A 57,150-nucleotide genomic window follows, 5' to 3' on the forward strand; every position below is an offset into this window, starting at 1 on the left:
GCGACCAGGCCGAACACCCACCACGGCACGCTCACGCCGAAGTACCGCTCGAACGTGCCCTGCGCGTAGACGCCCAGCGCCCCGTAGGTGCTGATCTGCAGGCCGTTGTAGGCGACCAGGGCCAGCATGGCCGCGCCCGAGCCGGCGGGCCGGCCGAGGCCCTTGGCGATGGTCGCGTAGAAGGCGCCGGCGTTGCGGACGTAGCGGCTCATCGTCATGAAGCCGACCGCGAACAGCGCCATGACGACGCCGGCGACCAGGTAGGCCCCGGGCACCGACGAGCCGCCGATCAGGAAGTGCAGCGGAGCGACCGCGACGATCAGCGTGAGGGGCGCCAGCGCGGCGAGCACGGTGAAGACGAGGTCCCTCGTGCCCATCGCGTTGGCCGCCAGGCCGGTGGATCGGCGGCCGGAGTTCGTCTCGGTCATGGTCTCTCCGAGGAGGGAAGGGCCCGCAGTGGTCGGCGGGAGCAGGCGGCGCCTAGGGCTGCCAGCACGCTAGGGAGTGCCCGATTCCCGACGACATTGGACGGAGCGCACAACCTCGGGGCGTCGGCTGGATCAATCCTCCAACGGCTCCCCGTCGGCGTCGCCGTCCGGTGCCTCCGGCCGGGAGCCGTGCCACTGCAGGGCGAACCACAGCTCCATGCGGGCCTGGGCGTCGGCCAGGTCGAGCGCCAGCAGGCGTTCGGCCTGCGCGATGCGGTGCCGGACGGTGTTGCGGTGCACCCCCAGCGCGACCGCGCTGCGGTCCCAGTTGCCGTGGTGGGCCAGCCACGTGCGCAGCGTGGGCACGAGGTCGGGGATGCGGCCCCCGGCCGCGAGCAGCGGCTCCAGCAGTGCCGAGCTGAACGCGCCCGCCCGGCCCGGGTCGACGGTGGCGGCCAGCCCGGTCCGCTCGCGCGAGTGGACCGACGTGGCACCGCGCAGCCGGGCCTCCTCGTGCGCCCGCCCGGCCTCCTCCGCCGCGGCGGCCAGCCGCGACCAGGGATGCGGTGCGCTGACCCCGGCCACGACCCCGGCGTCGTCGAACGCCGCCGTGAGCGCGGCCGGCTCGACGGCGCCGTCCAGCAGCACGAGCAGCCGCCCGGCGTCGAGCCGGACGAACGGGCTGCGCAGCGCCCGGGACAGCCGCCGGCCCAGCGAGGCGTCGCCGTCGGGCCCTTCGTCGGGCGCGGTGCCGACGGCGACCCGCCACTGCGCCGGCGGGGGATCGCCGATTGTGGCGCCGAACCGGGCGGGCGCCTCCCGGGGAGCCAGCACCGCGCTGAGCGCCGCCGCGCCGAGCTCGCCGGCCGACCACTCCGGCTCGGGGTCGGTGAACAGCAGCGACAGCGCCGAGGCCGCGACGCCCACGATGGCCCGCTCGACGACTCCGGAGGCGGGGTCCCAGCCCACCGCGAGCGCGTAGCCGGAGCGGACCGGCCCGGACAGCCACTGCACCTCGACCTGCTGCCCCGGACCGGTCAGCGCCGCGCTCGTGGGCGCACGGGCCGCGGCCACCCGGTCCAGCTCGGCGAGGACCTCGGGGGTGACCGAGGGATCGCCGGCCTCCCATCGCCGGCCGACGTTGCGGTCGACCAGCACGACCCAGCCGTCCACCGCCTCGGCGAGCCGGTCCACCACGGTGCGGATCGGCGCCGGCCCGCCGGCGGCCTGGATGACCGCGCGCTGGGCGTCGGCCAGGCGCTTGAGCCCCCGCAGCTCGGCGGCCGCCAGCTCCTCGTACAGCAGCTCGCTGACCGCCAGGAACGGCACGCCGGCGGGCACCTCGAGCAGCGTGAGGCCGTGCTCGGCGCAGGCCCCCACCAGCTCCGCGGGCACCTCGTCGAGCACCGGCGTCACCCCCACGCCGAGCGCGAGCACGCCCGCGTCGACCAGCGACCGGACGTACTGCGGGCTGTCCGCCGGCCGCAGGTTCGTGCCGGCGGACAGCAGGAACTCGCCGCCGCGCAGGTACGGGGCAGGATCCGGCAGTTCGCTGACGTGCACCCAGCGCACGTCCTGCTGCAGACCGCCGCCGGGCACGAGGACCGGCAGCCCGAGCCGCTCGGCGAAGGTCTGGAGCGCAACCACCTCAGCAGGCTAGGACCGGGACCGGCGACGGCCGCGCCCTGCCCGGCCGTCGCCACCTCACCGGGTGACGGCGACGAACACCTTCGCCGAGGGCTCCACGGTGACCCAGTCACCGGCCAGCCCCTGCGGCACGAAGAAGGCCTGCCCCGCGGCGAACTCCTTGCGCCCGCCCGCGCGGTCCACGACCGCGACCCGCCCCTTGAGGACGACGCAGATCTCGTCGTAGGGCCAGGCGTCGAAGCGGACCGCCCCCGGCTCGCCGGTCCAGAAGCCGCCGAAGTAGGACCGGGCCTCGCCGCCGAAGGCGCGGTACTCGACCTCCTCCCAGCGCGGGGAGAGGACGTCGTAGTCCTCCACCGGGGGCACGACGGCCGAGCCGCTGTCGGCGGAGACCAGGACGACGTCGTCGATGGTGGGCTGCTGGGTCACGGACACGGGAACTCCCGGGGATCGCGGAGCCGCGTTCACCGGCTGGTGAAGCGGTCGAGGACGTTGCGGACGATGCGGTCGACGAACGGGTCGCCGACGGAGAGCGCGTAGGGCCACTCGGTGCAGCCGCCGTTGAAGACCTCGCCCTCGCCGCGGGTGAAGGCGGCGATCATCCCGGCGCCGCGCATCTCCCCCTCGTGCACGTAGTCGGGGAGGTCGTCGCCGAGCGCCCGGTTGTAGTCGTAGACCTCCTCCTCCGGGCCGCCGATGGGCAGCCGGCCGCCGAAGCGGTCCTCCTCGCCGCGCACCGCGGGGACCAGCGCCAGGATCTCGAGGGTCTCGGGGGCGCCGTCCTCGAACGTCGGGTAGGGCAGCCCGCGCCGGAACGTGTACTCCACCGAGTCCACCTCGAAGGCGGCCAGGAACGTGGGCGCGCCGCCCAGCAGGTCGCCGTAGTAGAGGTCGGTGCCCTCGAAGGCCCAGTGCTCCGGCCGGTAGACGGTGAAGCCGCCCGACGAGCGCGGCGTCGCCGTGCCGTAGCGGGTGTAGATGCCGCCGAGCCCGTTGAGGCCGATGGTCGTGGCGCCGGGGCGCCCGACCGACTTCGCCTCCCAGTTGGTCGTGGCCCGCTCCGGCCGCTGCGCGGCCTCCGGGTCGAGGGAGGGCAGCCGGTAGCAGTACTGGGTGCGGCCGTCGTCGCTCAGGCGCACCTGCCACTGGTAGTTGCCGCCGAGGCGGGCCAGCCCTCCGCCGCCGTCGACGAACCGGTCGACGGCGTCGCGCATCTCCCACGACCAGTACTCGTCGTGCCCGACGACGACCACGCAGGAGTAGCCGTCCAGCACGGTGACGTCCTCGTGCAGGTCGTGCTGCGTCAGGTAGTCCAGCTCGTAGCCGCGCTCCTCGGCCCACACCACGAACAGCCGCTCGTAGGTGGCCCAGAAGCTGTCGGCGTGGTGCCGGCTGTAGCCGTTGAGCCGCGCCCACTCGTAGGACGGGTAGCGCGGGGCGCCGCCGATGGGCGGGGTGGTGTGGTTGGCCTCGCGCGGCGCACCGGCGGGCTTGCGGATCATGCCGCGGGCGATGGGCCGCTGGGTCGAGGACAGGGGGCTGCCGGCGTCGCTGCGCGGGTTGTCACCGAGACCGCGGTAGTGGTTGGCGCCGCCCCAGTCGTTGTAGGCCAGCATCGTGCTGGTCGTGAGCACCAGCGCGATCGCCGGCCGCTGCTCCCGCGCGGCCCGGAGGGCGAAGAAGTGCTCCCGCTCCCACAGCTCGCCGTCCGACAGCACCGCCCGCACCGTCACGACGTAGAAGCCGGGCCGCCAGTCGGCGGGGATGGGCACCTCGAGCCCCACCGGCCAGCCGCAGCCGTTCGCGTAGGCGTCCTCGGGCGCGGGGTGCCGGTCGGCGGTGACGCCGTCGCGCGACCAGACCACCTCCGGGCGCGCGCCGTCGCGGCAGATCTCCACGGTGAAGCCGGGCACGCTGGCGCTCAGGTGCAGTGCGACGGTGTCGCCGGGCGCGTAGGAGAACCGGTCGGCGTACACCCAGACCTCCTCGGCGTCCGGCCGCGCGTAGGCGCGCTCGGACGGCCAGCCCGACGGGGACCAGGCGAAGGCCGGCTTGCCGGCGACCGAGGCCGTCCCCTCCCCGGGCGCCGCCTCCGGAGTGCTGCTGGGGGCTTCCACGGACATCCGGCCTCCTGTTCCTCGCCCCGGCGCTCCGCCGGGTGCGCTGCTCACTGTGCGGCCCCGCGACCCTCGGACACCGGGGCGGTTCGTCCAGTCCAGCATCCCCGCTTGGACGAACCATCCAATCGAGGGCGGTCGTCCAGGTGCTGTTGCATGGCGCGGAGGCCGGGCTCCCAGCCCTGTGCCCCCATCTCCCGAGGAGTCGTCCCCCCATGCTCGAGCCACCGCGCCGCGTCACCGCCGACGGCCGCGTCGGTCCGGTCGACGCCAGCGTCGTCCCCCGCTTCGCGGGACCCGCGACGTTCGCCCGGCTGCCCCGGGTCGACGAGGTCGGCGACGTCGACGTGGCCGTCGTCGGCATCCCCTTCGACGCCGGGGTCAGCTACCGCCCCGGCGCCCGCTTCGGGCCGGCGCACATCCGCGAGTCCTCGCGGCTGCTGCGCCCGTGGAACCCGGCGGTGGAGGTGGCGCCGTTCGGCCGCCAGCAGGTGGCCGACGCCGGCGACATCGCCGTCAACCCCTTCTCCATCCCCGAGGCGATGGCCACCATCGAGCGCTCCGCCGACGCCGTCCTGGAGCGCGCCGGCCGGCTGCTGACCCTGGGCGGCGACCACACGATCGCGCTGCCGCTGCTGCGCTCGCTGGCCCGCAGGCACGGGCCGGTGGCCGTGGTGCACTTCGACGCCCACCTCGACACGTGGGACACCTACTTCGGGGCGGCGGAGACCCACGGGACCCCGTTCCGACGGGCGGCCGAGGAGGGGCTGCTGGACGAGACCGGATGCCTGCACGTGGGCACCCGCGGCCCGCTCTACGGCGCCGACGACCTGGTGCAGGACGCCGAGCTGGGCTTCCAGGTCGTGCCCGCCCGCGACATGGAGGACCTCGGCACCCGGGGCGTCATCGAGCGCGTCCTGGACCGCGTCGGCGACCGGCCGGTGTACGTCTCGGTCGACATCGACGTGCTGGACCCGGCCTTCGCCCCCGGCACGGGGACGCCGGAGTCCGGTGGCCTGCTCAGCCGCGAGCTGCTCGCCGTCCTCCGGGCGTTCGCCGGCACCAACCTGGTCGGCGCCGACGTCGTCGAGGTGGCCCCCGCCTACGACCACGCCGAGATCACCGGCATCGCCGCGGCCCACGTGGGCTACGAGCTGCTGTCGGCGATGGCCTGCCGGCCGGCCGGGGGTGCCGCGTGAGCACCACGACCGACACCGCGCAGCGGCCCGTCGTCGTGTCCAACGTGATCGACGGGCGCAGCGTGCCGGCCGCCTCGGGCCGGACCAGCGACGTCGTGGACCCCTCCACGGGGGCGGCCTACGGCACCGCGCCGGTCTCCGGGCCCGAGGACGTCGACGCGGCGTTCTCCGCCGCGGCACGGGCGTTCGAGACCTGGCGGGACACCACGCCGTCGGAGCGCCAGCGCGCCCTGCTGCGCATCGCCGACGAGCTGGAGCGGCGGGCCGACGAGTTCGTGCGCGTCGAGGCCCGCGACACCGGCAAGCCGATCGGGCTGACCGCGACCGAGGAGCTGCCGCCGATCGTCGACCAGATCCGGTTCTTCGCCGGCGCCGCCCGGGTGCTGGAGGGCCGGTCGGCCGGCGAGTACCTGCCGAACCTGACCTCGATGATCCGCCGCGAGCCGGTGGGCGTCTGCGCGCAGATCACGCCGTGGAACTACCCGCTGATGATGGCGGTGTGGAAGTGGGCCCCGGCCGTGGCGGCGGGCAACACCGTGGTGCTCAAGCCCTCCGACACCACCCCGGTCAGCACCGCCCTCATGGCCGAGCTGATGGCCGAGTTCCTGCCGCCGGGCGTGGTCAACGTCGTCTGCGGGGACCGCGACACCGGCCGGCTGCTGGTCGACTCCCCCGTGCCGCAGATGGTCTCCATCACCGGGTCGGTCCGGGCCGGGATGGAGGTCGCCGGCCACGCCGCCCGGGACCTCAAGCGGGTGCACCTGGAGCTCGGGGGCAAGGCGCCGGTCGTCGTCTTCGACGACGCCGACGTCGCGGCCACCGCCGAGGCGATCGCCGCGGCCGGGTACTTCAACGCCGGCCAGGACTGCACCGCCGCCACCCGCGTGCTGGCCACCCCCGGCATCCACGACGAGCTGGTCGCCGCGCTCGCCGAGCAGGCCCGCGCGGTGCGCGTGGGTCGCCCGGACGACGCGGACGTCGCCATGGGCCCGGTCAACAATCCGCAGCAGCTGGCCCAGGTGGAGGGGTTCCTGTCCCGGCTGCCCGACCACGCCGCGATCGCCGCCGGCGGCGGGCGGCTGGACGGCGACCTGGCCGCCGGGTTCTTCCACGAGCCGACCGTGGTCACCGGCCTGCGGCAGGACGACGAGATCGTGCAGACCGAGGTGTTCGGCCCGGTCATGACCGTGCAGCGGGTCGCCGACGAGGAGGAGGCCGTGCGCTGGGCCAACGGCGTCCGGTACGGGCTGGCCTCGAGCGTGTGGACCCGCGACCACGCCCGGGCGATGCGGCTGGCCAGGCGGCTGGACTTCGGCTGCGTGTGGATCAACACGCACGCGCCGCTGGTCGCCGAGATGCCGCACGGCGGCTTCGGCCACTCCGGCTACGGCAAGGACCTGTCGATGTACGGGTTCGAGGACTACACCCGCATCAAGCACGTGATGAGCAACCTCGAGGGCTGATCCGGGGAGGCCGTCCGGCGCCGCGCGCCGGACGGCCTCCCGCGGTCAGCCCGGGAAGTGCTGCTCGATGAAGGCGTCCACCCCGGCCTGGTCCTCCTCGAGGATCCGCGCGCCGGCGAGGTCACCGTCCCGGAAGTGGTAGAGGCACCGCCGGCCCATGACCAACTCCTCACCGGTCGCCGCGATCGTCAGGCGCTCCCGGTAGTGGCTGAGCGCGTACTCCTCGTCGCCGGCGATCGGCGAGAGCAGCTCCTCCTTGACGATGTCGCCCTTCTCGCGGATCGCCGGGAAGTAGGTCTCGAAGGTCCACGCGGTGTCGTGCACCCCCGAGAACCGGTGGTGTCCCGGGTAGTGCAGCACCGTCCCGGCGGTCCAGCGCTCCCGGGCCCACGCGCCGTCCCCGCTGAGGAGGTCGTCGTAGTACCGGCGCAGGAGCTCCACCGCCGGGACGGCGGTGCTCACCGGTGCGCCAGCGTGGTGCCGCCGTTCCAGGAGACGCCCACCTGGCGGTAGTAGCCGCCGATGATCTCGCGCACCGGCAGCAGCGAGCCCAGCTCGTCCCACGGGGAGTCGGCGAGGGTCAGCTCCGCGTCGCCGGCCCAGGCCGGGCCGAGGTCGGCGTCGTAGCCGCCCATGGTGACGATCTCGTCGAGCGCCCAGTCGCCGCCGCGCTCGATGGCCCGCACCTGGCGGTGGTGGACCATCGGGTGGGCGTTGACGAAGCCGTTGCTCTCCGCCGGCCCGGTGATGGTGAGCCGGGCGGTGGCCAGCCGGTGGTCGTGGGCGGCCAGCGTCGCGCCGAAGCGGCCGCCGGGCGCCAGCCGCGGCGCGGCCTTGCCGTGCGGCATCGCCCGCGTCATGTGGATCGAGCCGAGCTTCTTCGGATAGCCCTGGTGGATGCCGCGGGCGATGGCGAAGTCGGTGGTCACCCAGATGAGCACGCAGCGGGAGTACGTGACGCCCTCGTACCGGCAGCGGACGACGGCGAAGGCCTCCTTGTACTGGCTGCGCGTCGGCTCCAGCAGCTCCTCGCCGCCGTCGGAGCAGGACTGCCAGTCCGCCCAGATCAGCGCGACGGCCTCCGGGTCGTCCTCGGCGAGCTCGAGCTCGGGCGGCAGGAGGGCGCGCACCTTGTCGACGTCGGTGCGGTACTCGACGGTGAGCAGGTCTCCGCTGTAGTGCCACGGCGGGGAGGGCACCAGCGCCGACTTGCCGCTGGCGGTGAACGGCGGGGCGAAGCCGAGGAGGTCCGACACGAGGGTCCTTCCGTGGTCGTTCGGGTCCGTACGAACATAGGCGGCAGAGGGTGCGCCGTCCAGGGGGCGGGGCGGTGCGGGAGGGCTCAGGCCCGCTCGAAGACGACGTCGCCGTCCAGGACGGTCATGTCGACCGGCAGCTGCGGGATGTCGTGCGGGTCCGCGGTGAGCAGGCTGCCGCCGAGCACGCAGAGGTCGGCGACCTTGCCGCGCTCGAGGCTGCCCTTCCAGTCCTCGGCGAGGTCCTGCCAGGCCGGCTCGATCGTGTAGGCACGCACCGCGGTGGCGAGGTCGACCCGCTCGGCGGCGCCGCTGACCCGGCCGGTGGCCTTGGACTCGCGCAGCAGCATCCCGGCCACGCCCACCCGCCAGTCCGGCGCGGTGACCGGGGCGTCCGACGAGCTGGCGACGTGGATGCCGGCCGCGACCGCCGAACGCACCGGCCACTGGGCGGCCGAGCGCTCCTCCCCCAGCATCTCGTCCATCAGGTCGGAGATCGTGGCCTTGATGCCGGGGTTCATGTTCAGCCCCCAGCCGCCGGCGGCCAGCCGGCGCCGGGCCTCGGGGCCGGTGAAGTCGCCGTGGATGAGGTAGTGCCGGGAGGCCGCGCCGGGGTGCGCCCGCTCGGCGGCCTCGAACCCGTCGAGGACGGCGTCGATGCCGGCGTCGCCGGTGACGTGCACCCCGACCTGCAGGCCGGCGACGTGCAGCAGCCGGATCATCTCGGCCAGCTCCACGGCCCGCTCGTGGTCGTTGTCGCCGTGCACGCACAGCGAGCCGTGCCCGCCGTCGGCGTAGGGCTCGTGCATGAACGCCGTCTTGTTCGGCGGGATGCCGTCGGCGAACAGCTTGCCGCCGACCAGCCGCACCCGGCGCGGGTCGACGTCGCCGGGCAGGTCGATGTCGCGCAGGCTGCGCGCCACCTCCGCCGCCGAGCCGGACATGTCGCTGGGCAGCCAGAGCACGCTGACCCGGGCACCGAGCCCGCCGCTGCGGGCGAGGTCCAGGTAGGTCTCCAGGGTGCGCGCGCCCATCGCGCCGCCCATGAGGTCGCCGCCGCCGGTGCCCAGGCCCGGCTCGGTGTAGCTGGTGATGCCCAGCGCGTTCAGCCGGGCCACGGTCGCGGTGATCGCGGCCCGGCGGCGCTGCTCGTCGAGCTGCGGCAGCACCTTCTGCACCAGGGCCTGCGCACCCTCGGCGAACAGGCCGGTCAGCCCGCGCTCGGGCTGGCGGTACACGACCCCGCCGGGAGGCGCCGTCGCGTCCTCCGGCACGCCGGCCAGCTCCAGCCAGCGGGTGTTCACCCAGGCCAGGTGCCGGGAGAAGTCCTGCAGGTAGACCGGGTTGTCCGGCGACACCTCGTCGATGTCCCACCGGGTCGGCAGCCGCTCCCCCGTGCGGGTCTCTGCGAGGTAGCCGAGGTCCCAGCCGTTGCCGACCAGCGGCACGCCCGGCCCCTTCGCCGCGACCTCGGCGGCGATCGCGGCGCGGACGTCGGCCAGCGAGCGCGCGACGTCGGAGGAGACGTCGAACTCCAGCGGCGGCAGGCTCGCGCCGTAGGCGCAGCCGTGCAGGTGCGAGTCGTTGATGCCCGGCAGCACCGTGCGCCCGCCGAGCTCGACCACCCGGGTGGCCTTGCCGGCCAGGGCCAGCACCTCGGCCGTCGTCCCGGTGGCCACGATCCGGCCTCCGGAGACGGCGACGGCCTCGGCGACGGTGAAGTCGCGGTCGACGGTGAGCACCTCACCGTCGACGAGCACCAAGTCCGGCGCGCTCACCGGGTCTCCTCGCTCGCCGTCGCGCCGTGCGCCTGGACGCCGCCGTGCCCGTCCGCCTCGCCGGAGAGGTAGGCCTGCCGCAGCAGGTCGGGCCGGGCGCGGAGCACCGCGGCGTCCTCCGACAGCAGGATCGAGCCGCGCTGCATGACGTGCGCGGTGTCGGAGATGGTGAGCGCCAGCGCGGCGAACTGCTCCACGAGCAGCACCGCCCGCCCCTCGTCGGCCAGCTGCCGCACCAGGGTCATCAGCTGCCGGACGATGACCGGCGCCAGGCCCAGCGACAGCTCGTCGAGCAGCAGCACCTTGGCGTCGCGGCCCACGGCCCGGGCGATCACCAGCATCTGCTGCTCGCCGCCGGAGAGCAGCACCGCGCGCGAGTCCTGCCGCTCGCGCAGCCGCGGGAACAGCTCGTAGGCGCGGTCCAGCGACCCGGCGCCGCCGGCGGCGATGAGGTTCTCCCGCACGGTGAGCTCGCTGAACACCGTCCGGCCCTGCTCGACGTGCGCGACCCCGGCGCGGGCACGCTTGAGCGCGCTGGTCCGGGCCAGGTCGGTGCCGTCGAGCTCGATCCGGCCGGAGGTCAGCGGCAGCGCCCCCGAGACGCCCTCGAGCAGGGTGGTCTTGCCGGCGCCGTTCGGGCCGAGGAGCACGGTCACCTGCCCGGCCGGCACCTCCAGGGAGACGTCGCGCACGACGGGCAGCCCGCCCCGCGCGATCGACACACCGTGCAGCGACAGCCCGCTCACGCGACCTCCACCTCCTCGCCCAGGTAGGCGGCGACGACCCGCGGATCGGCCAGCACCTGGGCCGTCGGACCGGTCGCGACCAGCTTGCCGAAGTCCAGGACGGTGACCGTGCCGGCCGCCAGCTGGACGTGCTCCATGTCGTGCTCGATGAGCAGCACGCCGACGCCGAAGCGGGCCGGCATCTCCCGGATCCGCTCGGCCAGCACCAGCGACTCCGACTGGGCCAGGCCCGCGGCCGGCTCGTCCAGCAGGAGGACGGCGGGCCGCGCGGCCAGCGCCCCGGCGATCTCCACCAGCCGGCGGGTGCCGATGTCCAGGCTGCCGATCGGCACCGAGCCGTCGGGGAGGCCGAGGAAGCCGCGCAGCTCGTCGAGCTCCGCGGTCGCCAGCCGCCCGCGGGCCGCCAGCCGGACGTACTCGGCGATGGTCAGCTCGGGGATGGTCCGGTCGGTCTGGAACGTCCGCCGCAGCCCGGACCGCGCCCGGTCGGTCGCCGACCGGCGGGTGATGTCCCGCCCCTGGAGCCGGATCGCCCCCTCGGTGCGCGGGGCGAAGCCGGTCGTCACGTCGACGAAGGTGGACTTGCCCGCGCCGTTGGGGCCCACCAGGGCGGTCACCGCGTGCGGGTGCACGGTCAGCGAGACGCCGTCCAGCGCCGTCACCGAGCCGTACCGGACGACGAGGTCCTCGACCTGCAGCACCGGTTCCCCGGTCTCGGCCGGTGGCGGCGGGATGTCGCCGGGCACCGGGCCGGTGAGGTCGGCGGTCGTGCGCTGCCCCTTCGCCCGTCTGGCGCGGATGCCGGTGCGGATCTGCTCGGCCAGCCCGCCGCGGCCCCGGCGCAGCGCGTCGATCGCGCCGATCGCGAAGACCAGGTCACCGATGTTCTGCGGCAGGTCGAGCTGGCGCAGCAGCTCGGGGAAGAACACCGTGAGCGCCCCGGCGATGAGCGCGCCCTCGATGAACTGGGCGCCCATCATCACCGCCACCGCGAAGACGACCAGCGAGAGCACCGGCCGGAAGTTCTCCGACGACAGCAGGCCGTTGAGGCCGCCGAGCAGCGCGCCCGACGAGCCGGCGAGGAACGCGCTGACGACGAACGCGGTCAGCTTCGCCGTCCGCACGCGCACGCCCATGGCCGCCGCCGCCCGCTCGCTGGAGCGCACCGCGCGCCAGGCCAGGCCGATGCGGCTGCGCAGCAACAGGGCCACGCCGATGCTCACGACGAGGAAGTAGCCCCAGGCGAAGAAGAAGTAGTTCACCGGGTCCAGCAGCGTGTCGCCCGGGTCGATGCCGATGCCCTGGCCGGCGCCGGGGAAGCTGCGGCGCACCAGGTAGGTGTCGACGGCCGCGGCGAAGCCGAGCGTCACCACCGCCAGGTTGATGCCGCGGACCCGCAGGGCCGGGATGCCGAGGAGCAGGCCGACCGGCACGGCGGCCAGGCCCCCGATGACGACGAGCAGCGGGAACGGGACCGGCCACTTTTCCTGGCTGCCGAGGGAGACCACCCATCCGCCGACCGCCGCGAAGCTCATCGTGGCCAGCGAGAGCTGGCCGGCGGCGCCGGTGACGATGCCGACGCTGCGCGCGGCCAACGCGGTGATGATCGCCGAGGTGATGAGGAAGAGGTTGTAGCTGGTCACCAGCCACGGCGAGGCGGTGATCAGGACGACCGCGAGGGCGCCCAGCACGAGCATCGGGTCAACGCGACGCATCCCAGGCCTCCTTCCGCTTGCTGTACAGGAGGACGAGGACGATCACGAGGAAGGAGATCGACCCGCGGTAGGGCGCCACCTCGTCGACGGTGACGATCGCGCCCTCGAGCAGACCGATCAGCAGACCGCCGAGCACGGTGAGCCACAGGCTGGTGAACCCGCCGATCAGCCCGGCGGCCAGGCCCGGCACCACGAGCAGGCTCAGCGAGGACACACTCGCCGTGCGGGACGGCGCGACGAGCAGGATCGCGATGCACGCGGCGGCGCCGCTCAGCGCCCAGACCGCCACCGACAGGCGGCGGGCCGGGATGCCGAGCAGCTCGGCGGTGCGGGGCCGCTGGGCGATGGCCCGCAGCCGGACACCGACGACGGTCCGCTTGAGCAGCAGGGTCACTCCCCCGGCCAGCAGGACGGCGAAGGCGATCGCGCCGATCGCCGTCCCCGGGATGACCACGCCGGCCACCTCGGGACCGCTGGCAGGGAGCACGTCGGGCGTGGCCCGGGCGTCGTCGCCGAACACCCAGAACCCGACCGCGAGGATCCCGATGAGGACGGCGATCGACGCCGTCGACCGCACCTCCACCCGGGCCTCGCCGAACCACAGGGCCATGGCGGTGCCGGTCAGCGTGGCGACGGCGGCAGCCACCACCACGCCGACCAGCACCGCGAGCACCAGGGGCAGGTCCTGCGCGTAGAGGATGAAGGTGACGTAGGCACCCGCCACCCCGATCGCGGCCTGGGCGAAGTTCAGGACCCCGACCATGCTGTACAGCAGGACGATGCAGACGCCGATCGCCGCGTAGACGCCGCCGGACACCAGCCCGCTGATCGAGGACTGCAGCATGGAGCGCTTCTCCGGATTCCGGGGGAGATCAGTCGGGCAGGGTCTGCCAGTCCTCGGAGATCGTCACCCAGCCGTCCGGGGTGGCCTGCACGATCTTGCTGGCCTGGTTCGGGTTGTGGCTGTCGGCGTCACCGAAGGTGTAGGGCGTCCCGATGAGCGGGGTCTCGATCGGCTCCAGCTCCTTGAAGGCCTGGGTGACCGACTCGCGGGTGATGTCGCCGTCGATGCCCTCGAGGACGTCGACCATGATCGTGGCGGCGACGTAGCCGGCCAGGGAGTCCGAGCTCTGCGGCAGGCCGTTGTCGTCCATCAGCGTCCGCCAGTCCTCGAGCGCCTCGGAGTCGCCCGACCAGGGCTCGAACTCCGAGTTCACGTAGAGACCCCAGGAGTTGTTCGCGGCGAAGGCGTCGAGGATCTCGGTGTTGTAGCTGACCGTCAGCGCGATCCAGTCGATCGTCTCCAGGGCACCCTGGGCCTGCGCGGCCTTCATGACCGTGACCGTCTGCGGCGGGTTGGAGTTGAAGGTGACCGCCTGGCAGCCGGCCTCCTTGGCCCGCAGCACGGCCGGGGTCGGGTCGTCGTTCACCGTCAGCGAGGTGTCGACGAACAGCGGCTCCTTGCCGGTGATCTCCGTCCAGCGCTCGACGGCGGCCTCGTAGCCCTCGGTCAGCCCGGGGACGGTGAGGATGACGGCGCAGACCTGGTCGTGGCCGAGGGTCTCCGACGCGAAGTACAGGAGGCTGGTGTAGCCGGCGAACGGGCCGGTGTTGACCGGGCTGATGTTCGGCGAGGAGAAGCAGGCCGGGTCCACGCCCAGGCCCTGCACCGCGACCAGCTCGCTGCGCTGGTAGGTGGCCGCGTTGGCGCTGCAGTCGACCAGGCTGGCCGACCCCACGTTGGCGACGACGTTCTGCTGGTCGATCAGCTGCCGGCTGGCCTGCGCGGCGGCCGAGGGGTCGCCGCGGTCGTCGACGACCGTGTAGTTGATCTCCCGGCCGTTGATGCCGCCGTCCTCGTTGACGCGGTCGAACACCGCCTGGGCCGCGCCGGTGGGGTCGGCGAAGGCGACCGGACCGCTCAGCGAGGACACCGCGCCGAGCTCGATCGGGCCGTCGGTGTCGCCACCGCCGCCGCCGGCGGCGGAGTTGCCGCACGCGGCGACGACCAGGGCGACGGCCGGGACCGCCAGCAGTCGGGTGGGCCGGGAGAGGAGTCTCATGACGGGGCTCGCAATCTCAGGGAACCGCCCGGCGAAGGCGGCGGCGGGGGTGACGGGAGGGCCGGAGAGACCGGCCACAGGTCGTTCGGGACCGGTCGTTCGGGCCCGTACGTGTGCGCAAGAGGGAGTAAAGGGGGCGCCCCCGCCCTGTGTCAATGACTTGACGTGGCCTGCCTCACAGCCGTAACACGGACGCCGCACGCCCGTTGCGAACCGCTCAGCGCGCGCGGACGGCGAAGTCGAACGGCACCGTGCCCGGGTCCACCAGCACCGTGCCGCCGTCGACGGTGAGGCACGCGCCGTTGACGTAGGAGGCGTCCGGCCCGGCCAGCCAGGTCACCGCGGCGGCCACCTCGGCGGCCTCGGCCGGGCGCTGCTGCGGCACCAGCCGGGTGACCTCGGCGTAGGCCTCGTCGCGGGACAGGCCCAGCGGCCCGCCGAACTCCGCCATCTCCTCGTCGGCCATCTCGGTGCGCACCCAGCCCGGGCAGACCACGTTGGCGCGCACCCCGCGGGCGGCGAAGTCGCGGGCCACGGTCTGGGCCAGCATGACCAGCCCGGCCTTGCTCACCGCGTAGGCCGCCGACTCCCCCGGCGCGCGCAGCGCGGCGATCGAGCTGACCGCCACCACGGAGCCGCCGACCTCGAGCAGGTGCGGCAGCGCGGCGCGCAGCAGGTGGAAGACCGAGGTCAGGTTGGTGTCGAGGACGTCGTCCCACGCCCGCGGGTCGGTGTCGAGCACGCTGCCGGTCGCCATCACCCCGGCGTTGGCGACGACGCAGTCCAGCCGGCCCTCCACGGCGACGACGTCGGCCACGAGCGCGGCGACCCGCTCGGGGTCGCGGACGTCGCAGACCGCCGGCCGGGCCCCGGTGCGCGCGGCGACCGCCTGCAGCGGCGCCTCCCGCCGGCCGGTGACGACCACCTGCCAGCCCTCCCGCGCGGCGCGCTCGGCGACCGCCGCCCCGACGCCGGTGCCGGCGCCGGTCACGAGCATCGTGCGGATGCCGCTCACGAGGTCAGCGCCTCGACCTTGCGGGTCAGCGTGGCGAGGAAGCCGGGCAGCTCCTTGGCGTCGTCGATGTACATCGACGGCTTGAAGCAGATCGTGGTGAACCCGGCCTCGACCTGCGCCGGCAGCGCCTCGAGCGCCTCGTCGAGGTCGGCCGCGGCGGTGGCGTCGGGGAACCGGCCGCGGATGCCGCCGATCATCTCCAGCTCCTCGATCGACCGGCCGGCCGCGGCCATCCCGTCGGCGAGCATCGCGAGGTCGGCCTCCGACGGCGTGCCCAGCGGGCTGAACCCGTGCCCGTAGCGCACCAGCCGGCGCAGCAGCGGCGGGTGCATGTGCTGGCCGCCGAACCAGAACCGCGGCCCGTCCGGCCGCCACGCCCGCGGCTCGACCCACACGTCGTCGAAGGAGAAGAACTCCCCCGAGTGGCTGATCGGCCCCGGCCCCCAGCACTTGGCGAGCACCTCGAGCTGCTCGTCGAGCACCCGCCCGCGCTTGGCGAACGGGACGCCGAGGGCGGCGTACTCGTCCTCGTGCCAGCTCACCGTGGGGAGCACGACCAGCCGGCCCTCGGCGAGCAGGTCGAGGGTGGTGAGTTCCTTGGCCAGCATCAGCGGGTGCCGCAGCGGCGCGATGATCGCGCCGGCGACGATCCGCAGGCGCTCGGTCGCCGCCGCGATCCCCGACATCAGCACGATGGAGCTCGGCCAGGACATGTCCGGCTCCTGGTTGCCCGGGTACGCGTAGTCGCGCGGGTTCTCCATGACGCCGAGGGCGCCGGCCGAGGGCCCGAGCACCACGTGCTCGCTGAGCTGGACGGCGTCGATCCCGGCCTGTTCGGCCTCGACCGACATGCGGACCAGGGCCCGCATGTCCCGGGGATCGGTGATCGTCCAGTTCTCGGTGAGCACCATGACCAGCTTCGGGCGCAACGTCTCTCCTGTGGCGTCGGGGGGAGGGTGGTGCGGGAACTGCGGGGAGTGCTCAGGCGCCGGTGACCTGCGCGACCCGGCCGACCTTGGCGCGGTAGGCGTTGACCTCGCGCAGCATGCCGAGGCCCACCACGCCCACCAGCTCGTCGTCGCGCGAGTAGCCGAGGACGCACTCGCCGGACAGGTCGCCCTCGAGCAGCCGGATGCCGTCGGGCTCGGCCAGCGACGGCATGCCGTAGGACTGCAGCCGCAGGTCGTACTGGTCGCTCCAGAACGCCGGCAGCACCTGCCAGTCCTGGGCGACGGCCTCCTCGTAGCCGGCGCCCGAGAGGAGCGCGGCGAGGACGGCGCCGGCGCGGCGGCCGGTCTCGGTGGGGATGTTCCAGTGCTCCACGCGCCAGGCGGCGTCGTCGAAGCGCGTGTTGGGGAACCGGGCGATGTCGCCGACGACGGCGACGCCGTCCAGCGGGCCGACCCGGTCGGCGGCCGCGCCGACCACGACCGGGCGCAGCGCGGTGTCGGTGAGCACGCCGTCGGCGAGGTCGAGGCCGTGGCCCTCCAGCCAGTCGGTGTTGCACCGCGACCCGAGCGCCTCGACGACGACGTCGGCGGCCAGCTCGGTGCCGTCGCTGAGGACGACGCCGCGCACCCGCTCCTCGCCGGTGAACTCCCGCACCCCGGTGCCGAGGTGGAAGCGCACCCCGCGCTCCTCGTGCCGGCGCTGCAGCTCGGCGGCCAGCTCGACGCCCAGCGGGCGGACCATCGGGTGGGAGTCCACGGCGACGCAGTCGACCTCGCAACCCAGCAGCCGGGCCGTCGCGGCGACCTCGCAGCCGATGAAGCCGGCGCCGATCACCACCAGCCGGGCGCCGGGCACCAGCTCGGCGCGCAGCGCCTGCGCGTCGTCCAGGGTGCGGACGACGTGCCGGCCCGCGGCCGCCGTCGCCGGCGGGCCGGGGACGTGCAGCCGCCGCGCGCTGACCCCGGTGGCGGCGACCAGCGCGTCGGCGGAGATGCGCTCGCCGGTGGCGGTGGTGACCTCGCGCTCGTGCAGGTCGGCGGCGGTGACCGTCTCCCCCAGGCGCCAGGTCACGTCCGCGACGCTGGCGCGCATTCGGAAGGCAACGGTCGCGTGCTCGACCCCGCCCTTGAGCGCCTCCTTGGACAGCGGCGGGCGGTTGTACGGGGCCCACGGCTCGTCGCCGAGGACGAGCACCTCACCGGTGAAGCCGCCGGAGCGCAGCCCCTCGGCGGTGCGCAGCCCGGCCATGCCCGCGCCGACCACGACGACCCGCTGGGCGGCCACGGCTCAGCCCTCGATGGTGATCGCCTGCACGGGGCAGACGTCGGCGGCGTCCTCGCAGGCGGTGCGCAGCGACTCGTCCGGCTCGTCCACGAGCACCTCGAGCCGGCCGTCGGCGTTCAGCTGGAACACGTCCGGCGCGGCGAAGACGCACTGCCCGTGGTCCTGGCAGACGTCCATGTCGACGACGACCTTGAAGCTCATCGCGCGTTCTCCGGCTTCTCCTCGACGAGCGAGGGGTAGAGGTCCTTGGACGGGGTGCGGATCCCCCGGTACTCCCAGTCGCCGCCGAGGGCCGTGGAGACGACCTCCTCGCTCTCGGTCGGCTGGGCCCCGACGTCGCCGCGGATGGCGACCGGGCCGGTCACGATGTGGTTGGTCAGCCGGCCGAGGCCCTCGACCTCGACCTCGACGACGTCGCCCGGCTGCACCGGCCGGCTGAAGGCCGGGGTGCCCGAAAACAGCATGTCGCCGGGCTCGAGGGTGATGGTGCGGGCGATGTCGGCGACGAGGTAGTGCATGTCCCACTCCATCTCGTCGGTCGACGCCTCCTGCTTCACCTCCCCGTTGACCAGGGTGCGCAGCGTCTTGCCGCGGAAGTCCCAGCCGGTGACCAGGCCGGGGCCGACCGGGGCGAGGGTGTCGCTGCCCTTGACCCGCAGCATCGAGCCCGCGTCGGTGTCGCGGAAGTCGTGCAGGCCGTAGTCGTTGCCGACGGTGTAGCCGGCGATGTAGTCGGCCACCTGGTCGGGGGCGACGTTGCGGCAGGTGCGGCCGATGACGATGACGATCTCGCCCTCGTAGTTCAGCCACTTGCAGCCCTCGGGCCGCACCACCGCGGCCTTGTGGCTGTTGAGCGCCGAGACCGGCTTGTGGAAGTACGTGGGCGCGGCCGGCAGCCGCGTCATGAACTCCTCGGTCCGGCTGGTGTAGTTCAGGTGGACGGCGATGATCTTGCTGGGCTGGCCTGGCGGGAGGTGGATCGCCTCCTCGACGCCGACCTCGCGGCCGTCGGCGGCCACGAGGGTCTCCCCCTCGCGGCGGACCTGGACGGGGTAGCCGTCCAGGAGGACCCGGCGGTACTCGGTCATGCGGCGGCCTCTCCTCGGGCAGCGGTCCAGCCGGCGGCCGGACGGTCGAACCAGATGTGCACCTGACCGGTGCCGACGGAGTTCTCGTACTCCCCGTACAGCCGGCCGGGGGCGGTGACCGCCTCCTCGCCCAGGGCACCGATCATCTGCAGGTAGTGGCAGAACTTCGCCTCGGGCTTGTACCGGAGGAACTCCGGCATCGTCTGCAGCACCCGGGCGTGGTCACCGGCCTCGAACCAGGCGATCCGCTCGAGGTCGGCGGCGCAGGCCTCGGGGGTGAAGATGTTGCTGAGGTCGGCGCTCTCGTGGTCGCGGATCTGGCGCAGCGGCCAGAAGGTGTGCGACATGGCGCCGGAGGCCAGCAGCAGCACCTTGCGGTCGGTCGCCTCGATGGCGTCCCTGATCGCGCGGCCGGCGCGGAGGAAGTCCTCGGTGTCGCCGGTCTGGCAGACGCTGATGCTGATCCACTTCTTGTCCGGCAGGCCCCGGCCGAGGTAGTGCCAGAGGTTCACCGTGGCGTAGAAGATCGGCAGGTAGGGGTCGTCGATCGCGGTGATCCAGGTGTCGCGCCCCGGTGCCGCGGCCTCGATCGCCCGCGCCAGCTCCGGGTCGCCGGGGAAGTCGTAGGGGATGCGGCACATCCCCCGCGGCAGCTCCTCGGAGGTGAACAGCCCGGCGCGGCGGTCCTGCGCGGTCACCACGAACTCGACCGTCGTCGCCCAGTGGCTGTCGAGCACCAGGACGGTGTCGTAGTCCAGGACGTCGAAGACCTCGCGGCGCAGCTGCTCGAGCCCGGAGACGAGGGTGGAGTCCTCGCCGTTGTTGAGCTCCCGGCGGGTCTCCTCCGGCAGCATGATGGTCGGGACGTGCGCGAGCAGCCCCGCTCCGACTACCTGTCCCATGGTCAGGCCCACCCTCCCGGCGCGAACACGCTGTTCTTGACGTCGCAGTAGAAGTCGAAGCTCCAGTCGCCGCCCTCGCGGCCGATGCCGCTGCGGCCGTTGCCGCCGAAGGGCGCGGCCAGGTCGCGCACGAAGAAGCAGTTCACCCAGACGGTGCCGGCGTTCAGCGCGGCGCTGATCCGCTCCGCCCGCTCCTTGCTGCCGGTGACGAGCGTGGCGGCCAGCCCGAACTCGGTGTCGTTGGCCATGGCCACGCCCTCGTCCTCGGTGCCGAAGGTCTGTAGCGTCAGGACCGGCCCGAACACCTCGTGGCAGACGATCTCGCTGGTCGGGTCGATGCCCGTGAAGACCGTCGGCCGGTAGTAGGTGCCGCCGGTGGCCTCGTTCAGCTCGGTGTTGGGCTCCCCGCCGAGCAGCACGGTGGCGCCGTCGGCCTTGGCCCGCTGCACGAACCCGTCGACCCGCTCGAGGTGGGTGCGGCCGATCAGCGGGCCGATGCCGGTGGCCTCGTCGCGCGGATCGCCCTGGACGACCGCGCGCGCCTTCTCCAGGAACGCCTCGGTGAACCGCTCGGCGATCGACTCCTGCACCAGGATCCGGACGGCGGCCAGGCAGACCTGGCCGGAGTTGTCGAACTGCTCGACGGCCAGGTCGACGGCGAGGTCGAGGTCGGCGTCGTCCATCACCAGCAGCGGGGACTTGCCGCCCAGCTCGAAGGAGACCGGGGTGATGTTCGCGGCGGCGGACTCCCCGATCTTCTGCGCGGTCGGGACCGAGCCGGTGAAGCTGATCCGCCGCACCCGCGGGTCGGCCACCAGCGGCGCGCCGGCCTCGGTGCCCATGCCCTGGACGACGTTGAACACGCCGGCCGGGAGGCCGGCCTCGGCGGCGATGTCGGCCAGCAGCGAGGCGGTCAGCGGTGCCCACTCCGGCGGCTTGGCCACCACGGTGTTCCCGGCGGCCAGCGCCGGGGCGATCCGCCACGTGGCGAGCATCAGCGGCGCGTTCCACGGGGTGACGACGGCGGTCACGCCGGCCGGGTCCCACGAGACGTGGTTGCGGTGGCCGCGGGTCTCGAAGTCGTCGTGGTGCAGCTTGAGCAGGTGGTCGGCGAAGAACCGGAAGTTCATCGCCACCCGCGGCATGACCCCGCGCCGGTGCGAGCGCAGCAGGGAGCCGTTGTCCCGGGTCTCCAGCTGGGCGAGGTCCTCCAGCCGCTTCTCGATGCCGTCGGCGATGCGGTGCAGCACCGCGGCCCGCTCCTCCGGCGCCGTGCGCGACCACGCCGGGAACGCCGCGGCGGCCGCGGCGACCGCGCGGTCGACCTCGGCGGCGGTGCCGCGGGCCACCTGGGCGATGACGGTGCCGTCGATCGGCGAGACGTCGTCGAAGGTGTCGGCGCCGGCGACCCGCTCGCCGCCGATCCAGTGGCGGGTGTCGACCTCGACCCCGGCGACCACCGCTGTGTGGCTCATCCTCGCTCCTCCACGACGGCTTCCCGGCAGGCCCCCTGCCGGACTATCGTTCGGGCCCGAACGTACGGACACCACCCAGGGGAGTCAAGACGTGCCGCGCAGCCCGCTCATCGCCGTTCCGGGGCGGTTCTCCGCGTCCGCGTCGGCCCTCCGCTACCGGGCCCTGGTCAACGCGCAGGCCCTGCTGGAGAGCGTGCGCGCCGCCGGCGGTGAGCCTCTCACCGTGCTGCCGCACGCGCCCGGCGGCGAGGTGGACCCCGACGCCGTCGGGGAACGGCTGGCCTTCGCCGACGGCGTGCTGCTGCCCGGGGGCGGCGATCTGTCGCCGACCCGGTACGCGGCGGCGGCCGCCCACGACGAGGTCTACGACGTCGACGACGAGCAGGACGCCTTCGACCTCGCGGTGGCCACCTGGGCACTGCGCGAGGGCGTGCCGCTGCTGGCGGTCTGCCGGGGCCTGCAGGTGGTCAACGTGGCCACCGGCGGCACGCTCGAGCAGCACATGGAGGTGCCGCACCGGCACGTGCGGCACGAGGTGGTCGTGGACGGCGGCTCGCGGCTGGCCGGCACCGTGGGCACCCGCGCCGAGGTCTCCTGCTACCACCACCAGCGGATCGACCGGCTGGGCGAGGGGCTGCGCCCGGTCGCCAGCTGCACCGACGGCGGGGTGGAGGCGGTGGAGGCCGACGGCGCGCGGGGGTTCTTCCTCGGCGTCCAGTGGCACCCCGAGGACACCGCCGCCGAGGACCCGCGCCAGTCCGCGGTCTTCGCCGCACTGGTCGACGCGGCCCGCTGACCGGCCGGCGGCCGGCCGGCCTGGGGGCCGGTCAGTCGCTCAGGACCCCGGCCTCCGGGTCGCGCGGCGGGCCCTGCACCTGGGCGACGACCTTGCGCAGGGCGGCGGTCATCGAGGTCGTCTCGGCGTCGCTGAGGCCGGCGACCACGAAGGCCTCCTCCTTGTTGAACTGGGGGAAGACCGACTCCATGAGCTCCTGCGCCGCGGGCGTCAGGGAGAGCAGCACCCGGCGCGCGTCGTCGGGGTGGGTGCGCCGGTGCAGCAGCCCCCGCGCCTCCAGCGTCTTGGCGACGCCGGTCAGCGTGCCCTTGGAGATGCCGGCCTCGGCGGCCACGTGGCGGGTCTCGATGTCACCCCAGATCCACACGACCCACAGCACCACCCAGCCGGTCCAGGTCAGGCCGTGCGGCGCCAGCACCGTGCGCTCGAGGTGGTTCCGGATCTCGCTGGCCGCGCGGTAGACGTTCTGCACCGCCGCCATCGCGTCCATGTCCAGCGACAGGCCGGCGATGCGGTCGACGACGGCCTTCTCGGTCGCGGCGAGCGTGTAGTGGCTCTGGCCGGGCGCGGCGTCGACGGCCCTCGCGTAGCGGCTCACCGCGCGCGGCCGGGGACGCGGCGACTCCGCGTCCACCCTTGTCCAGCCATGTGTCGGAGCCTACAGTCCACCGCAACGTTCGGGAGCAAACGAAGTGGACGGGAGACCCGGAGGAGTGAGCCGTACACCGGACGAGGTCGATCTGTCCGACCTCGACGCGTTCGAGCAGGGCCGTGCGTGGGAGATGTTCGACGTCCTGCGCGAGCAGGAGCCGCTGCACTGGAACGAGGAGCCCGCACCCAACTCGGGCTTCTGGTCGCTGACCCGGCACGCCGACATCGTGAAGGTGACGCGGGACGAGGAGACCTTCTCCTCCGAGCTCGGCGGCGCCAACCTCGAGGAGCTCGACGCCGAGCAGATCGAGGTCCGCAAGTCGATGCTGGAGACCGACGGCGTGCGGCACGCCGCGCTGCGCAAGCTCACCCAGCGGGAGTTCACCGCCCGCTCGCTGGTGGGCTACGAGGCGTTCCTGCGCGGCCTGACCCGCAGCACCGTCGACGCCGCCCTCGCCCAGGGCTCGTTCGACTTCGTGCACGAGGTGAGCGCCGACTTCCCCATCCGCGTGCTGGCCCGCCTGCTCGACGTGCCGGAGGCCGACGCCCCGCAGCTGATCGAGTGGGGCAACCGGATGGTCGGCAACAGCGACCCCGACTACGCCGACGTCCTCGCCGACTCCCCGGAGAGCGAGCAGTACCGGCTGCTGCCCTTCCGCTCCCCCGCCGCCCTCGAGGTGTTCGAGTACGGCTTCGAGCTCGCCCGGCAGCGCCGCGGCGCCGAGGGCCGCGACCTGGTGAGCAAGCTGGTCAACGAGACGCCGGAGGACGGCCTCCCGCTGTCCGAGCGGGACTTCCGCAACTACTTCCTGCTGCTCGTGGTCGCCGGCAACGAGACCACCCGGCACGCCATCAGCCACACCATGGCCGCGCTGCTCGAGCACCCCGACCAGCTGGCCCTCCTGCAGGAGCGCCCGGAGCTGATCCCCGGCGCGGTCGAGGAGTTCCTGCGCTGGGCCTCGCCGGTCTACCACTTCCGCCGGACCGCGACCCGCGACGTGGACCTCTACGACCGGACGATCCGCGCCGGCGAGAAGGTCGTGGTGTGGTTCGCCTCGGGCAACCGGGACTCCGCCGTCTTCGACGACCCGTACCGGTTCGACGTCACCCGCACGCGGGTCGACCACCTGACCTTCGGCAAGGGCGGCCCGCACTTCTGCCTCGGCAACCAGCTGGCCCGGCTGGAGCTGCGGATCATGTTCGAGGAGCTCATCCCCCGCATGACCCCGCCCCTGGCACACACCGGCCCGGTGACCCGGGTCCGGTCCAACTTCATCAACGGCATCAAGACCTTCCCGGTCGCCGTGCCGTCGCCCGTCCCCGTCGGTTGAGGAGAGACCACATGAGCAGCGAGCGGAGCACGGCCGAGGTCGCGGCGGACCTCCGGGAGCGGGGCATCGACATCGTCCGCGTCTCCTACTCGGACCTGATCGGCACCGACCGCGGTCGTGACGTGCTGGTCGACGAGCTGGGCACGGCGATGGGGCACGGCCTGGCGTTCTGCCGCGCCGTCTACCACACCAGCCCGCAGGGGGACGTCATCCCGGTGACCGGCGGCCTGGAGGACGGCCTGCCCGACATCAAGGTCGTCCCCGACCTGTCCACCCTCGCCGACATGCCGTGGGAGCCCGGTGCGGTCTGGGCCATCGGCGACGCCCACGACCCCGACGGCGAGCCCGCCGCGGAGTCCCCGCGCGAGCTGGTCCGGCGCATCTCGGGGCGCCTGGGCGAGCTGGGGGTGAGCGCCGTCGTCGGCCCGGAACTGGAGTTCTTCGTCGTCCAGCCCGACGGCAAGGGCGGCTGGAGCCGGTACGGCGACGACCCGGGCAACGTCTACGTCGTCGGCCGCAAGGGCGACCCGCACGGCATCCTGCTGACCATGCTGCGCCAGCTGCGCGCGGCCGGGTTGCGAGTCACCGCCGCCAACCACGAGTTCTCGCCGGGCCAGTTCGAGATCAACCTCGACCACTCGGAGATGCTCGACTCCGCCGACCGCGCCTTCCGGCTCAAGTCCGGCGTGCAGGAGATCGCCCGGCACAACGGCTTCATGGCCACCTTCATGGCCAAGCCGTTCAACGACGAGGGCGGCAGCGGCTTCCACCTGCACATGTCGCTGGTCGACCACGCGGGCGAGAACGTCTTCGGCGACCCGGCCGGCCCGCACGGCCTGTCGGCCACCGGGCTGTCGGCCATCGCCGGCGTCCTGGCCCACGCGCCGGCGCTGGCCGCGCTGCTCAACCCGACGATCAACTCCTACAAGCGCTTCGGGCCCGACACCCTCGCGCCGTGGCTGATCGACTGGGGCCTGGACAACCGCAGCGCGATGATCCGCATCCCCCCGGAGCGCAGTGGCGCCAGCCGGATGGAGGTGCGCCTGGGCGACGCCACGGCCAACCCCTACCTGGCCAACGCGGCGATCGGCGCGGCCGTCTACCTCGGCATCAAGAACGGCCTGGAGGCCCCGGCACCGCTCGAGGGCTACGGCTACGACCCGGAGAAGGCGCCGCTGCTGCCGCAGCGGCTGGCCGACGCCCTCGACGCGCTGGAGGCCGACACCGAGCTGCGCGAGGTGCTCGGCGACCGCTTCGTCGAGTCCTTCCTCGCCTACAAGCGCAACGAGGTCGAGCGCTTCGAGCGGCACGTCACGGACTGGGAGTTCCGCGAGTACGCGTACCACCTCTGAGGCCGCCCCGTTCCGCACCACCCAGACAAGGACCAGGCATGACCGCACAGCACGTCGACCACCTCGCCGCCCCGCTGGCCGACCCCGACACCTTCGTCGACGGCCCGCCGTACGAGCTGTTCGCCCGCCTCCGGGACGAGGACCCGGTGGCGTGGACCCCGGAGCCGGCTCCGCACAGCGGTTTCTGGTCGATCACCCGCCACGCCGACATCGTCGCCGTGAGCCGCGACTGGGAGACCTTCACCTCCAGCCGCGGGGTGGCGCTCGAGGAGCTCGACGACGAGCAGCTCGCGCACCGCACCTCGATGATCGACACCGACCCGCCCCGGCAGACCCAGCTCCGCCGCGCCGTCGCGTCGTCGTTCACCCCCCGGGTGGTCAACGGCTTCGAGACGTTCCTCCGGGGCGTCGTCGGCCGGGCCCTGGACGCCGCGCTGCCGAAGGGCACGTTCGAGTTCGTCGAGAACGTGTCCAGCGAGGTGCCGGTGCGGGTGCTCTGCCGGCTGCTCGACGTGCCGGACACCGACCACCACAAGCTGACCACCTGGGGCGACCGGCTGGTCGGCCACACCGACCCCGAGCTCGCCGACGTGCTGCTGCACAGCGAGGAGAGCGAGCAGTACCGGCTGCTGCCCTTCCGCTCCCCCGCCGCGCTGGAGGTCTTCGAGTACGGCCGGGAGCTCGCCGCGCAGCGGCGCCGCCAGCCCGGTGACGACCTGATGACCAAGCTGGTGACCGCCGAGGTCGACGGCGGCCCGATGACCACCCAGGACCTCGACAACTTCTTCCTGCTGCTGGCGCTGGCCGGCCAGGAGACCACCCGGCAGGCGATCAGCCTGGCGATGTGGACCCTCATCGACAACCCCGGGGCCCTGGCCCTGCTGCAGGAGCGGCCCGAGCTGCTCGACGGCCCGGCGCTGGACGAGCTGCTGCGCTGGGGCCCGCCGGTCTACCACATGCGCCGCACCGCCACCCGCGACGTCGAGGTGGCCGGGGTGCAGATGAAGGCCGGCGACAAGCTGGCGATGTGGTTCCCGAGCGGCAACCGCGACGAGCGGGTGATCCCGCACGCGGACGTCCTGGACCTCACGCGGAAGAACGTCGACCTGCTGACCTTCGGCAAGGGCGGCCCGCACTACTGCCTGGGCTCGTTCCTGGCCAAGCTGGAGCTGCGGGTCACCCTGCAGGAGCTGGTGGCGCGGATCGACACCGCGGCGCTGGCCGGCCGCCCCGAGCGGCTGCGCAGCAACTTCGTCAACGGCGTGAAGCGGCTGCCGGTCACCGTCACCACCCGCTGACCGCGCCGCGTCGAGGGCCCCTCCCCCCGCGGGGAGGGGCCCTCCGCGTCGTCGCGCCGTCCCGTCGGCGTGACCTGGCCGTGACGGCGGCCACCTACCCTCGGCAGCGACGCAGGCCGGCCCGCGCGGCGCGGGCCCACCCCTCCCGGAGGCATGCATGCAGCTGGTCGCCGGACCACGCGGCACCGTCGTCCAGGCCTACCTCGACCCGGCCGGTCCGCGGACGCCGAGCCCGCACGACGCCGTCCTGGTGCGCTCGGCCGAGCCGGAGATGCACGTGAGCGCGTCGCCCTGGCAGGTCGGCCGGATCTCCGCCTGCGCCTTCCGGGACACCGCCGACGTCGTGGTGACACCGCTGCCGATGGCCCGCCGCTTCCCCGGCTTCTACCTCGGCGTCCTCCTCGACGGCCGGGGCACGCTGACCCAGGCGGGGGCCGACGGCGTCGAGCACACCATCACCCTGGGCGCCGACCGGGTCGGCATCTACTCGCGCTCGCGGCCGTTCCGGCTGCAGATCCGCGGGCCGTACCACTACCTCGTCGTCGAGGTGACCCCGGAGCTGCTCGGCGTGCGGACGGAGACGCTCACCGCCGCGACCGCCAGCGACGAGCTGGCCGGGGCGCCGTCGGCGGCCCTGCTCACCGGGCTGCTGGGCCAGCTGGTCGACCTCGCGCCGCGGATGTCGGCGCCCATGCGGCTGTCCGCCGCCGACGCGGTGACCTCGCTGCTCACCGGGCACGTGCGGTCGGCTGTGCCCCCGGCCGGTGCCCCGGACCCGCTCGAGCCGATCCTGCAGTGGATCGAGGAGCGGCTCGGCGACCCGGACCTCGCACCCGACGCGATCGCCGCGGCGCACCACGTCTCCACGCGGTACCTGCACAAGCTGTTCAGCCAGCAGGCGCTCACCGTCGCCGGCTACGTGCGCGCGCGCCGCCTGGAGCTGGTCCGGCGCGACCTCGGCGACCCCGCACTCCGCGACCTGTCGGTGTCCACCGTGGGCCGGCGCTGGGGCATCGCCGACCCCAGCCAGCTGAGCAAGGCCTTCCGCAGCCGGTACGGCAGCAGCCCGCGGGAGTTCCGGGAGCGGGTCGCCGTCGGGATGCTCTCCGACGGCGACCCGCTCCCCCGCTGAGCGGCGGTCAGGCGAAGCGGGGCGGCCGCCGGTCGGCCCACGGCATCGCCTGCTCCAGGGCGGCGGCCAGCCGGACCAGCACGTCCTCCCGCCACGGCCCGGCCACCAGCTGCACGCCGATCGGCATGCCGTCGGTGGCCACGTGCAGCGGCAGCGAGATCGCCGGCAGCCCGGCCAGGTTCACCCAGCTGGTGAACGAGACCATCCGCAGCTCGGTGAAGCGCGGGCCCTCGGGGTCGGCGTTGGCCTCGTCGACCAGCTGCCCCGCCGGCACCGGGACGGTCGCCATCGTCGGGCTCAGGACGACGTCGAAGTCGCGGCCGAACTGGGCGACCACCTGCCGGCTCTCCCGCTGCAGCCGGTGCGCCGCGGCCACGTAGTCCGCGGCCGACGCCCGCCGGGCCCGCTCCATGCGGTACTGCAGGTAGGGCTCGGCCAGCTCGGGGCGCTCGTAGGGCAGCGCGGTGACCGAGGCGTCCATGATGTGGGTCATGTAGCCGACGACGGCCTCCTGGCTGTAGCCGGCGAGGGTGGCCGGCTCGACCGTGTGGCCCAGCTCCTCGAGCACCTTCGCCGCCCGGAGGGTGCCCTCGACGCAGTCGGCGTCGACCGGGACGCCGGTCGGCGCCTCGGTCACCAGGCCGATCCGCAGCCGGCCGGCGGGGGCGCCGAGCTCCTCGACCAGCGGCCGGGCCAGCGGCGGCGCGTTGTAGAGGGCCAGCGGGTCGGGGTGGCTGATCGCGTCGAGGACGGCGGCGGCGTCGCGCACGGTGCGGGTCTCCGCGCCGTCGGTGGCGGCGTGCTCCCAGCCCGACACCGACGCCGGCACCCGGCCGCGGCTGGGCTTGAGCCCGACCACCCCGCAGCTGGACGCCGGCATCCGGATCGACCCGCCGCCGTCGGAGGCGTGCGCGACCGGCGCCAGGCCGGCCGCGACCGCCGCGCCCGCGCCGCCGCTGGAGCCGCCCGGTGACCGGGTGGGGTCCCAGGGGTTGCGGGAGATGCCGAACCGGCGGCTCTCGGTCACCGACATCGTCCCGGCCTCGGGGGCGGCGGTGCGGCCCATGAGCACGAACCCGGCCGCCAGCAGCTGGTCGACGACCGGCTCGCTCTCCTCCGCCGGCGTCTCCGGCGTCCCGAGCGAGCCGAACCAGCACGGCTGGCCCTTGGCGGGGGTGAGGTCCTTGATCGGTACCGGGACGCCGTGGAACGGGCCGACCTCGGCGCCGCCGGCCAGGGCCGCGTCCGCCGCGCGCGCGGCGGCCAGCGTGGCCTCGGGGTCCACCCAGACGACGGCGTTGATCTCGGGGTTCAGGCGCTCGATGCGGTCGAGGTAGCCGGAGACGACCTCCTCCGAGGTGGTCTCGCGGCGGCGGATGAGATCGGCGATCTCGGTGGCGGGCAGGAACGGGTCGAACACGCAGACCTCCGGGGAGTGCGGGGAGCCGGGAGGTGGCTCGGGACGGGGTAGGGGTCCTCAGCGGAGGACGAGCAGGTCGGACACCCGGGCGGCGGTCTCCTCGGTGACCACCTCGTCGAGCACCAGCCGGCCGGCCTCCATGACGAGCACGCGGGAGCACCACTGCGTGAGCACCGACGGCGACTGGTCGACCAGCAGGAGTCCGACGCCGGCCGCCGCGAGCTGCGTGGCCACCTCGAGCACCTGGGTGACGATCGAGGGCTGCAGGCCCTGGGTGAGCTCGTCGACGGCGATCAGCCGGGAGCCGGCGAGCACGGCGCGGGCGAAGCCGACCAGCTGCTGCTGCCCGCCGGACAGGGTGCCGGCGGGCTGCCGCGCGCGCTCGGTGAGCAGCGGGAACACGTCGCGCGGATCGACGGCGGGCCGGTATCCGCGGCGCCGGGCGAGCTCGAGGTTCTCCGCCACGCTCAGCGTGGGGAAGACCCCGCGGTCCTCGGGCAGAAAGCTGGCGCCGAGCCGCGCGGGGAGGTCGGGCCGGCGCGGCGGCACGGGGGTGTCGGCGATGACGACCTCCCCGCCGAAGCGGGTGGCCAGGCCGAACGCCGTCCGCAGGGTCGTGGACTTGCCCATGCCGTTGCGCCCGGCCAGCCCCACCATCTCGCCCGGCCGCACCTCCAGGTCGACGTCCCGGACGAAGGGCACGGCACCCTGGCCGCCGGTCAGTCCGGTGAGACGGAACAGCGTCACGACGCCCCCAGGTACGCGGTGCGCACGCTGTCGTGCGCGACGATCTCGTCCATCGACCCGTCGGCGATCACCGCGCCGCGCGAGAGGACGACGACGCGGTCGGCCAGCTGGCGGACCAGCTCCATGTCGTGCTCCACGACGACGATGCCGCAGCGCTCGGAGGCGGCCACCGCGCGGATCCGCGCGGCCAGCGCGCCGGTCTCGTCGTGCGAGAGGCCGGCGGCCGGCTCGTCGAGCAGCAGCAGCTCCGGCGACCCGGTGAGCACCATGTCCAGCTCCAGGTGGCGCCGGTCGGCCATCGACAGCTCGCCGGCCACCCGGCGCTCGTCGGCGGGGTCGACGTCGACGTCCCCGGCCGGGACGCCGGCCATGACGGCCGCGGCCCGCCGGTTGTCGGCCACCGACAGCTGGTCGAAGACGCGGGGCACCTGGAACATGCGCGCCATGCCGTGGCGCACCCGGCGGTAGGTGGGCTGCCCGGTCACGTCGACGCCCTCGAACACGACCGAGCCGCGGGCCACCTCGACGGTGCCGGCGATCGCGCCGAGCAGGGTCGACTTGCCGGCGCCGTTCGGGCCGATGAGGCAGACGACCTCGCCGCGGTCCACGGTCAGCGACGCGCCCTGGAGCACCGGGGTGCCGCCGAAGGAGACCTCGACGTCGCGCACCTCCAGCACCCGGTCACCCGCGCCCGACGGTGCCGCCGGCCGCTGCAGCGGCCGGATCCGGCGGGGCAGCGCCGGCACGTCCCGCCCGCGGCCCAGCAGCTTCCGCACCAGGCCGGCCAGCCCGTCCGGCGCCACCTGGACGACCAGGATGAACAGCGCCGCGGTGCCCAGGACGTACCAGCTCTGCAGGGTTCCGCCGAGGGTCTGGGTGCCGATGGTGAGCAGCCCCGCGCCGAGGAACGGGCCGGCGATCGAGCCCTTGCCGCCCACGGCCAGCCACACCAGCACGCTGGCCGACAGGGCCAGGCCCAGCGAGGCCGGGGTGACGATGCCCGACACGGGGGCGAACAGCGCCCCGGCGAGCGCGGAGACCCCGCCGGCCGCCACGAACGCCACCCACCGGGTGGCCCGCAGGTCGACCCCGAGGTGCTCGGCGCGCAACGGGTTGGCCAGCGAGGTCAGCTGGAACAGCCCCCGGCGGCCCTTGACGAGCAGGCCGGCGGTCAGCGCGACGGCGACCACGCAGCCGGCCAGGACGACGTAGTAGCCCTCGACCAGGCCGAACACCGGCGCCAGGCCGCCGTTCGCGCCGCCGGTGAGGTCCCGCAGCGAGGTCGCCGTCCGCTGCAGCAGCTGGCTGGCACCCAGGGTGAGCAGGATCAGCAGCGGCACGCTCGTCGTCTCGGGCACCGACAGCGCCACCGCGCCGATCAGCGCCGCCAGCAGCGCCCCGGCCGCGACGCCCAGCAGGCCGGCCACGGGGAGGGAGAGCCCGGCGTCGGTGCCGATGACCACGGCGTAGGCGCCGGTGCCGAAGAAGGCCGCCTGGCCGACGCTGATCAGCCCGACCCGGCCCCAGGCGAGGTCGAGACCGTAGGTGAACAGCCCGTAGACCAGCCCGAGGGTGAGGATGCCGAGCGCGAACGGCGCCAGCCCGAAGGGGGCCAGGGCCAGCGCCCCGACGGCGACGGCGGCGAGCGGGGCGGCCCACCGCCGGGCGACCGGCCCGCGGGGGCGCGTCGCCCGCTCGCGGGCCGGTGCGGCGACGGTGGTGGCCGTCACTGGCAGCTGACCGTGGTGTCGTCGACGACGCCGTGGTCCTCGGCGACCGCGTAGCCGTCGTCGGTGACCGTCGCGGTCAGCATGTCCGCCTGGAACAGGTGGCCGCCGCCCTCGGTCTCGACGAACCGGGTGCCCTCGCCCAGCGGGGAGTCGAAGGAGAACTCGCCGAGCGCCGCGTTGATCTCCTCGCGGGTGCCGGCCTCGCTGTCGTTGATCGCCCCGGCGATGAAGAGCATCGCGTAGTAGGCGTTGGCGGCGACCTCGGACACCGGCAGCGACAGGCCGGTCTCCTCGAGGTAGGCGTCGACGAAGGCCTGGCTGTCCTCGTCGTCGAGGCCGTCGGCCCACCGGACGACGTGCTCGCGGCCGGTGGTCACCGCCGCCACGGCGCCGTGGTAGTCGCTGTCCAGGGGCGCGCCCTCGTAGCCGATCTCCGGGGTCAGCAGCCCGAACTGCGCGCCCTGGAGGGTGAAGGTGACCGCGTCGCTGCCGACCACCATGGCGAGGATCGCGTCGGGCTGCGCGGCCGAGAGCCGGCCGATGGTCGACTCGAAGTCGGTGGTGCCGAGCGGGCTGTACTCCTCGGCGACCATCTCACCGCCCTGCTCCTCGATGAGCTCCCTGGCGGCCTCGGCGTAGTCGCGCGGGAAGTTGTAGTCCGAGCCGACGAAGGCGATCCGCGGGCCGTAGTCCTCGATGAGGTTGGTGACCTGGATGTTGAGCAGCTGGCGGCTGGACTCGCCGAACGGCCAGGCGTAGGCCGAGCAGACCGGCGGGTCGCCGAGGATCGCGGTGGCGAACGGCATGCCCGCCTCGTCGGCGATCGGCTGGACCGCGGCGGCGGTGTCGCCGGTGATGGTGCCGAACAGCATGTCGAACGAGTTGTCCTGGCTGTAGCGGCGGGCGATCTGCGAGGTGGTGGCGGGGTCGCCGGCGTCGTCCTGGATCTCGTAGGTGACGTCCTGGCCGTTGACGCCGCCCTCGGCGTTGATCCGCTCGACCGCGAGCTCGAACCCGGCCTGCATGGCCAGGCCGGTGGCCGAGGCCAGGCCGGTCGCCGGCACGATGAAGCCGATCTTCAGGTCGTTCCCCTCGGCCTCCTCGGCGCTCCCGACGCTCGACCCGCAGGCGGCGAGGACGAGGGAGAGCGGCAGCAGCGCGGCGGGGAGGGCGCGGCGCAGCGGCATCCTGCCGCTCACGCGGAGACGCTGCGCGCGGGGCGTGCCGGACGAGCGGACCATGACAGGAGCCTCCTGGTGTGGGGGTTGGCGCGGACGACGACGGCCACGAGGACGACGACGTAGAACAGCGAGTCGGCGACGGTGTCGGGGAAGAACCGGCGCAGGACCACCTGCAGGGCGACGACCAGTGCCACGGCGAGCACGGCGCCGCGGAAGGACGCCGGCCGGGCGAGCAGCACCGCGACGAAGCCCGGGATCAGCAGCGAGAAGCCCATGGCCGGGGTGACGCCCAGCAGGGGGCTGTAGAGGGCACCGGCCAGCACGGCGAGCAGCCCGGCGACGGCGAACACCAGCGCGCGGGTGCGGGCCGGCCGGGTGCCCAGCAGCGCAGCCATCTCGGGGTTGTCGGCGACCGCGCGCAGCCGCAGGCCGGCGCGGGTGCGGTAGGCGACGACGAGGACGGCGACGACCACGGCGAGGCTGACCGCCGCGATGACCAGCCGGTAGGTCGGGTAGACCGAGCCGAGGACGGTGGTCGACCCGGCGATCGGCTCGGTCACCGAGCGCGGCGTGGCGGTGTAGACGACCTCGAACACCTGCCGGATGGCCAGCCCGATCCCCCAGGTGACCAGCATCCCGGCCAGCCCGTCGCGGATCCGGCCCAGCAGCCCGCGCTCGAGCAGGTAGAGCGCCGGCCCGAGGACGAGCAGGGTGACCGCGATCCGCAGCCCGAAGGGCATGCCCGCGGTGACGACCATGGCGTAGGCGCCGACCGCGGCGAGGTCGCCGACGGCGAGGTTGACGATCCGGCTGACGCCGAAGACGAGGGCCAGCGACAGCGCCAGCAGGGCGTAGAGACCGAGCTGGGTGACGCCGGAGAGGACCAGCTCCACCAGGGTGCTCATGGGCGCGCGTTCCTCCGGTTCCGGCCCGGGCCGCAGGGGGCCCGTGTGTGGTGGCTCACTCCACCAGCCGGGCAGGCGGCGTTCTGGTCGTCGCGCGCACGGCACTCGTCGCTGCGCGCACAGTGCGCCGTCGTCGCCGGCCCGGGCTCCGGACGCGCGAGAGGCCCCCTCCCGGGATCGGGAAGGGGCCTCTCGCGCGGTGCGGGGTCAGCCGCGCGCGGGGACCTCCGCGGGCGTGCTGGCCACCCGGTCGAGGAACCGGTGGACCAGCCGGCGGCTGCGCTCGGCGGCGGCGGGGCCCTGCCGGACCGTCTCGTCGTGGATGGCCGCGGCGTCCATGCCGCGGGCGGCCAGGTAGTCGGCGCCGCCGTTGTCCAGCCAGCCGGTCAGCTGCGTCGCGGTCAGCTCGGGGTGGAACTGCACCCCGAGGTTGCGGCGCAGCACGAAGGCCTGCGGTGCCCACTCGGTGCGGGCGATCTCCACCGCGCCCGGCGGGGCGATCCACCGGTCGGAGTGCCACTCGAACCAGGGGCCGGGCTCCACCAGCCCGGGGTCGTCGCTGTCGACGTGCACCCAGCCGACCTCCGGGGTCGCCGCCCGCATGACGACACCGCCGTGGGCCGCGGCCAGCGCCTGGCCCCCGAAGCAGACCCCCAGCACCGGCACGCCGAGCTCGTCGGCCCGGCGCAGCAGGGCCAGCTCGTCGGTGATCCAGGGGTCGATCGTGGCGGTGTCGTACACCGACCACGGGGCGCCCATCGGCACGATCGCGTCGAAGTCCGCCGGGTCGGGGAACTGCACGCCGATGCCCGGCACGGCGAAGTGCTCCGGCGGGACGACGAGGAACTCGACGACGTCGTAGCCGCGCTCGGTGAACGCCTCGCCGAGCGGCCCGGGCGGGCTGACGTGGTCCTGCTGGATGAAGAGGACCCGCATCAGGACACCAGGTCCCGGACGGCGTCGGCGTTCTCCCGGGTCCGCCGGGCGGCACCGATGAGCGTGCCCACCACGAACGCCACGAACGGCAGGACGACCAGCACCCACCCGGTGGTGCTCAGCGCGAACGCCTGGGTGGTCGGGTCCGCCCCCTCGGAGACGGTGCCGGCGAGCAGGCCGAACCGGGAGATCAGCAGGTACAGGCCCAGGACGATCCCGATGGTGGCCAGCGCGGGGGCGATCAGGGTGTGCCAGATCCGCTTGTCGGTGCCGGCGCGGCGGAAGTACACGATCACCGCCACCGACACCAGCGCCTCCACCAGGAGGATGGCCACGACCGCCAGGCCGCTGAACCAGTTGAACAGGTTGAGCACGGGGTCCAGGTCGGCGAGGGCGAAGACCAGGATGACGACCAGCGAGATCACCGAGGTCAGGACCGAGGCCACGTGCGGGGCGCCGGAGCGGTTGGTGCGGCCCAGCACGCCCGGCAGCACGCCGGCGCGCCCCATGGCGAAGAAGTAGCGGGCCGCGGAGTTCTGGAAGGCCAGCAGGCCGGCGAAGAGGCTGGAGAGCACCAGCCAGCTCATCAGCGTGCCCAGCCAGGTGCCGACGTACTGGTCGGCGACGCCGAAGAGGACGGCGGCCGGGTCGGCCAGCTCCGAGGAGAGCTCGAGGGTGCGCGGCACGGCCTCGTCCGCACCCAGGCCGCTGACCAGGCCGAAGGAGGTGATGGCGAACAGCACGGTGATGGTGCCGACGGCGAGGTAGGTGGCCCGCGGGACGGTGCGCTTGGGGTCCTTGGACTCCTCGCCGTAGATGGCGGTGGCCTCGAAGCCGATGAACGAGGCGAAGGCGAAGGCCAGCGCGATGCCGGCCGAGCCAGCGAAGCCGCCGGCGAAGATGTTGCCCGGCGAGAACGAGGCGCCGAAGTCCAGCTCGTCGGCCTGCGCGAGCGCCGCGATGGCCACGACGAGCAGCGAGCCGATCTCCAGCACCATGAGGACGCCGAGCACCTTGGCGCCGACGTCGACCGACAGCACCGAGAGCGCGAGCACCAGCGCCCACGCGATGAGGCTCCAGGCCCACCAGGCCAGGTCGATGCCGAGCCGGGCCTGCATCTGGCCGGCCATCACCGCGCCGAAGAAGCCGAAGACCGCCAGCTGCACCGCGAGGTAGGCGACCATCGAGACGAAGGCGCTGCCGACGCCGGGGGCCAGCCCCAGGCCGCGGCCCACGTAGGCGAAGAAGGCACCGGTGTTGGTGACCGCCGAGCTCATCGCCGCGTAGCCGACGCTGAACACGAGCAGCGTCAGGCCGACGGCGAGGTACGCGCCGGGGGCGGCGGCCCCGTTGCCCAGGACGATCGCGACGGGCACCGCACCGGTCATGCCGACCAGCGGGGCGGCGGCGGCGACGACGAAGAAGACGATGCCGATGGTGCCCAGCCGGCCCTTGCGCAGGCCGGTCTCACCTCCCCCGGCAGACGGCGTCGTCTCGACACTCGCGCTGTGGCTCACGGCACCGGCCTCCAGATTCGTACGGGCCCGAACGGGTCTGGCCACTGTGACCTCCGTCGCCGCAGCCGTCAATAGCCGGTGCCAGGTCGTGACGGCATCGGTGCGGTATCGGCGGGGTGCCGGCCGGGGTCAGGGCTGCGCGGCGGCCTCCTCGCCCTCGGACATCACCGCCTCGGACATCACGGGCTCGAAGACGGTGCGGCCTCGAAGACGGTGCGGCCCTCGAAGACGGTGCGCAGGACCCGCGTCCCACCCACCTGGTCGGCCGGGATCTCGAGGAGGTCGCGGTCGAGCACGATGAAGTCCGCGGACTTGCCGACCTCGATCGACCCCTGGCGGTCCCCGCGGCCGACCGCCTCGGCCCCGCCGAGGGTCATGATCCGCAGGGCCGTGGCGATGTCGACCGCGTCCTCGCCCCACTCGAGCATGCCCTGCAGGGCCGGGAACAGGTTCGGGTCGGGCGTGATGATCCAGTCCGAGCCGACGGTCATCGTCGCTCCACTGCGCAGCACGGTGGCGAACTTGAAGCCGTGCTGCAGGCCGAACTCGGGGATGTGCCAGATCGCCGGTGACATCTCCGCCACGACGTCCAGCCGGCCGAAGCGGGCGTAGTCGTCCTCGTGGATGAACGCCGTGTGCGCCAGTTCGTGCCGCGGCCCGTCGGACCCGTTGGCCTCGCGGACGGCCTCGAAGGCGTCGAGTGCGGCCCGGACGGCACCCTCCCCGGCGGTGTGGACCTTCACCTGGCACCCCTCGGCGTCGAAGCGCCGGAGCGTCTCGGCCAGCTCGTCGGCGGGCACCAGCAGCCGGCTCGGGTCGACGCTGCCGTCGGGCGCGATGTCGGCCTGGGTCATGTGCGGCGGGAGCGGGGCGCCGTCCAGCCAGATCTTGATGAACCGGGTGTCGACGTGCGCGCTCGCGGCAGAGGCTCGCTCGGCGATGGACCGGTCCAGCTGGGCGGTCGACGCCATGCCGAAGCCCTCCTCCCGCCAGACCAGGTGCGCGGCGACGTGCAGGTCGAGCTGCCCGGCCCGGTCCAGGGCACCGAAGGCCCGCAAGGCCTGCGGCGAGGCCGAGGCCTCCTGCACCGAGGTGATGCCGAACCGGTGGCAGGTGGCGGCCGCCCAGGCGACGGCGTCCCGGTACACCTCGTCCGGGTGGTCGGGGATCGCCCGCATCACCGGCCAGCGGGCCTGCTCGACCAGCTCGCCGGTCAGCTCACGGGTCCCCGGCCGACGGGGGTACCGCCCACCGGGCGGGTCCTCCGTCTCCGCGGTCAGCCCTGCCGCCTCCAGCGCCCGCGTGTTGGCCAGACCGTGGTGGATGGAGTAGTCGTAGAGGAAGACCGGGCGGTCGGGGAACACCTCGTCCAGGAAGGCCCGGTCCGGCCCGGCCTCGCCGAATCCCTGGGGGAAGTACTCGCCACCGACGAGCCAGGGCTCGCCACCGTCCTCGGCCGGGCCGGTGCAGCCGCAGGCCGCGAGTTCCGCCGCGATCTGCTCCGGGGTGGCGAAGGGGGTCAGCCGGGCCTCGAAGCGGAACTTCAGCCCGCTGGCCAGCAGGTGGATGTGCGCGTCGTGGATGCCGGGCATGACCATCCGGCCACCCAGGTCGACGACGTCGGTCCCGGGCGGCGCCGCGGCACGGACCTCACCGTCCGACCCGACCGCCGTGAAAACGCCGTCCTCCACGAGGGCGGCCTCGGCCCAGGGGCGGGTGGGGTCGACGGTGTAGACGCGGCCGTTCACGTATGCGGTGGCCATGGCGCGTGCTCCCTCGAGATCGGTGGCGCGAGGACTCGGCGGTCCGCGATCTCGGGAGGCCGGGGAGGCACGTGATCGGTGGCCGCACGACCCGGCGCCGCAGGCGCCGGGCCGGCGTCAATCTGCCGCGTCCACCGAAACTGGTCAAGTGCCCAGTTTCGCCGGCGCCCCTTCCCGAGCCCCGCTCCACGAGTCCCCGAGACCGCGCAGCAACTGCCGGAGGGAGTCGAGTGCCGCTCGCGTGGCCTCCGGTCGGCCGAGGCACACCTGCTGGAACACCAAGCCGTCGACGGCCGCGAACACCAGGTGGACCAACGGCTCGGCGGGCTCGATGCCGGCGGCCGCCAGCTCGTCCCCCAGGGCCGCCCAGTACGTCGCGTACACCCGCTCGACGTGCGGCCTGAGCTCCGCGCGGCGGCGCGCCTCCAGGATGAGCTCGTACTGGAACGCCTGGTCGTCGGGTTGCGCGTCCACGAGCCCGGCGAGTCCGCCGAACAGCGCGGACAGGTCGCCGCTGCCGGGCGCCTCGCTGATCGACCCGACGCTGTTGGCCAGCGAGTACTCGAGCGCCGCCTCGAGCAGCGCGTCACGGGTGCCGAAGTGGTGCGCGACGAGCCCGTGGGCCACGCCGGCCTCGGCTGCGACCGCACGGTAGGTCAGGTGGCGCAGCCCGCGGGTGGCCACCACGTGCACCGCGGCCGCCAGCAGGGCCCGCCGCCCCTCGCCGTATCCAGGGGCTCGTCGGGGACCTTCGTGCCCGGTCGTTCCAGGGGTGCTCACACCGCGAGTCTGCCGCCTCCGGTCGACCGGCCGGAGCGTCGGCCATGGCAACACGCTCGTCACGAGAGCCGCCGAGACGTGACGTCGGCGTCAACTCTTCTCCTGACCACTTGACCAGTTTGCCCGCATCGTGCATCTTCTGTGTCATCCCTCACATCTGTCCGGATGGACAGTTCTTCCTCTCCGGGAGTGACCATGTCCCACGCCGCCGGGCCGTCCGGACCCACTGCCGTGCACCGCGCGGAGGATCGTCATCAGCTCCGACGAGGGGCCGTCGGTGTCGTCGGCATCCTCTTCTTCGTCCTCTCGGCCCAGGCGCCCCTCACCGGCATCGGTGGGGCGTTGCCGCTGGCCGTCGCGCTCGGCAACGGCGCCGGAGCCCCTGCGGCCTACCTCGTGGTCGGGGTCGTCATCGCCGTCTTCGCCGTCGGCTTCATCGCGATGGGCCGGCACGTCACCGAGGAAGGCGCCTTCTACGCCTACGTCGGCCGCGGCCTCGGTCGCCGCCTGGGCACGGGCTCGGCGGTCGTGGCGATGTGGTCCTACAACACCATCCAGGCCTGCATGTACGGGCTGTACGGCGTGATCGTGTCCTTCCTCGCCGACACCCACCTGGGGTTCGCTCCCCCGTGGTGGGCATGCGCCCTCGTGACCATGGCGTTGGTCCAGGTGCTGGGCTCGCTCGACATCGACCTGGGCGCCAAGTTCCTCGGCGTGCTGGTCGCCGCGGAGATGGCGATCCTCCTCGCCTTCGCCCTCGTGACGCTCGTGACCGGTGGCGGCCCCGAAGGCCTCACGCCCGCTGCCAGCTTCTCCCCGTCCGCCCTGCTCGCCGGGGCACCCGGGATCGCCATCACGTTCGGCATCGCGTCCATGTTCGGTTTCGAGTCCACCGCCATCTACTCGGCGGAGGCCAAGGACCCGGCCCGTACCGTTCCGCGGGCGACCTACCTGGCCGTCGCGATCATCTCGCTGTTCTTCGCCTTCGTGGCGTGGATGGTCGTGAGCGCGTACGGAGCCGGCCAGGTCGTCGGCGCGGCCGGCGCCGCTCTCGAGTCCGGCGACTCCACGGTGCTGCTCTTCGACGCGATCGCGGACGCGCTGGGGCCCTGGGCCGCCGAGGTCGGCGGGGTGCTCCTGGCGACCTCACTGCTGGCCGGGATCCTGGCGTTCCACAACGCCTCCAACCGGTACGTCCACTCGCTCGGCGAGACCGGCGCGTTCCCGTCGGTGGTGGCCCGGACCAACCGCCAGGGCGCACCCTTCGTCGCCAGCGCGCTGCAGACCGCGCTGGCGCTGGCGCTCGTCATGCCGTTCGCCGTCCTCGGCCTCGACCCGGTCCTGACGCTCTTCTCCTGGGGGGGAGGCGTGGCCGTGCTCGGCCTGATGGTCCTGTACCTGCTGACGTCGGTCTCGGTGATCGTCTTCTTCCGGCGCACCCGGGTCGACACCCGGCCCTGGCAGACCCTCGTGGCGCCGGCGCTCGCCACGGTGCTGATCACGGCACTGACCGCGCTCGTGCTGTCGAACTTCACCCTGCTGATCGGTGGCTCCCTCGGCACCGCAGTGCCCCTCGCGCTGTCCGTACCCGCCGCGCTGCTGCTCGGGACGGCACTGTCCCCGAGCCGCTGGACCGCCGCCCCCGGCACCAGCTCCACGACCGATCGCGACCTCTCCCCCACGACCCCGGCCTGACCGACCGAACGACAGGAGCGCGACATGACGACCCCCGTCCTCTGGGGCAGCGACGACCCGCAGACGCTGGTCGACCCCTACCCGGCCTACGCCCAGCTGCGCCGCGACCACCCCTGGTACGAGCACCCGGAGGGCCACACCGTCATCAGCCGCTACGACGACGTCCTCGCCGCACTGGCCAACAAGGTCATCGGCTTCGAGGACGACCCCGTCGCCGGCGTCGCCGCCCGCGTCGGCGAGGGGGCCTTCGCCGAGAACATCGGCTCGTGGCTGCTGTCGATGAACGACCCGCGGCACGCGGCGCTGCGGCGGCTGATCGGTCCGGCCTTCATGCCGCGCAGCGTCGAGCGCCTGCGGGCCGGGGTCGTCGACCGCGTGCAGAGCCAGTTCGACGCGGTGGCTGCCGCGGGCACGGCCGACGCCCTGCAGGTCATCGCCTTCGAGGTGCCATCGGACGTCATCTGCCAGTTGATGGGCATCCCGCTGCAGGACCGGGCGCATCTCGCGAAGCTCACCAACGACGTGGCCGCACTGCTGTTCGAGGCCGTACCCGGTCCGGAGATGGTCGCCGCGGGCAACGACGCGGTGCGCCAGATCGACGAGTACTTCGCCTCCGTGGTGGCCGAGCGGCGGGCCGATCCGGGGGACGACCTGATCAGCATCATGTGCCAGGTCGCGGCGGCCGCGGGCGACATCACCGACTACGAGGTGCTGGCCAACGTCCACTTCATGTACGGCGCCGGGTACGAGGAGACGTACTGCTTCATCGCCAGCGGCATGTACCACCTGCTGACCCACCCCGGACTCGCCCGCCACCTGGCCACCGACCCCGACGGCGGCGCGGCCGTCCAGACGGAACTCCTCCGGTTCGACACGCCGCTCCAGTCCACGCTGCGCGTGGTCCGGGAGGACACCGAGGTCAACGGTCACCGCCTGGAGGCCGGTCAGCGACTGCAGCTCCTGATCGGTGCGGCGAACCGGGACGGCGACGTCTTCCCCGATCCGGACACGCTGCGACCCGACCGTCCGGCCCAGCCGCGGATCGCCAGCTTCGGCGGGGGCGTCCACCACTGCGCGGGCCATCCACTGGCACGCATGGTGAGCATGGAGATCTTCCAGGAGATGCTGCGCCGCCCCGTCCGGCTCGCGGTCCCGGCCGAGGAGGTCACCTGGCGTCCCGGCAGCGTCTACCGCTGCCTCACCTCGCTGCCGATCACCACCCACTGACCTCCCGCTCCACCCCTGGAGCGGACCACCGCACCCCTACAGGAGGACCCGTGCCCTTCACCGCCCTGACCGCCGACGGCCTGCGCGACGCGGACTACACCCCGCTGACCGAGCTCCCCCCGTTCGCCGCTTTCCTCGACGGCACCGAGGTGCGCTACGTCCACCTCGCCGGCCCGGTCGCGGCGCCGGGTGAGATCGCCTCGATGAAGATCCCCGCGGGTGGGTTCCGGTACACGGACATCCCCGCCACCGAGTCCGGCTTCCTCCTCTCGGGCACGGCGGTGATCCGAGAGGGCGAGGACGTCACCGAGCTCGGCCCCGGCGACGGCTACGTCCTGCCCCCGGGATTCTCGGGCACCTTCGAGGTCAAGGAGCCGGTGACCAAGGTGTTCTACGTGCTCTGACGGGCCTCCGGGCGTCGACCCGCCTGTTCGTCCAGACGGACCCGCAGCGACGTCGGCGCCCGGAACTCCCAGCCCCGGAACTCCGGCATGAACCCCTCGGCCAGCCGGAGGCCGGGGTGGGTCTCCAGCAGGCGCCGCAGCGCGATGGTGATCTGCCCGCGGGAGAACGCGTGCCCGACACAGGAGTGCAGCCCGAAGCCGAAGGCGGCGTGGTTGCCCTTCGGGCGGTCGAGGGAGAAGCGGTCGGGGTCGGCGAAGACCGTCTCGTCGCGGTTGGCCGAGGCCACGACCGACCCCACCCGCGCACCGACCGGCAGCGTCGTCCCGCCGAGCTCGACCTCCCGGCGCACCTGGCGGGTCTGGGTGCCGATCGGGCTCACCCAGCGCAGCCCCTCCTCGACCGCCACCGGCACGAGCGCGTCGAGGTCGGCGCGCACCCGCGCCAGCGCCTCGGGGTCCGACAGCAGGGCGGCGGTCGTCGAGGCGGCCCCGTGGCCGGGCTCCTGCATGCCGCCGAGCAGGATGACCTTCAGCGTCGGCAGCACGGCCGCGAGGTCCCGGCGTCCGCCGTCGGCGACGCCGGAGAAGATCATGTGCGCGATCGTCGAGTCCTCCTCGGCCGAGCCGATCCGGTCGAGGACGGGTGCGAGCGCCTCGTCGATCTCGGCGGCGACGGCGTCGCTGATCGCCTGCCGGGCCGGGTCCTTCTCGAAGTTGATGGCGCCCTGGTGCAGCCCGTGGAACCAGCGCCGCAGGGTGCCGGCGTCCAGGTGCCCGAGGCCGAGCACCGACCCCAGCGACAGCACCGAGATCGGCTCGAAGTACTCGGCGAGCAGGTCGACCTCGTCGCGCCCGGCGAGCGCGGCGAGGCGCTCGGCCACGATCGGCTCCACGAGATCGGCGATGTAGCCGCGGACGGCGCGCGGCGAGTACTTGGCGTCCAGGCTGCGCCGGATGTCGCGGTGCGCGGGGCCGTCGGTGGTCAGGATGCTCGGCCCGCCGAACGTCGGGTCCAGCGGCGAGTCGTCCATCTCGGCGCTGAAGACGGCGGGGTCGGCGCCGACGGCGCGGACGTCGGCCCAGCGGGTCACCAGCCAGAGGTCGACGGCCGGCACGTAGGCGACCGGCGCCTCGGCCCGGAGGCGGGCGTAGACCGGGTACGGGTCGCGCTCCAGGTCGGCGACGGTGACGTCGTCCACGACGGTGTGGGCTGCGGTCATGGGGGCCTCCTCGGCACGGCGGCTCCGCGGAGCCTTTCCTGAGCAGTCGCTCAATAACATGCACCCGACGCCCCCGCCCGCGCAAGGGTCCGGCGGCGGTCGGGGAGGATGTCCCGGTGCCGAAGGTGGTCGACCGGGAGTCCCGGCGGGCGGAGATCGTGACCGCCTACCTGCGGATCGTGGCCCGCGAGGGCATCGAGCAGGCGTCCTCGCGCGCCCTGGCCGCCGAGCTCGGCGTCGCCAGCGGCGCGCTGTGGCACTACTTCGCCGACTTCGACGAGGTGCTGTCGGCGGCCTTCCGGCGGATCTTCGCCGACACCAACCGGCGGATCGCCGCCGCGGTGGCCGCCCACCGCGGCCTGGCCGCCGTGGCCGGGATGCTCGGCGAGATCCTGCCGCTCTCCCCCGTCACCCACGACGAGGCGCTGGTCGTCGTGAGCTTCTGGGGCCGGGTCCCCTCGCGGCCGGAGCTGGCGGCCTTCCAGTCCGAGGCCGAGGCGGTGTGGCGCGCCGACCTGCTCGCCCACCTGGCCGACGCGCACGGCGACGGCCACCTGGACCCGGACGCCCCGCTCGAGCTGCTCGCCGACACGTTCCTGGTGCTGTGCATCGGCCAGCAGATCGAGCACGTGCTGCGCACCGAGGTCGCCCACCCGGCCCGGCAGTGGGAGCTGGTCAGCGGCTGCCTGTCCCCGTGGCTCTCCGCGGCCGGCCGCGCCGCGGGCGGCCTCCCCGTCCCGCGCTGACCGGGGGCGTCAGCGGCCGGCGATCTGCCGCTGCACGCTCGCCACGTGCGCCGCGGCGGCGGCGACCGCGCCCGCCTCGTCGCCGGCGCGGATGGCGGCGACGATCCGGTCGTGCTCCCGCCGCGAGGAGCGCATCCGGTCGGCGGTGAGCAGGTGCTCCCGGCGGCTCGGCTCGATGAGCTCCTGCACCCGGTCGTGCAGCCGCACCAGCAGCGGGTTGCTGCTGTACTGGGCGATCGCGCGGTGGAAGGTCCGGTCCAGGCGGGCGAAGGACGCCGGCCGCTGCTCGGTCTCCATCTCGACCAGCAGCGCCTCGAGCTGGGCGACGTCCTGCGCGGTGGCGTTGCGCGCGGCCCGCCCGGCCACCGAGGGCTCGATGCAGGCGCGCACGTCCATCACCTGGACCAGCTCGATCTGGTCGGCGTCCAGCCCGCCGGCCAGCGCCAGCCCGGTCAGCGTGCCGCCGGGCCGCAGCACCGTCGTCCCCCGGCCGCGGGTGCGGTCCACCAGCCCCCGGACGGCGAGGTCGCGCAGCGCCTCGCGCACCGATCCGCGGGAGACCCCCAGCGACTCGGCGAGCTCGCGTTCCGGGGGCAGCCGGTCGCCGGGTGCCAGCGTGCCGTCCAGGATCTGCCGCTCCAGGCGGGAGGCCACGGTGTCGGCCCGCGACCACTGGCCCAGCGGGGCCGCACCACTCGACATCGGTCCTCCTTGGTCGGACCAAGGCGGGCTCCGCCGCCTCGGCGGGCCACATCAGATCACGTCCGGATACCGATCGGGAGAACCCCGGGTCAGGGGTTTACAGGTGGATCGTTCGGTTGCAAACTTCGCGGCCAGGATCGCCCTTCCGGGTGATTGGTCCGACCAGCCGTTCGTTCCGCGACCCCACCGGAGGCCCTTCGTGCGCTCGATCCGTGCCCTCACCCTGACCCTCGCCCTGGGCGGCACCCTGGCGCTCGCCGCCTGCGGCGGCTCCTCCGACGAGGAGTCCGACGCGGCCGCCGGCCCGTCGGTCGAGCAGGACGACGACATCGCCTCGCTGGTCCCCGACGACGTCCGGGACGCCGGGGTGCTGACCGTCGGCGTCGACCCCCAGCTGGCACCCATGGTCTTCACCGCCGAGGACGGCACCACGCTGACCGGGTTCGAGGCCGACCTCGCCCGCGCGGCCGCCGGGCTCATGGGCCTGGAGGTGGAGTTCGCCCCCGGGGACTTCTCGGGCCTCATCGCCGGCCTGCAGGCCGAGCGCTACGACACGGTCATGTCCTTCGTGGTGGACACCGCCGAGCGCGAGGAGACCGTGGACTTCGTCGACTACGTCGACGTCGGCGCCGGGATCCTCGTCCCCGAGGGCAACCCCGAGGGCATCGAGGAGCCGATGGACCTCTGCGGCGTCACCACGGTCGTCGGCGCGAACAGCCAGGGCGAGCGCACCGCCGACGCGCTCAGCGAGGAGTGCCAGGCGGCGGGTCAGCCGCCGGTCGACAAGCTCGTGGTGCAGGACCCGAGCGACGTGCAGACCGCCATCAGCTCCGGCCGCGCCCCGGCCGCGCTCAACGTCAGCCTCGTCCTCAGCTACACCGAGGAACTCTCGCCCGACCAGTTCGACGTCGCCGGCGAGTTCTTCAACGAGGTGCCCGGTGGCGCGCTGTTCCGCAAGGACGACACCGAGCTGCGCGACGCCTTCGTCGCCGCGCTGCTGCAGCTGCAGGAGGACGGCACCTTCGCCGAGCTCGGCGAGCAGTACGGCATCGCCGACAGCCTCCTGGAGGGTGCTCCGATCAACGCGGCGACGGCGGAGTGAGCGCGGTGACCGGCCAGGTGGGGACGGTCGCCGGCGCGCAGCGGCCGTCCTCCGGGCTGGAGCCCCTGGCCCCGCGCATCCGCTGGCGGGAGTTCCTCTACGTCGCCGTGGTGCTCGTGCTCGGCGCGATGCTGGTCCACTTCGTGGCCACCAACGACCGGCTCAACCTGCCGGTGTTCGCCGACTACGTGTTCCACCCGCTGGTCATGGACGGCCTGCAGATCACCCTGCTCCTGACCGTCACGGGCATGGCCGGCGGCACGCTGCTGGGGCTGCTGCTCACGGCCATGCGGCTCTCGTCGAGCCCGACGCTGCGGTCGGTGGCGTTCACCGCCATCTACGTCTCGCGCACCATCCCGCTGCTGGTCCAGCTGCTGTTCTGGTTCTTCCTGGCCTCCGTGCTGCCGCGCATCAGCATCGGCATCCCGTTCGGCCCGGAGTTCGCGACCTTCCAGACCAACGACGTCATCAACCAGCTCGGGGCGGCGATCATCGCGCTGAGCCTGTTCGAGGCCGGCTACATGGCCGAGATCATGCGGGCCGGCGTCCTCGCGGTGGACCGCGGCCAGGTCGAGGCGGCGACGGCCATGGGGATGACCCCGTGGCAGGTCTTCCGCCGGGTGGTGTTCCCGCAGGCCGCGCGGATCTCCGTCCCGCCGACGATGAACCAGGTCATCTCGATCCTGAAGTACTCCTCGGTGGTCATCCTCATCGGGCTGGCCGACCTGATGTTCGCCGTGCAGGCCATCTACTCGCGCAACTTCCAGCAGATCCCCCTGCTGCTGGTGGCCACCTTCTGGTACGGGCTGATCACGATCGTGCTGACCCTGATCCAGGGGCAGCTCGAGAAGCGGCTGTCCACCGGGCTGCCGAAGGCGGCCCGCGCGCGGATGAAGAAGCTGGAGGAGACGGTCAGTGCCTGAGACCCCGCCCACCGCCACCGCGCCGTCCGCACCGGCCGTCGCGCAGGCGTCCACCCGGCCGATGATCGAGATCACCGGCCTGTGCAAGTCCTTCGGCGACGCGCAGGTCCTCCGGGGGATCGACCTGACCGTGGCGGCGGGCCAGGTGGCCTGCGTCCTCGGACCGTCGGGATCGGGCAAGTCGACCCTGCTGCGCTGCATCAACCAGCTGGAGCAGGCCGACGACGGCGCGATCCACCTCGACGGCGAGCTGGTCGGCTACCGCGTCGCCGGGGGACGCCGGCACGCGCTGAACAGCCGCCAGGTCGCCCGTCAGCGCCGGTCGACGGCCATGGTGTTCCAGCGGTTCAACCTGCTGGCCCACCGCACGGCGGTCGAGAACGTCATGGAGGCGCCGGTGCACGTGCACGGCGTCCCCCGGCAGCAGGCCCGCACCGAGGCCCTGGCCCTGCTGGACCGGGTGGGGCTGGCCGACCGCGCCGACCACTACCCGGCCCAGCTCTCGGGCGGGCAGCAGCAGCGGGTCGCCATCGCGCGGGCCCTGGCCGTCCGGCCGCGGGTGCTGCTGTTCGACGAGCCGACGTCGGCCCTCGACCCCGAGCTGGTCGACGAGGTCCTGGCGGTCATGACCGACCTGGCCCGCGAGGGGTTCACGATGCTGGTGGTCACCCACGAGATCGCCTTCGCCCGGGACGTCGCCGACACGGTCTTCTTCATGGACGGCGGGGTGGTCGTGGAGTCCGGCCCGCCCGAGCAGGTCCTCACCGCGCCGGCGCACGCCCGGACCCGCGCCTTCCTCCGCCGCGTCCTCTGACCGGCCCCGCCCCCGTCTCCCCCGGAGTTCCGGCATGCCCTCCGCCGTTCCCCCGTCCCCCCGCCGGTGCGGCGTCGCCACCCCGCACGCCCAGGCCACCGACGTCGCCGCGGAGGTCGTCGCCCGCGGCGGCACCGCGGTCGACGCCGCCGTGGCCGCCGCCGTGGCCCTCACCGTCGTCTACCCGTACAACACCTCGGTCGGCGGCGACCTGATCGCCCTGGTCCGCACCCCGGAGGGCCGGATCACCTGCGTCAACGCCAGCGGCAGCGCCGCACGGGGCACCTCCCGCGAGGACGTCGCCGCCCGGGTCGGGCCGGTGATGCCGACCGTCGGCATCGACACCGTCACCGTGCCGGGCGCGGTCGGCGGCCTCGGCGCCGTGCACGCCCTGGGCGGCCGGCTCCCGTGGGCCGACCTGTGGCAGCCGGCCGTCGACCTCGCCCGGGACGGCGTCGAGGTCTCCCCCGGCCTGGGCCGGGCGATCGCCGCCTTCGGCGAGGGCATCCTGGCCGACCCGGGCATGCGGGGGGTGTTCGCGCCGGCCGGGGAGCTGCTGGCTCCCGGCGCCCCCCTGCGCCAGCCGGCCCTCGCGGCCACCCTGGCCGCGGTGGCGGCCGGCGGAGCGGAGGCCTTCTACACCGGGCCGGTCGCCGACGCCCTGGCCGGCGGCCTGGCCGGGCTCGGCAGCCGGCTCACGGCCGAGGACCTCGCCGGGTACGCCCCCGAGACCACCGCGCCGCTGCACCGGGACTTCCGCGGCGTCACCGTCTGGACCAGCCCGCTCAACACCCAGGGCTACCAGCTGCTGCAGGTCCTCGGCGCCCTCGACCACCTGCCCGAGGGCGTCGACGTCGAGGGCGCCGGCGCCGGGGTGCTCGCCGCCCTGTGGTCGCAGGCCAACCGCGACCGCGCCCGCCTGCTGGCCGATCCGCGCGGGAGCGACGTGGACGTGGCCGGGGTGCTGGCCGACGAGGCGCTGGCCGCCGCGGTGGAGGCCGCCCTCACCGCGGCCGTCGACGACGCCCCCACCGCCTTCGCCCAGCCGCGCGGCGACACCGTCGCCGTGGTCGCCGCCGACAGCGACGGGTACGCCGCCTGCCTGATCCAGAGCGTGTTCCACCCCTTCGGCGCGCTGCTGCTGGAACCGGCCACCGGCGTGCTGCTGCACAACCGCGGCGCCTACTTCTCCCTCGACCCCGGCAGCGCCAACTGCCTGGCGCCGGGCCGGCGTCCCGGCCACACCCTCATGCCGGTCATGGTCACCCGCGGCGAGGAGCCGGCGTGGGTGCTCGGCACGATGGGCGGCAAGGCCCAGCCGCAGATCCACGCCCAGGTGCTGGGCGCCCTGCTCGCCGGCGCCTCGCCCGAGGACGCCGTCGGCCGCGCCCGGTGGGTGGTCGGCGGCCTCGGCGCGAGCGATCCCGAGGACCTCGTGCTCATGGAGGCCGACGTCCCGGCGGCGGTGCGCGACGCCGTGGCCGCCCGGGGCTACCGGGTGTCGGAGTACCCGCCGCACTCGGAGATGCTGGGGCACGCCCAGGTCGTCCAGGTCGACGGCGGCACGTTCACCGCGGCCAGCGATCCCCGGTCGGACGGCCGGGCGGCCGTGGTGGACCTGCCCGCATGAGCGCGCCACGGACCCGCGCGCCCCGACACCGGCTCCAGACCGCGGCCTTCGTGCTGACCTTCGGCACCGGCCTGTTCGACGCGATCAGCTACCTGGGCCTGGAGCGGGTCTTCACCGCCAACATGACCGGCAACATCGTGCTGCTCGGCATGGGCCTGAGCACCGACCAGGACATCCCCGTCGGGCTGGCCGCCGCGGCGCTGGGCGGTTTCGCGATCGGCGCGCTGATCGCCGGCCGCGTGCTGCGCTCCCGGCCCGCCGCGGTGCCGGTGCCGCTGCCGTCGCTGGTCCTCGTCGGCGTCCTGGCGCTGGCCGCGGCCGGGGCCGCGGTGCTGTTCGCCGTCGTCCCGCATGCCCCGGAGGCGCTGGTCGTGGGTGTCACCGTCGCCCTGAGCGCGGGGATGGGCATGCAGGCCGTGGTCGCCCGGCGGTTCGGGGTGCCCGACGTCTCGACGGTGGTCCTGACCATGACGCTCACCAGCTGGGTCAGCGAGTCCCGGGCCGGGGGCGGCACCGGCGAGCACTCGCTGCGGCGCGGCGGCGCGGTCGTGCTGATGGCCGCCGGTGCGCTGGCCGGCGGCGGGTTGCTGCTCCTGGGCGACGCGGTGGCGCTGGCCGCGGCCGCGGGAGTCGTCGTGGTGGGCCTGGTGGTGATGGCGCGGGTGCACCTGCAGGACCGCCGCGCGGCGCGGGCCGAGGTCCCGCGGGAGGCGGTGCACAGCGGCTGAGCCGCGCACCCGGGCAGGGACCTGTGGCCGTGTCCGCACCTTCCCCGGTGGAGGACCGTGGCTCGCGCGGCGGCGCCGCCCGGGTGCCGCCGTCCCGCCAGGGAGAGGAGTGGTGGCATGTACGCCCGATCGACCACCATCCGGGGCAACCCGCAGGCCCTCGACGAGGGCATCGCCATGGTCCGCGACGAGGTGATGCCCATGGTCCAGGGCATGAGCGGCTGCGTCGGGCTGTCGATGCTCGCCGACCGGGAGGCCGGCCGGTGCATCGTCACGACCGCCTGGGCCGACGAGGGGGCGATGCGCGCCTCCGCGGAGAGCGTGCGTGAGTCGCGGGACCGCGCCGCGGAGATGTTCGGCGGCACCCCGGAGGTGCAGGAGTGGGAGATCGCCCTCCTGCACCGGATGTCCGAGGCCGGCGACACCGGCTGCTGCCGGCTGATCTGGTCGCAGGGCGACCCGGCCCGCGTGGACGACATGGTCGACGCCTTCCGGATGACCCTGCTGTCGCGCATGGAGGACCTGCCGGGGTTCTGCAGCTGCAGCCTGCTGGTCGACCGCGCCAGCGGCCGCGCGGTCACCGCCGTCACCTACGACAGCCGCCGGTCGATGGAGGCCGCGGCCGACCAGGGACGGGCGATGCGCACGGAGTTCGCCGAGCGCATGGGCGCGGAGATCACCGAGGTCGCCGCGTTCGACCTCGTCCTCGCGCACCTGCGCGTGCCGGAGACCGTCTGAGCGCGGGCCGGTGCCCGCCCACGGCGGGCACCGGCCTCCCCGGGAGGAACGACATGGGAGCGACCGCCCCGATGGCCGGGACCGCACCGATGGCCGAGGCCGTGCGTCTCGGCGCCGCCACCGACGCGCTGGCGGCCCTCGCCGCGCACGTCCGGCTGCAGACCGAGGACGTCCCCGCCGACCCCGCGGTCCGCGACCTGCTCGCCGCCATCGCCGCGGAGCTCACCGGCGGCGCTCCCCCGGACGCCGACGCCGCGGCGCCCGTGGTCGGCCTGGTCCGCACCTTCCTGCGCCAGGCGGCCGAGCTGGTCGACAACCCCGGCCGGGCCGGCGGCTGGGACCAGGTGGACGTCCCTCTGCTGCAGAGCATCGGCCGCATGTCGATGGGCATCGCCGACGCCGTCCGCGCGGCCGAGGCGCTGCTCCCCGGCCTCGGGCGGCGGCTGGCCACGCCGGGGGCCTGCCTGCTCGACGTGGGCACCGGCACCGGGTGGCTGGCGATCGCCCTGGTCCGCGCGCACCCCGCGCTGACCGTGGTGGGGATCGACGTCTTCGAGCCCGCCCTGGACCTCGCCCGCCGCAACGTCGCCGAGGCCGGGCTGGCCGACCGGGTCACCCTCCGCGTCCAGGACGCCGCCCGGCTCGCCGAGGAGAGCCGTTACGACGCCGTCTGGCTGCCGATGCCGTTCCTGCCCGCCGAGGTGGTGCCCGCCGTGGTGACCGCCTCCGTCCGCGCCCTGGCCCCGGGCGGCTGGCTGCTGCCGGGCACCTTCACCGGCCCGCCGGACCGGCTGTCCGAGCTGCTCACCGACCTGCGCACGGTGCGCTGCGGCGGCCGCCCGTGGCGGGGCGAGGAGCTCCTCGGCGTGCTGCGGTCGGCGGGGCTGGCCGACGTGCAGGAGGTACCCCGCACCTGGCCGTCACCGGTCCGCCTCTACGCCGGGCGGCGCCCGGGGTGAGCCTCACAGCGCACGGGTGAACGCCGGCCAGAGGTCGTCGGCGCCGCCGGCGAGCAGGCCGGCCCCGAGCACCGGGGCCCACGCCGCCTCGGTGCCCGCCTCGTCGCGCCACGACCACAGCCGCCGGGTGAGGTGGTGCAGCCGGTGCTCCTGGGTGAACCCGATCGCCCCGTGCACCTGGTGCGCGAGCCGGGCCACGACCTCGACCGCCATGCCGGCCCGCACCTTGGCCGCCGCCGCGGCCACGGCCGGGTCCGCGCCACGGTCGGCGGCCTGCACCGCCGCGTCGACCAGCGCGGCGGTCGCCGTCACCTGGCCGGCCATCTCGGCCAGCTCCATCTGGATGGCCTGGAACCTCCCCAGCGGCCGGCCGAACTGCACCCGCTCGCCCGCGTACCGCACCGTCAGCGCCAGCACCTGCTCCAGCGCCGCCGACATCTGCACCGCCCGGGCCAGCGCGTAGCGCGCCCGCAGGTCCGCCGCCTGCTCCGGGCGCAGCAGCGCACCCGACGCCGCCACGCCGTCGAGCACCAGCGAGCCGCGGGGCTCCCCCGCGAGGTTGGCCGCGGACGTGGCCGGCCGGCCGGCGACGTCGGCCAGCGCCAGGACGGCGCCCTCGATGCCGGCCGGCGCGGGGACCAGCAGCGCCAACGACGCCGCCACCCCCGCCCACGGCACGTCGGTCGCGGTGCCCGTGAGCACCCAGCGACCCGGGCCGTCGCCGTCGTCGGAGGGCTCGGCGGTGACCGCGTCGGCGACGGCGAAGGTCAGCGGCCGGTCCGGCGCGGGCAGGTCGAGGTCGGCGGCGACCACCGCGGGGCCGGCCACGAGCAGCTGCTCGGCCACGGGTACCGCCGCGGCGCCGGCCGCCAGCGTGCGCACGACCGCCACCGCGTCGGCGAGCTCGCCACCGGAGCCGCCGGCCTCCTCGGGCAGCCCGACCCCGGTCAGCCCCGCGTCGGCCAGCGCGGTCCAGAGACCCTCGTCCCAGGGGCGCTCGGCGGTCAGCACGAACGGCTCGTGCCCGCCGAGGATGTCGCGGACGGTCTCGACCACCAGGTCCTGGTCGCTCATCGCCGCGCCCCCTGGCTCGACTCCGCGCTCGCCCCGCTCCGCGCCCGTCCCTCGCTGCGATGCTCACTCGCCGTCGTCATCGCAGACCCAGCCCCCTCGCCACGATCCCCTTCAGGATCTCGTTCGTGCCGCCGCGCAGCGTGTAGCCCGGCGCGTGCAGCTGCGCCTCGGCCAGCGCCCGTCCCAGCGGATCGGGCGAGTCCAGGGACGCCGGGACGTCGACCACCCGGCGCACCTCGTCGACGACGTCGCCCTCGAACGTCGTCCCCACGTCCTTGACCAGCGCCGCCGGGATGTCGGGCAGCTCCCCGCGGTCCAGGGCCGCGGCGATCCGCAGCGACAGCTGCCGCAGGGCCATCGCCCGCGCGGTGAGCCGGCCGAGCGCGGCCAGCTGGGCCGGGTCGCCGGAGGCGGCCGCCCGGCGGCCGAACTCCGCGATCAGCGGCCACGTGGAGAGGAACCGCTCCGGACCCGACCGCTCGAACGCCAGCTCCGCGGTCACCTGGTGCCAGCCGGCGCCCTCCTCGCCGAGCAGCATGTCGCCGGGGACGACGACGTCCTCGAAGACCACCTCGTTGAAGTGGTGCCCGCCGTCGAGGATGCGGATCGGGTTGACGGTGATGCCCGGCAGCGACAGGTCGACCAGCAGCTGCGACAGGCCCTGGTGCCGCCCGCGGGGGCCGTCGCCGGGTGGCGAGGTGCGCACGAGCACGATCCCGTAGTGGGAGGCGTGCGCGTTCGACGTCCACACCTTCGCGCCGTTGACCAGCCAGTCGCCGTCGGCGGTGCGGGTCGCCCGGGTGCGGATCGAGGCGAGGTCGGAGCCGGAGTCCGGCTCGCTCATGCCGATGACGAAGTAGCACTCCCCCGCCGCGATCCGCGGCAGGATGGCCTGCCGCTGCGCCTCGGTGCCGTACCGGAGCAGGTTCGGCCCGGACTGGCGGTCGGCGATCCAGTGCGCGGCGACCGGCGCCCCGGCGGCGAGCAGCTCCTCGGTCACCGCGTAGCGCTCCATGGCCGAGCGCTCGTGCCCGCCGTAGCGCTTCGGCCAGGTCATGCCGAGCCAGCCGCGGGCGCCGAGCTTCCGGGAGAACTCCGGGTCGACGCCGGACAGCCAGGTGTCCACGTGCGTGGTGAAGGTGCCGGCGGCGAGCTCGGCGGCGAGGAACTCCCGTACCTCCGCGCGCACCTGCTCGGCCGCCTCCGACCGCGGCGCGGGCGCCAGGGTCAGTGGGCTGCTGCTCATCTCCGGGCGTCTCCCCATCCGCGTGCGGCCGGTGTCCTCCCCGGTTCTACAGGGCGGTCCGGCCCGCGGCGCGCGGGGCGGTCAGTCCTCGTCGTCGGGAGGCGGCGGAGGCGCGGGCAGCAGCGCCCGCAGCTCCCCGGCGACGCCGGCCAGCGAGCTCAGCGCCTCCGAGACCAGCCGGTGCACCGCCGGCGCGTCCAGCGCCAGCAGGGCCCCGAGGCCGGAGCCGGCCTCGATGCCGGGGAAGGCCCGGGCCGGCCGCCGCGGCCCCGGTGGCTGCGCGGCGAGCTCCGGCGACCAGCGCATGGCGTCGCCGGACATCGACGGATCGACGGTGGCACCGTCGATGGCCTCCCTCAGCGTGGCCTCCACCGGCGGGTCGCTCGCACCGCCCATGCCGCACCTCCGAGCTCGGTGCTGCGATGGTCGGCCCCCCGGCAGCGCTCCGCGCGACCGCGGCCGACCTCCGGGAGCCGCGTCCGCGCGCCGCGACCCGCCGTCACCGGTCAGGGCAGCCGGGTGATCGCCAGCAGCGCGACGTCGTCGGCCCGGTGCTCGCCGACCAGCTCCTCGAGCAGCCGGTCGACCAGCTCCCCCGGATCGGCGGTGGCGTGCGCGGTCGCCGCGGACAGCAGCGCGGCCAGCCCCTCGTCGATGTCGGCGGTCCGGCTCTCGACCAGCCCGTCGGTGAACAGCACCAGCGTCGCGCCGGCCGGCAGCACCCCCGCCCACTCGGCCGCCGGGCTCGGCGCCGGCGGTGCCCCGAGCATCCGGCTGGGCCGGACGTCGAGGAACCACGCCTGCCCGCCCTCGAGCAGCAGCGGCGGCAGGTGCCCGGCGGAGGCCAGGCGCAGCTGGCCGGTGCCGGGGTCCAGCGTGCCGAACAGCGCGGTGGCCATCCGCTGCAGGCCCAGCAGCGACCAGCCGGCCTGCAGCCGGTCGATGACCGCGCTCGGCGGCGGCCGGTCGGGCAGCAGCGCCCGGTAGACGCTGCGCAGCTGGCCCATCGTGGCCGCGGCGGTGATGTCGTGCCCGACGACGTCCCCGACGGCCAGGCCGACCTGGTCGGCGGCCAGCGGCACCACGTCGTAGAAGTCGCCGCCGACGTCGGCGCCCCGGGTGGCGGCCACGTACCGGACCGCCACCGACAGCCCCTCCACGCGCGGCGGGCTGGGCGGCAGCAGGTTGGCCTGCAGCGTGTGCGAGGTCCGCGTCTCCAGCTCCAGCCGCTGGGCCTTGTCGACCACCTGGGAGACCTGCAGCGCCAGCTGCTCGGCGACGTCGACGTCGGCGGTCGAGAAGGTGCCGCGCCGGGCGTCGGCGCACAGCGTGATCACCCCGAGCGGGCGGCCGTCGGCGACCAGCGGCACGCAGACCACGCTGCGCAGGCCGAGCTCGCGGGCCAGCGCCAGGTGCCGCTCGTCGCGGGTGACCGAGGCCAGCCACTCGTCGGTCACCTCGGGCACCACCACGGTGCGCCCGGTGGTCAGGGCCTCCAGCGCCGGGTGCGGTCCGCCGGTCGTGGGCAGGTGCATATCGCGCAGTTCCTCGGCCACGGCCGCGCGGGCCGGGTCGGCGTGCCGGGCGGCCGGCCGGGTGGGGCCGTGCTCGTCGGTGAGGTCGATGACGCACAGGTCGGCCAGCCGGGGGACGGCGAGGTCGGCCAGCCGCTCCACCGTCTCCCGCACGCCGGCCGCGGCCGCCATCAGCCGGGCGGCGTCGAGGAGGAACGCCGAGCGGGCTGCCTGCCGCGCGGTCTCCTCGTGCAGCCGCACCCGCTCCAGGGTCTGCCCCGCCTGACGGCCGATGGTCCACAGCAGATCGGCGTCGGCCGGTGCGAGGTCGCCCCCGTGGCCCGGCTCGGCCAGGTCGATCAGGTCCCCCTGCTCCGCCGCTCCGAGCAGCAGCACCAGCACGCCGAGGTGCCGGCCGTCGGCCGACACCGGGACGACCACGAGGGCGTCGATCCCCTCGGCACCGAGCGCCGCGGCCAGCTCCGGCTCGGCGGCGGCGAGCGGATCGGCCACCGGCACCACCCGCACCTGCCCGGTCCGGAGCACCGCCGCCCCGCGGGCCGCCGACGCCTCCAGGCGGCGGCCCAGCTCCGGGGGCAGCCCGGAGGAGGCGGCGAGCTCGACGGCGGGGGGACCGCCGGCACCGGAGCCGGTGACCAGCCACAGGGCACTGGCCCGCGCCCGCACCGCGGCCCGGGCTCGGCCCACGACCACCTCGGCGGCGTCCTGCGCCGACACCGCGGCGGCCAGGTCGCTGACCACCTGTTGCACGGTGCGCGAGCGCGCCTCGCTCTCCGCGGCGGTGCGCTGGGCGGCCAGCAGCGCCCGCTCGTAGCGGCGGCGCGAGGTGGCCTCGAACAGCGTCGTCCGGATCAGCACCGGGTCCCCGGCGGCGTCGCGGACCTCCACGGCGTTGACCAGGCACGGCAGCGTGCCGCCGCCGGGCAGCGCGAGGTCGAGGGCTACCTCCTGCACCGCTCCCTGCATCCGCAGCAGCGGCGCGAGGTGCGTCTCGTAGAAGACCCGCCCGCCCACGGTCAGCAGGTCGGGGAACCGGTGACCGAGCAGCTCGCGGCGGGCGCGCCCCGACCACACGGTGAAGGTGCGGTTGACCTTGACGATCCGGCCGTCCGGGAGCGTGGAGAGGTAGCCGCAGGGGGCGTTCTCGTAGAGGTCGGCGGGGTCGTCGTCGAGCAGCGAGCCGAGGTCGTCCGGCTCGTCGGCGAGGTCGTCGGTGGCGTCGGCCACGGCGCTCATCGCGGGGTCGGGACGAGGCGGACCGGCCGGGCCGGCTCGGTCAGGAACGCCCGGATGGCCGCCGTCGTCTCGTCGGGCGCGCTCAGGTGGGGGCAGTGCCCGGTCGCGGCCAGCTGGGTGAAGACGCTGCCGGCCACCCGCTGGTGCACGTAGCGGCCGACCACCTCGGGGGCGATGGCGTCCGCGCTGCACTGGAGCACCAGCGTGGGCACGCGGACCCCGTCGAGGTCGGCCCGGTTGTCGGAGAGGAACGTGACCCGGGCGAACTGCCGGGCGATGTCGGGATCGGTGCGGCAGAAGCTGTTGGTCAGCTCCGCGGCCAGCTCCGGCCGGTCGGCGTTCCCCATGATCACCGGGGCCATCGCGGCCGACCAGCCGAGGTGGTTGCTGTCCAGCGACTCCAGCAGGCCGATGATGTCGGCACGGCTGAAGCCCCCGGTGTACTCGCCGTCGTCGACGTAGCGCGGATTGGGCCCGACCATGACCAGCGCGCCGAACAGCTCGG

General features: G+C 74.4%; 53 protein-coding genes (2 of these 53 running past the window's edge). 18 read left to right on the plus strand and 35 right to left on the minus strand.

Annotated elements, in window-relative coordinates:
* From ACI79R_RS11160 to ACI79R_RS11175, 4 genes are all read right to left on the minus strand, one after another.
* Positions 1-428, minus strand: the 5' end (the start) of a protein-coding gene (locus tag ACI79R_RS11160; RefSeq protein ID WP_456573686.1) for an APC family permease. The gene continues 1,093 nt to the left of window position 1, outside the view; only the first 428 of its 1,521 coding nucleotides appear in the window; the start codon lies at positions 426-428; its stop codon lies beyond the left edge, outside the window.
* A 132-nt stretch (positions 429-560) separates the two neighbouring features.
* A complete protein-coding gene (locus ACI79R_RS11165) occupies positions 561-2,075 on the minus strand; it encodes a PucR family transcriptional regulator (protein WP_456573687.1) in 1,515 nt (504 codons plus the stop codon).
* Positions 2,076-2,132: 57 nt separating this feature from the next.
* Entirely contained in the window at positions 2,133-2,510 is a 378-nt protein-coding gene (locus ACI79R_RS11170; protein ID WP_456573688.1) for a cupin domain-containing protein, read from the minus strand.
* Between the two features lie 29 nt (positions 2,511-2,539).
* Complete coding sequence (locus ACI79R_RS11175; protein WP_456573689.1) at positions 2,540-4,198, minus strand: N,N-dimethylformamidase beta subunit family domain-containing protein; 1,659 nt, start codon at positions 4,196-4,198, stop codon at positions 2,540-2,542.
* A gap of 209 nt (positions 4,199-4,407) precedes the next feature.
* Between ACI79R_RS11175 and speB the strand changes: the two genes are divergently transcribed.
* Both speB and ACI79R_RS11185 read left to right on the plus strand, forming a co-directional pair.
* Entirely contained in the window at positions 4,408-5,391 is a 984-nt protein-coding gene (gene speB, locus ACI79R_RS11180) for an agmatinase (RefSeq protein WP_456573690.1), read from the plus strand.
* Positions 5,388-6,854, plus strand: a complete 1,467-nt coding sequence (locus tag ACI79R_RS11185) for a gamma-aminobutyraldehyde dehydrogenase (RefSeq protein ID WP_456573691.1) — start codon at positions 5,388-5,390, stop codon at positions 6,852-6,854. Before speB ends, ACI79R_RS11185 begins: the two co-directional genes overlap by 4 nt.
* A gap of 45 nt (positions 6,855-6,899) precedes the next feature.
* On the opposite strand, the gene ACI79R_RS11190 is transcribed toward ACI79R_RS11185, so the two are convergent.
* The 14 genes from ACI79R_RS11190 to ACI79R_RS11255 all read right to left on the minus strand — a co-directional run bounded on the left by ACI79R_RS11190 (position 6,900) and on the right by ACI79R_RS11255 (position 21,127).
* Entirely contained in the window at positions 6,900-7,316 is a 417-nt protein-coding gene (locus ACI79R_RS11190; RefSeq protein WP_456573692.1) for a hypothetical protein, read from the minus strand.
* Positions 7,313-8,110: an acetoacetate decarboxylase family protein gene (locus tag ACI79R_RS11195; RefSeq protein WP_456573693.1), complete on the minus strand. Its 798-nt coding sequence runs from the start codon at positions 8,108-8,110 to the stop codon at positions 7,313-7,315. The genes ACI79R_RS11190 and ACI79R_RS11195 overlap by 4 nt, the downstream gene beginning before the upstream one ends.
* 86 nt (positions 8,111-8,196) lie before the next feature.
* A complete protein-coding gene (locus ACI79R_RS11200) occupies positions 8,197-9,888 on the minus strand; it encodes an amidohydrolase (protein ID WP_456573694.1) in 1,692 nt (563 codons plus the stop codon).
* Positions 9,885-10,634: an ABC transporter ATP-binding protein gene (locus ACI79R_RS11205; RefSeq protein WP_456573695.1), complete on the minus strand. Its 750-nt coding sequence runs from the start codon at positions 10,632-10,634 to the stop codon at positions 9,885-9,887. Before ACI79R_RS11205 ends, ACI79R_RS11200 begins: the two co-directional genes overlap by 4 nt.
* Positions 10,631-12,349 (minus strand): branched-chain amino acid ABC transporter ATP-binding protein/permease, encoded by a 1,719-nt coding sequence (locus ACI79R_RS11210; RefSeq protein WP_456573696.1) that lies wholly within the window; start codon positions 12,347-12,349, stop codon positions 10,631-10,633. Before ACI79R_RS11210 ends, ACI79R_RS11205 begins: the two co-directional genes overlap by 4 nt.
* Positions 12,336-13,193: a branched-chain amino acid ABC transporter permease gene (locus ACI79R_RS11215; RefSeq protein WP_456573697.1), complete on the minus strand. Its 858-nt coding sequence runs from the start codon at positions 13,191-13,193 to the stop codon at positions 12,336-12,338. Before ACI79R_RS11215 ends, ACI79R_RS11210 begins: the two co-directional genes overlap by 14 nt.
* Before the next feature lie 28 nt (positions 13,194-13,221).
* The gene (locus ACI79R_RS11220; RefSeq protein WP_456573698.1) at positions 13,222-14,412 is read right to left on the minus strand and encodes an ABC transporter substrate-binding protein; all 1,191 of its coding nucleotides are present in this window, start codon (positions 14,410-14,412) and stop codon (positions 13,222-13,224) included.
* Positions 14,413-14,629: 217 nt separating this feature from the next.
* Positions 14,630-15,427 (minus strand): SDR family NAD(P)-dependent oxidoreductase, encoded by a 798-nt coding sequence (locus ACI79R_RS11225; RefSeq protein ID WP_456573699.1) that lies wholly within the window; start codon positions 15,425-15,427, stop codon positions 14,630-14,632.
* Complete coding sequence (locus ACI79R_RS11230) at positions 15,424-16,356, minus strand: LLM class flavin-dependent oxidoreductase (RefSeq protein ID WP_456573700.1); 933 nt, start codon at positions 16,354-16,356, stop codon at positions 15,424-15,426. Before ACI79R_RS11230 ends, ACI79R_RS11225 begins: the two co-directional genes overlap by 4 nt.
* 52 nt (positions 16,357-16,408) lie before the next feature.
* The gene (locus tag ACI79R_RS11235) at positions 16,409-17,662 is read right to left on the minus strand and encodes an NAD(P)/FAD-dependent oxidoreductase (protein WP_456573701.1); all 1,254 of its coding nucleotides are present in this window, start codon (positions 17,660-17,662) and stop codon (positions 16,409-16,411) included.
* Positions 17,663-17,665: 3 nt separating this feature from the next.
* On the minus strand, positions 17,666-17,863 hold the full coding sequence (locus tag ACI79R_RS11240; RefSeq protein ID WP_456573702.1) for a ferredoxin: 198 nt from the start codon (positions 17,861-17,863) through the stop codon (positions 17,666-17,668).
* Entirely contained in the window at positions 17,860-18,750 is an 891-nt protein-coding gene (locus ACI79R_RS11245; protein ID WP_456573703.1) for a fumarylacetoacetate hydrolase family protein, read from the minus strand. The genes ACI79R_RS11240 and ACI79R_RS11245 overlap by 4 nt, the downstream gene beginning before the upstream one ends.
* Entirely contained in the window at positions 18,747-19,652 is a 906-nt protein-coding gene (locus tag ACI79R_RS11250; protein WP_456573704.1) for a DODA-type extradiol aromatic ring-opening family dioxygenase, read from the minus strand. Before ACI79R_RS11250 ends, ACI79R_RS11245 begins: the two co-directional genes overlap by 4 nt.
* Before the next feature lie 2 nt (positions 19,653-19,654).
* Positions 19,655-21,127 (minus strand): aldehyde dehydrogenase, encoded by a 1,473-nt coding sequence (locus ACI79R_RS11255; RefSeq protein ID WP_456573705.1) that lies wholly within the window; start codon positions 21,125-21,127, stop codon positions 19,655-19,657.
* 91 nt (positions 21,128-21,218) lie between these two features.
* On the opposite strand from ACI79R_RS11255, the gene ACI79R_RS11260 reads away from it, so the two are divergent.
* The gene (locus tag ACI79R_RS11260; protein WP_456573706.1) at positions 21,219-21,923 is read left to right on the plus strand and encodes a gamma-glutamyl-gamma-aminobutyrate hydrolase family protein; all 705 of its coding nucleotides are present in this window, start codon (positions 21,219-21,221) and stop codon (positions 21,921-21,923) included.
* Positions 21,924-21,954: 31 nt separating this feature from the next.
* On the opposite strand, the gene ACI79R_RS11265 is transcribed toward ACI79R_RS11260, so the two are convergent.
* Entirely contained in the window at positions 21,955-22,521 is a 567-nt protein-coding gene (locus tag ACI79R_RS11265) for a MarR family winged helix-turn-helix transcriptional regulator (RefSeq protein ID WP_456573707.1), read from the minus strand.
* Between the two features lie 115 nt (positions 22,522-22,636).
* Here ACI79R_RS11265 and ACI79R_RS11270 point away from each other — a divergent pair, with 115 nt between their 5' ends.
* The 4 genes from ACI79R_RS11270 (at position 22,637) to ACI79R_RS11285 (ending at position 27,687) form a co-directional block, all read left to right on the plus strand.
* Positions 22,637-23,905: a cytochrome P450 gene (locus ACI79R_RS11270; RefSeq protein ID WP_456573708.1), complete on the plus strand. Its 1,269-nt coding sequence runs from the start codon at positions 22,637-22,639 to the stop codon at positions 23,903-23,905.
* Positions 23,906-23,916: 11 nt separating this feature from the next.
* The gene (locus ACI79R_RS11275) at positions 23,917-25,257 is read left to right on the plus strand and encodes a glutamine synthetase family protein (protein ID WP_456573709.1); all 1,341 of its coding nucleotides are present in this window, start codon (positions 23,917-23,919) and stop codon (positions 25,255-25,257) included.
* Positions 25,258-25,295: 38 nt separating this feature from the next.
* Positions 25,296-26,555 carry a cytochrome P450 gene (locus ACI79R_RS11280; protein WP_456573710.1) on the plus strand — a complete coding sequence of 420 codons (1,260 nt, stop codon included), beginning with the start codon at positions 25,296-25,298 and terminating at the stop codon, positions 26,553-26,555.
* Positions 26,556-26,712: 157 nt separating this feature from the next.
* Complete coding sequence (locus tag ACI79R_RS11285) at positions 26,713-27,687, plus strand: helix-turn-helix domain-containing protein (RefSeq protein WP_456573711.1); 975 nt, start codon at positions 26,713-26,715, stop codon at positions 27,685-27,687.
* Between the two features lie 7 nt (positions 27,688-27,694).
* On the opposite strand, the gene ACI79R_RS11290 is transcribed toward ACI79R_RS11285, so the two are convergent.
* From ACI79R_RS11290 to ACI79R_RS11330, 9 genes are all read right to left on the minus strand, one after another.
* The gene (locus ACI79R_RS11290; RefSeq protein ID WP_456573712.1) at positions 27,695-29,107 is read right to left on the minus strand and encodes an amidase; all 1,413 of its coding nucleotides are present in this window, start codon (positions 29,105-29,107) and stop codon (positions 27,695-27,697) included.
* A 57-nt stretch (positions 29,108-29,164) separates the two neighbouring features.
* The gene (locus ACI79R_RS11295; RefSeq protein ID WP_456573713.1) at positions 29,165-29,854 is read right to left on the minus strand and encodes an ABC transporter ATP-binding protein; all 690 of its coding nucleotides are present in this window, start codon (positions 29,852-29,854) and stop codon (positions 29,165-29,167) included.
* The gene (locus tag ACI79R_RS11300; RefSeq protein WP_456573714.1) at positions 29,851-31,584 is read right to left on the minus strand and encodes a branched-chain amino acid ABC transporter ATP-binding protein/permease; all 1,734 of its coding nucleotides are present in this window, start codon (positions 31,582-31,584) and stop codon (positions 29,851-29,853) included. Before ACI79R_RS11300 ends, ACI79R_RS11295 begins: the two co-directional genes overlap by 4 nt.
* Positions 31,581-32,783, minus strand: coding sequence for an ABC transporter substrate-binding protein (locus ACI79R_RS11305; protein WP_456573715.1), 1,203 nt, complete (start codon positions 32,781-32,783; stop codon positions 31,581-31,583). Before ACI79R_RS11305 ends, ACI79R_RS11300 begins: the two co-directional genes overlap by 4 nt.
* Positions 32,780-33,670, minus strand: a complete 891-nt coding sequence (locus tag ACI79R_RS11310) for a branched-chain amino acid ABC transporter permease (protein ID WP_456573716.1) — start codon at positions 33,668-33,670, stop codon at positions 32,780-32,782. Before ACI79R_RS11310 ends, ACI79R_RS11305 begins: the two co-directional genes overlap by 4 nt.
* Positions 33,671-33,877: 207 nt before the next feature.
* On the minus strand, positions 33,878-34,606 hold the full coding sequence (locus ACI79R_RS11315) for a type 1 glutamine amidotransferase (protein WP_456573717.1): 729 nt from the start codon (positions 34,604-34,606) through the stop codon (positions 33,878-33,880).
* Entirely contained in the window at positions 34,606-36,123 is a 1,518-nt protein-coding gene (locus ACI79R_RS11320) for an APC family permease (protein ID WP_456573718.1), read from the minus strand. Before ACI79R_RS11320 ends, ACI79R_RS11315 begins: the two co-directional genes overlap by 1 nt.
* 179 nt (positions 36,124-36,302) lie before the next feature.
* The gene (locus ACI79R_RS11325) at positions 36,303-37,886 is read right to left on the minus strand and encodes an amidohydrolase (RefSeq protein WP_456573719.1); all 1,584 of its coding nucleotides are present in this window, start codon (positions 37,884-37,886) and stop codon (positions 36,303-36,305) included.
* Positions 37,887-38,030: 144 nt separating this feature from the next.
* Entirely contained in the window at positions 38,031-38,666 is a 636-nt protein-coding gene (locus ACI79R_RS11330) for a TetR/AcrR family transcriptional regulator (RefSeq protein WP_456573720.1), read from the minus strand.
* Between the two features lie 231 nt (positions 38,667-38,897).
* Between ACI79R_RS11330 and ACI79R_RS11335 the strand changes: the two genes are divergently transcribed.
* The 3 genes from ACI79R_RS11335 to ACI79R_RS11345 are packed head-to-tail and all read left to right on the plus strand — an operon-like array spanning position 38,898 to position 41,992.
* Complete coding sequence (locus ACI79R_RS11335) at positions 38,898-40,361, plus strand: APC family permease (RefSeq protein WP_456573721.1); 1,464 nt, start codon at positions 38,898-38,900, stop codon at positions 40,359-40,361.
* Between the two features lie 24 nt (positions 40,362-40,385).
* Positions 40,386-41,588, plus strand: coding sequence for a cytochrome P450 (locus tag ACI79R_RS11340; RefSeq protein WP_456573722.1), 1,203 nt, complete (start codon positions 40,386-40,388; stop codon positions 41,586-41,588).
* A 50-nt stretch (positions 41,589-41,638) separates the two neighbouring features.
* Positions 41,639-41,992: a cupin domain-containing protein gene (locus ACI79R_RS11345; RefSeq protein ID WP_456573723.1), complete on the plus strand. Its 354-nt coding sequence runs from the start codon at positions 41,639-41,641 to the stop codon at positions 41,990-41,992.
* Here ACI79R_RS11345 and ACI79R_RS11350 read toward each other — a convergent pair.
* On the minus strand, positions 41,980-43,212 hold the full coding sequence (locus tag ACI79R_RS11350) for a cytochrome P450 (RefSeq protein ID WP_456573724.1): 1,233 nt from the start codon (positions 43,210-43,212) through the stop codon (positions 41,980-41,982). The two genes, ACI79R_RS11345 and ACI79R_RS11350, sit on opposite strands and share 13 nt — an antisense overlap.
* Before the next feature lie 116 nt (positions 43,213-43,328).
* Here ACI79R_RS11350 and ACI79R_RS11355 point away from each other — a divergent pair, with 116 nt between their 5' ends.
* Positions 43,329-43,958: a TetR/AcrR family transcriptional regulator gene (locus ACI79R_RS11355; protein WP_456573725.1), complete on the plus strand. Its 630-nt coding sequence runs from the start codon at positions 43,329-43,331 to the stop codon at positions 43,956-43,958.
* A gap of 9 nt (positions 43,959-43,967) precedes the next feature.
* On the opposite strand, the gene ACI79R_RS11360 is transcribed toward ACI79R_RS11355, so the two are convergent.
* Positions 43,968-44,660, minus strand: a complete 693-nt coding sequence (locus tag ACI79R_RS11360; RefSeq protein WP_456573726.1) for a FadR/GntR family transcriptional regulator — start codon at positions 44,658-44,660, stop codon at positions 43,968-43,970.
* A gap of 199 nt (positions 44,661-44,859) precedes the next feature.
* On the opposite strand from ACI79R_RS11360, the gene ACI79R_RS11365 reads away from it, so the two are divergent.
* The 7 genes from ACI79R_RS11365 to ACI79R_RS11395 all read left to right on the plus strand — a co-directional run bounded on the left by ACI79R_RS11365 (position 44,860) and on the right by ACI79R_RS11395 (position 51,554).
* The gene (locus ACI79R_RS11365) at positions 44,860-45,762 is read left to right on the plus strand and encodes an ABC transporter substrate-binding protein (protein WP_456573727.1); all 903 of its coding nucleotides are present in this window, start codon (positions 44,860-44,862) and stop codon (positions 45,760-45,762) included.
* A gap of 5 nt (positions 45,763-45,767) precedes the next feature.
* Entirely contained in the window at positions 45,768-46,685 is a 918-nt protein-coding gene (locus tag ACI79R_RS11370) for an amino acid ABC transporter permease (protein WP_456573728.1), read from the plus strand.
* A complete protein-coding gene (locus tag ACI79R_RS11375) occupies positions 46,678-47,499 on the plus strand; it encodes an amino acid ABC transporter ATP-binding protein (RefSeq protein ID WP_456573729.1) in 822 nt (273 codons plus the stop codon). The genes ACI79R_RS11370 and ACI79R_RS11375 overlap by 8 nt, the downstream gene beginning before the upstream one ends.
* A gap of 34 nt (positions 47,500-47,533) precedes the next feature.
* A complete protein-coding gene (locus tag ACI79R_RS11380) occupies positions 47,534-49,129 on the plus strand; it encodes a gamma-glutamyltransferase (RefSeq protein ID WP_456573730.1) in 1,596 nt (531 codons plus the stop codon).
* Positions 49,126-49,857 (plus strand): YoaK family protein, encoded by a 732-nt coding sequence (locus tag ACI79R_RS11385; protein ID WP_456573731.1) that lies wholly within the window; start codon positions 49,126-49,128, stop codon positions 49,855-49,857. Before ACI79R_RS11380 ends, ACI79R_RS11385 begins: the two co-directional genes overlap by 4 nt.
* A gap of 117 nt (positions 49,858-49,974) precedes the next feature.
* Positions 49,975-50,595: an antibiotic biosynthesis monooxygenase gene (locus tag ACI79R_RS11390; protein ID WP_456573732.1), complete on the plus strand. Its 621-nt coding sequence runs from the start codon at positions 49,975-49,977 to the stop codon at positions 50,593-50,595.
* Between the two features lie 53 nt (positions 50,596-50,648).
* Positions 50,649-51,554: an SAM-dependent methyltransferase gene (locus ACI79R_RS11395; RefSeq protein ID WP_456573733.1), complete on the plus strand. Its 906-nt coding sequence runs from the start codon at positions 50,649-50,651 to the stop codon at positions 51,552-51,554.
* Between the two features lie 3 nt (positions 51,555-51,557).
* On the opposite strand, the gene ACI79R_RS11400 is transcribed toward ACI79R_RS11395, so the two are convergent.
* The 5 genes from ACI79R_RS11400 to ACI79R_RS11420 form a co-directional block, all read right to left on the minus strand.
* Positions 51,558-52,628, minus strand: coding sequence for an acyl-CoA dehydrogenase family protein (locus tag ACI79R_RS11400; protein ID WP_456573734.1), 1,071 nt, complete (start codon positions 52,626-52,628; stop codon positions 51,558-51,560).
* A gap of 76 nt (positions 52,629-52,704) precedes the next feature.
* Complete coding sequence (locus tag ACI79R_RS11405) at positions 52,705-53,874, minus strand: acyl-CoA dehydrogenase family protein (protein WP_456573735.1); 1,170 nt, start codon at positions 53,872-53,874, stop codon at positions 52,705-52,707.
* A gap of 81 nt (positions 53,875-53,955) precedes the next feature.
* Positions 53,956-54,270, minus strand: coding sequence for a hypothetical protein (locus ACI79R_RS11410; RefSeq protein ID WP_456573736.1), 315 nt, complete (start codon positions 54,268-54,270; stop codon positions 53,956-53,958).
* A 110-nt stretch (positions 54,271-54,380) separates the two neighbouring features.
* On the minus strand, positions 54,381-56,645 hold the full coding sequence (locus tag ACI79R_RS11415; RefSeq protein ID WP_456573737.1) for a SpoIIE family protein phosphatase: 2,265 nt from the start codon (positions 56,643-56,645) through the stop codon (positions 54,381-54,383).
* Positions 56,642-57,150: the 3' portion of an alpha/beta fold hydrolase gene (locus ACI79R_RS11420; RefSeq protein WP_456573738.1), read on the minus strand. The gene runs 325 nt beyond the window's last position; the window shows 509 of its 834 coding nt (coding positions 326-834); its start codon lies beyond the right edge, outside the window; its stop codon occupies positions 56,642-56,644. The genes ACI79R_RS11415 and ACI79R_RS11420 overlap by 4 nt, the downstream gene beginning before the upstream one ends.

Source organism: Blastococcus sp. SYSU D00820 (assembly GCF_054050695.1).

Excerpts from the sequence above, each read along its gene's own strand:
- ACI79R_RS11175 (WP_456573689.1), bottom strand. The coding sequence starts at position 4,198 with ATGTCCGTGGAAGCCCCCAGCAGCACTCCGGAGGCGGCGCCCGGGGAG.
- speB (WP_456573690.1), top strand. The coding sequence starts at position 4,408 with ATGCTCGAGCCACCGCGCCGCGTCACCGCCGACGGCCGCGTCGGTCCG.
- ACI79R_RS11210 (WP_456573696.1), bottom strand. The coding sequence starts at position 12,349 with ATGCGTCGCGTTGACCCGATGCTCGTGCTGGGCGCCCTCGCGGTCGTC.
- ACI79R_RS11215 (WP_456573697.1), bottom strand. The coding sequence starts at position 13,193 with ATGCTGCAGTCCTCGATCAGCGGGCTGGTGTCCGGCGGCGTCTACGCG.
- ACI79R_RS11220 (WP_456573698.1), bottom strand. The coding sequence starts at position 14,412 with ATGAGACTCCTCTCCCGGCCCACCCGACTGCTGGCGGTCCCGGCCGTC.
- ACI79R_RS11240 (WP_456573702.1), bottom strand. The coding sequence starts at position 17,863 with ATGAGCTTCAAGGTCGTCGTCGACATGGACGTCTGCCAGGACCACGGG.
- ACI79R_RS11245 (WP_456573703.1), bottom strand. The coding sequence starts at position 18,750 with ATGACCGAGTACCGCCGGGTCCTCCTGGACGGCTACCCCGTCCAGGTC.
- ACI79R_RS11250 (WP_456573704.1), bottom strand. The coding sequence starts at position 19,652 with ATGGGACAGGTAGTCGGAGCGGGGCTGCTCGCGCACGTCCCGACCATC.
- ACI79R_RS11255 (WP_456573705.1), bottom strand. The coding sequence starts at position 21,127 with ATGAGCCACACAGCGGTGGTCGCCGGGGTCGAGGTCGACACCCGCCAC.
- ACI79R_RS11275 (WP_456573709.1), top strand. The coding sequence starts at position 23,917 with ATGAGCAGCGAGCGGAGCACGGCCGAGGTCGCGGCGGACCTCCGGGAG.
- ACI79R_RS11280 (WP_456573710.1), top strand. The coding sequence starts at position 25,296 with ATGACCGCACAGCACGTCGACCACCTCGCCGCCCCGCTGGCCGACCCC.
- ACI79R_RS11285 (WP_456573711.1), top strand. The coding sequence starts at position 26,713 with ATGCAGCTGGTCGCCGGACCACGCGGCACCGTCGTCCAGGCCTACCTC.
- ACI79R_RS11310 (WP_456573716.1), bottom strand. The coding sequence starts at position 33,670 with ATGAGCACCCTGGTGGAGCTGGTCCTCTCCGGCGTCACCCAGCTCGGT.
- ACI79R_RS11315 (WP_456573717.1), bottom strand. The coding sequence starts at position 34,606 with ATGCGGGTCCTCTTCATCCAGCAGGACCACGTCAGCCCGCCCGGGCCG.
- ACI79R_RS11325 (WP_456573719.1), bottom strand. The coding sequence starts at position 37,886 with ATGGCCACCGCATACGTGAACGGCCGCGTCTACACCGTCGACCCCACC.
- ACI79R_RS11340 (WP_456573722.1), top strand. The coding sequence starts at position 40,386 with ATGACGACCCCCGTCCTCTGGGGCAGCGACGACCCGCAGACGCTGGTC.
- ACI79R_RS11350 (WP_456573724.1), bottom strand. The coding sequence starts at position 43,212 with ATGACCGCAGCCCACACCGTCGTGGACGACGTCACCGTCGCCGACCTG.
- ACI79R_RS11360 (WP_456573726.1), bottom strand. The coding sequence starts at position 44,660 with ATGTCGAGTGGTGCGGCCCCGCTGGGCCAGTGGTCGCGGGCCGACACC.
- ACI79R_RS11380 (WP_456573730.1), top strand. The coding sequence starts at position 47,534 with ATGCCCTCCGCCGTTCCCCCGTCCCCCCGCCGGTGCGGCGTCGCCACC.
- ACI79R_RS11385 (WP_456573731.1), top strand. The coding sequence starts at position 49,126 with ATGAGCGCGCCACGGACCCGCGCGCCCCGACACCGGCTCCAGACCGCG.
- ACI79R_RS11390 (WP_456573732.1), top strand. The coding sequence starts at position 49,975 with ATGTACGCCCGATCGACCACCATCCGGGGCAACCCGCAGGCCCTCGAC.
- ACI79R_RS11395 (WP_456573733.1), top strand. The coding sequence starts at position 50,649 with ATGGGAGCGACCGCCCCGATGGCCGGGACCGCACCGATGGCCGAGGCC.
- ACI79R_RS11400 (WP_456573734.1), bottom strand. The coding sequence starts at position 52,628 with ATGAGCGACCAGGACCTGGTGGTCGAGACCGTCCGCGACATCCTCGGC.
- ACI79R_RS11405 (WP_456573735.1), bottom strand. The coding sequence starts at position 53,874 with ATGAGCAGCAGCCCACTGACCCTGGCGCCCGCGCCGCGGTCGGAGGCG.
- ACI79R_RS11410 (WP_456573736.1), bottom strand. The coding sequence starts at position 54,270 with ATGGGCGGTGCGAGCGACCCGCCGGTGGAGGCCACGCTGAGGGAGGCC.
- ACI79R_RS11415 (WP_456573737.1), bottom strand. The coding sequence starts at position 56,645 with ATGAGCGCCGTGGCCGACGCCACCGACGACCTCGCCGACGAGCCGGAC.